Raw genomic sequence first — 57,671 nt, forward strand, 5'->3', positions numbered from 1 at the left:
TCGAGGGCCGCCCCATCAGGGTCGGCCCTCGACTGCGTAGCGCCATTGGTGGCGCAATCAGGAAGGATGTACCTGTGAGTTCAGGACCGCAGGGCGGAGACCGTCCCCGTCGTAACGAGGACCGCACCGACGGCCCGGCTGGACGCGACCGTGGAGCGCGCCGCGACGACCGGCCCCCGTACCGGGGAGACCGTGACAACGCCGGCGGCGCCCGCGGCGGCTACGCCGGTGGCCGCGAGGGCGGCGCCCGTGGTGGCGACCGCCGTGAGGGTGGCTTCCGAGGCGGCGACCGTGACCGTTCCGGTCCGCCCCGCGAGGGTGGCTTCCGTGGTGGCGACCGCCGTGAGGGCGGTTTCCGGGGTGGCGACCGTGACGGTGGCTTCCGGGGCGGCGACCGCCGCGAGGGTGGCTACCAGGGCGGTGGTGACCGTGGTCGGTCCGGTCCGCCCCGCGAGGGTGGCTTCCGTGGTGGTGACCGCCGTGAGGGCGGCGGCTTCCGCGGTGGCGACCGCGAGGGTGGCTTCCGGGGCAGTGACCGCCGCGAGGGCGGCGGCTTCCGCGGTGGCGACCGCGAGGGTGGCTTCCGGGGCGGAGACCGCCGCGAGGGCGGCGGCTTCCGCGGTGGCGACCGCGAGAGTGGGTTCCGGGGCGGAGAGCGTCGCGAGGGCGGTTTCCGCGACTCGTCGCGCTCCGCTGGTCCGCGCGAGGGCGGCTTCCGTGGTGGCGACCGTGACGGTGGCTTCCGGGGTGGCGAACGTCGCGAAGGCGGTTACCAGGGCGGCGCTGACCGTGGTCGTTCCGGTCCCTCCCGTGAGGGCGGTTTCCGTGGCGGCGACCGTGACGGTGGCTTCCGGGGTGGCGAACGCCGTGAGGGTGGCTTCCGTGGTGGCGACCGCGAGGGTGGTTTCCGTGGTGGCGACCGTCGTGAGGGCGGTTACCAGGGTGGCGGTGACCGTGGTCGTTCCGGTCCGCCCCGTGAGGGTGGCTTCCGGGGCGGCGACCGTGACGGTGGCTTCCGTGGCGGTGACCGTCGTGAGGGTGGCTTCCGTGGTGGCGACCGTGACCGTTCCGGTGCGACCCGCGAGGGTGGCTTCCGTGGCGGTGACCGCCGCGAGGGCGGTTTCCGGGGTGGCGATCGCGAGGGCGGCTTCCGGGGCGGTGACCGTCGTGAGGGTGGCTACCAGGGTGGCGGTGACCGTGGTCGTTCCGGTCCGCCCCGTGAGGGTGGCTTCCGGGGCGGCGACCGCGACGGTGGCTTCCGGGGCGGTGACCGCCGTGAGGGCGGGTTCCGTGGCGGCGACCGCGAGGGCGGGTTCCGAGGCGGCGACCGCCGGCAGGGTGGTGCGCCCCGTGAGGGTGGCTTCCGTAGCGGCGACCGTCGTGAGGGCGGCTTCCGCGGTGGCGACCGTGAGGGTGGCTTCCGGGGCGGCGACCGTCGCGAGGACGACCGCCGCCGCGACGAGCGTGCGGCGGGCCTGGAGGCGTCCGAGGGTGGGCGTAGCGCGGCCCCGGCACTGCCGGACGACATTGTCGCGACCGACCTCGACAAGGACGTCCGTGCCGAACTGCTCTCGCTGAACAAGCCGGTCGCCGAGACCGTGGCCCGGCACCTGGTCGCCACCGGTCAGTTGATCGACGAGGACCCGGCCGAGGCGTTGGCCCACGCGCTGGCCGCCCGGCGGCTGGCGTCGCGCATCGCCTCCGTCCGCGAAGCGGTCGGCCTGGCCGCGTACCACGCGGGGGAGTGGCAGACGGCGATCGCCGAGCTGCGGACGTACCACCGGATGACCGGTTTGCAGAGTCACCTTGCCGTGCTCGCCGACTGTGAGCGTGCGCTCGGCCGGCCGGAGCGGGCCATCGACCTGTACCGGGGTGCCGACCAGGAGAAGCTGGACCCGGCCGTCGCCGTCGAGCTGCTGATCGTCGCCGCCGGCGCACGGGGTGACCTCGGCCAGAAGGACGCCGCGGTCGCGATGCTCCAGGTGCCCGATCTCACCAGCGAGACGACGGCGCCGTGGACGGCGCGTCTCCGCTACGCGTACGCCGACGCGCTGCTCGCGGTGGGTCGGCGTGAGGAGGCCCGCGAGTGGTTCTCCCGCGCCGCCGACGTGGACACCGAGGGCGAGACCGACGCCGCCGAGCGGTTGCTCGAACTCGACGGCGTCGTCATCGAGGGCGACGACGAGGACGAGGCCGAGGAGATCGCCGCCGGTCCGGGCGCGCCGGGCGCCGTGCCGGCGCAGCCGGACACGGACCTGACCGCCGACGACGAGGATGTCGACGACGACGAGGACGACTTCGCCGCGACGGCCGACGACGAGGCTGACGACGAAGAGGACGACGAGGACGACGAGGACTTCGCCGCCGAGGCGGGCGACGAGGACTTCGACGACGACGAGGAGGACCGCGTCACCGGCGGTTCGGCGCGGCACACCGACGCGGCGGACCCCGAGGACGTCGACGGTGACGACGAGGACGTCGACGCCCGCCGTCCGGACCCGGACGACACCGCTGCGGTCCGGACCGCCGACGACGGTGGCCGGGGCGCGGACGGCGAGCGGACCGCCCCCACCCGGGGCGACGAGCCGGAGTCGACGCAGCGGTGAACGCGGACGCCGGGAAGCGGCTGATCGACGGGTACAGCCTGGTCGTCTTTGACCTGGACGGTGTGATCTACCTGATCGACCGGCCGATTCCCGGCGCCGTCGAGGCGGTGGCCCAGCTGCACGCCGAGGGCCGCGCGGTCGCGTACGCCACCAACAACGCCTCACGCCGCTCCAGCGACGTCGCGGACCTGCTGACCGGGATGGGCGTGCCGGCGCGGCCGGAGGAGGTCCTCACCTCCGCCGCCGCAGCGGCCGAGCTGCTGCGCGACCGGCTGCCGGCCGGCGCCGCGGTGCTGGTGGTCGGCGCGGAGGCGTTGCGCGCCGAGCTGCGCGCGGTCGGGCTGACCCCGGTCACCCGCGCCGACGAGAAGCCGGCCGCGGTGGTGCAGGGGTACGGCCCGCAGGTCGGCTGGGCCGAGTTGGCCGAGGCGTCGGTCGCGGTCCGGGCCGGCGCGATCTGGGTCGCCACCAACACCGACCGGACCCTGCCCAGCGCCCGTGGCCCGCTACCCGGCAACGGGTCACTGGTCGCGGTGTTGCGGACCGCGTTGGAACGGGACCCGGACCTGGTGGTCGGCAAGCCGGAGTCGGCGCTGTTCGAGACCGCCGCCCGGCGCGGCGACGGTGGAAAAGCCCTTGTCGTCGGCGATCGACTGGACACCGACATCGAGGGCGCCCGCCGCGCGGGACTGGACAGTCTGCTCGTGCTCACCGGCGTCAGCGGCGTACCCGAGTTGCTCGCGGCCGAGCCGGGGCGGCGGCCCACGTACGTCGCGCGGGACCTGGCGGGGCTCTTCGACCCGGCGGCGGCGGTGCGGGTCCCGGGCCCGACGGACGCCGGCGGCTGGTCCGTCACGGACCGCGACGGGACGCTGGAGCTGGCCGGCGACGGCCAGGCGCTGGACGCCCTGGCGGCCCTCTGCGCGGCGGCCTGGGCGGCCCCGACACTGCCGGCGATCCGCCCGGCGGGCCCGGCCGCGGCCGCCGCCCTGAAGAGCTTCGGGCTGACCGCGCAGGCGTGAGGCCGGGCCACGGAGACGTGGGCCGGCCACGAAGGCGCGCGGCGGAGCGGCGACGCTTGAAGCCGGGCACCGGCGACGCGCGGGCGACCCGCTAGAGGAGCTTGCGCAGCTTCATCAGGTCGAACGGGTTGGCCTTGATCGACACCCGGCGGGAGGTGACCGCCCTGGTGACGTCCAGGTCGCCACGGACCAGGGCGAGCAGGTCGTCGCTGGACGTGCTCAACGCGATCTTGGCCTTCGGGTCGTCTCCGTCGGCCAGCTCGACCAGCCGGCCGCCGCTGATCCGTCCGTGGAAGGCCGTGTCCAGATCGGTGATCCGGCAGGCCAGGGTGCGCTCCAGGTCGATACGCTCCCGAACCGTCTCGGCGTTGCGGTCCAACCGGGCGGCCAGCTCCTGCAACGCCTGCCGGCACTCGTCCACGCTGGCCACATGTCCCCCTCGCCGATTGCCTCGCCGTCCCCGGCACCGTACCGCACGGGACAGTCCGGGGTGCCCGGTAGCGTGACACCTGCAGACCCCGCCCGACGGAAGGACCAAGGCATGCAGGACGCGTGGCGCGCCTACCTCGAACTGGCCCTGGGCCTGGCGGAGGCGCCCCGGAAGAAGGCGCAGGAAGCGGTGCGCCGGGTCGTCGGCACGGGCGGGGCGACCGCGGCCCAGTTGCAGGCGCTCGCCGAGGAGCTGGTCAGCACCAGCGCCGCCAACCGGGAGGCGTTGACCAAGCTGGTCCGCTTCGAGGTCGACCGGGCCCTCGGCGCGGTCGGTCTGGCCACGGCCGACGAGGTGGCCGAGCTGACCCGGCGGGTACGCGACCTGGAACGGCAACTGCGCGAGGCGCGGGCCACCGAGCCACCCGCCGCGACGACGGCCGGCGGCCCGTCCGCCGCCCCGACGCCTGCCGCCGAGCCCGTGCCACAGCCCGACCCGACCCGCGCCGCGCCGCCCGCTGACGGCCTGGTGCCGTCCGACGGCCCCGCCGGAGCGCCGGTCGCCCAGCAGGCCGCGCCGCCCGTCGCCAAGAAGGCCGCCGCGCCCGTCGCCAAGAAGGCGATCGCGAAGAAGGCCGTCGCGAAGAAGGCCATCGCCCGCAAGCCTCCCGCGACGATCAGCCGGACCGGCGACGAGACGCCGACGCCGGTCAGCCAGGACGACACCCCGACTCCGGCGGCCATGCCGGCGAAGAAGGCCGTCCGCAAGCGCCGTCCGGACGGTGCGTCGTGAGCGACGCGGCACGCCCGGGCCCACCCGGGGGCTTCCGACCGGGCCCGCCACCGGCCGGCTCGTTCGCGGCCCGCCCGGGTCCGCCGCCCGGCACCCGCCCGGGTCCGCCTGCCGACCTGACGGTCGGCGCCGACGACGCGGCGAGCCACCCGGCGGTCGAGGCCGCCGTGCGGGCCATGGACAACGCGGCGGCGCTCGCCCCGGCCGACCAGATCGCGCAGTACGAGGCGGCGTACGAGACGCTGCGCGAGACCCTCGCCACCATCGACCAGACCTGAGCAGGGCGATTCCGCCCGACGGACCGGAGAAACACGCATGGCACGTCGCAACCGGCTGGACGCCGAACTCGTCCGTCGCGGGCTGGCCCGCTCGCGTGAGCAGGCCGCCGCGCTGGTCGAGGCCGGCCGGGTCCAGCTGCGCGGAGTGCCCGCGCGCAAGGCCGCCGCGATGGTCGACCCCGCCGACCCGCTGCTGGTCACCGGCGACGACCCGACCGAGGAGTACGTCTCCCGGGGCGGCCACAAGCTCGCCGGAGCCCTCGCCGCGTTCGGTGGGCTGCGCGTCGCCGGCCGCCGCTGCCTGGACGCCGGGGCCTCGACCGGGGGCTTCACCGACGTGCTGCTGCGCGCCGATGCCGCCGAGGTGGTGGCCGTGGACGTCGGCTACGGGCAGCTCGCCTGGTCGCTACGGACCGACGAGCGCGTCCGGGTCCTGGAACGCACAAACGTCCGTACCCTCGTTCCGGACACGATCGGCGGACCGGTCGACCTGACGGTGGCCGACCTGTCGTTCATCTCGCTGCGGCTGGTGCTGCCGGCGTTGGCCGGCTGCACCCGGGCGGACGGCGACCTGGCGTTGATGGTGAAGCCGCAGTTCGAGGTGGGCAAGGAGCGGGTCGGGGCCGGCGGTGTGGTCCGCGACCCGGCGCTGCGTGCCGAGGCGGTGCTCGACGTGGCCGCCGCCGCGACCCAGCTCGGCCTCGGCCTGGCGGACGTGGCGGCCAGCCCGCTGCCGGGCCCCAGCGGCAACGTCGAGTTCTTCGTATGGTTGCGCCGGGGCGCGCCGGCGGCCGACCCGCAGCGGGTACGGGCCGTGGTGGACGCCGGGCCGGACGGTGTGACGACGGCCGGCGACGTGCCGGGCGTGGCGGCGGAGGAGGTCGCAGGGTGAGCGCGTACAGCGAGCGGCGCGCGACGGCACGCGGGCGTGCCGGAGCGCGGGCGTCCGGCCGTGCGGTCGCGGACGGGCGGGTGGCCCGATGAGCCGCACGGCGCTGCTGGTGACCCACACCGGTCGTCGGCGTAGCACCGAGCACGCCCGGTCGGTCGCCGCCGACCTCATCGCCGCGGGATTCGAGGTACGGGTCGTCGCCGACGAAGCCGAGGATCTCGACCTGCCCGGTGTGGTCCCCGTCGCCGGCCCGGAAGCCGCCGAGGGCGCCGAGATCGTCTTCGCGCTGGGCGGGGACGGCACGTTCCTGCGCGCGGCCGAGCTGGCGCGCCCGGCGAAGGCGCCGCTGCTCGGCATCAACCTCGGCAAGGTCGGGTTCCTCGCCGAAGCGGAGATCGACGACCTGGACACCGCGGTCCGCGACGTCGTCGAGCGCAACTACACCGTGCACGAGCGGCTGACGCTCGACGTCACGGCCGAGTTCGACGGCGGTCCGACCATCGAGTCGTGGGCGCTCAACGAGATCAGCGTCGAGAAGGGCGAACGGGCGCAGATGCTCGAACTCCTCGTCGACGTGGACGGCCGTCCGCTGTCCCGCTACGGCTGCGACGGCGTGGTCTGCGCCACCCCGACCGGCTCCACCGCGTACGCGTTCTCCGGCGGCGGCCCGGTCGTCTGGCCGGAGGTGGAGGCCCTGCTGCTGGTACCGATCAGCGCGCACGCGCTGTTCAGCCGTCCACTGGTCACCGCACCCACGTCCACGTTCGTCATCACCGTCGACCCGTTCACCACCCTCGCCGTGCTCGCCTGCGACGGCCGGCGGGTGTACGACCTGCCGCCGGGCGCCCGGGTGACCGTGCGGCGCGGGGCCCTGCCGGTGCGCATCGTGCGGCTGCGGGCCCGCCCGTTCACCGACCGGCTGGTCGCCAAGTTCGGCCTGCCGGTGCACGGTTGGCGGGGCAGCCGCCGGTGACGGTGGCGCACACCGTCGGTGTCCGGCGGTTGTCCACCTGACGACATGTCGCCGCTACGGCGGCGAGCGGCTAGTGACCTGGTTGTGCGCTGCGTCGCAGACTCCGATCGGTCCCCATCCACGGATGTCGGGCCCGAAGGAGTGAAGGAGCGCATCGCATGCACTGGTCCCCCCGCTGGCTCAGCGCCGGCGCGGTCGGCGCGTTGGTGGTCGGCCTCGCCGCGCCGGCGTCCGCCGAGCCGCCCGTCCGGCCCACCGGCCCGAGCCTGGGCGCGTCCGCCCCGGCCGTCGCGCCCGTCCGCATCACCCTCATCACCGGCGATCAGGTCGAGTTGTCGCCGGCCGCGCCGGGCCGGGTCGCCGCCACCGTACGCCCGGGACCCGGGCGGGAGCGGATCCTCTTCCAGACCCTGGAGGTCGACGGCGGGCTGCGGGTCCTGCCCAGCGACGTCACGCCCTACATCTCCAGCGGCGTCCTCGACGCCAACCTGTTCGACGTGCAGGAGTTGGCCGCCGACGGCTACGGCGACGCCGCGCAGGGCGCGCTGCCGCTGATCGTGCGCTACCAGGAGCCGTCCGCCGGCCGGGTCCGGCCGCTCGGCGGCGTCACCGACGCCCGGCCCCTGCCGAGCATCAACGGTGCCGCCGTACGGGTCGGCAAGGCCGACCTGGGTGGGCTGTGGACCACCCTCGCCGGCACGCCGACGACCCGGACCGTGACTCCTCGGCTGGGCGGCGGCATCGCCCGGGTCTGGCTGGACGGTCGGGTGCGTCCGACGTTGGAGCACAGCGTCCCGCAGATCGGCGCTCCGGCGGCCTGGGCGGCCGGCCGCGACGGCAGTGGCGTGACGGTGGCCGTGCTCGACACCGGCGTCGACGCCACCCACCCCGACCTGGCCGGGCGGATCGCTGAGGCGCGGGACTTCTCCGGCAGCGGCAGCGCCCGCGACGGTCACGGCCACGGCACCCACGTCGCCGCCACCATCGCGGGCAGCGGAGCGGCGTCGGAGGGGTTGCGCAAGGGCGTCGCCCCGGGCACGCGGCTGCTGGTCGGCAAGGTGCTCGACGACGGCGGCTCCGGCTACGACTCGGCCATCATCGCCGGCATGGAGTGGGCCGCCCACTCCGGCGCGAAGGTCGTCAGCATGAGCCTCGGCGGTGGCCCGACCGACGGCACCGACCCGATGAGCCAGGCGGTGAACGACCTGACCGCCGAGACCGGCGCGCTGTTCGTGATCGCCGCCGGCAACTCCGGCCAGGCGCGGAGCGTCAACGCGCCGGGCGCGGCCACGGCGGCGCTGACCGTCGGCGCCGTCGACCGGGACGACAACCTCGCGGACTTCTCCAGCCGGGGCCCCCGCGTCGGTGACAACGGCATCAAGCCCGAGATCACCGCGCCGGGCGTGGGCATCGTCGCCGCGCGGGCCGCCGGCACCACCATGGGTACGCCGGTCGGCGACGCCTACACGGCCGCGTCCGGGACGTCCATGGCCACCCCGCACGTCGCGGGCGCGGCCGCGATCCTCGCCCAGGACCACCCGGACTGGAAGGCCGGCACGCTCAAGGACGCGCTGGTCAGCACCACCAAGGGGAACCCGGCCCTGACCGTCTTCGAGCAGGGCGGCGGTCGGGTGGACGTGGCGCGGGCGCTCACCCAACGGGTGTACGCGTCGGCCACCGCCGACTTCGGCCGGGTCAGCACCGGCGGAGCGGTGGTCGAGCGCAGTGTGACGTACACCAATGGCACGTCCGTCGCGCGGACCCTGCGGCTGGCCCTGGAGCTGCGCAATCTGGACAGCGGCGCGGCCGAGACCGACGGCGTCGCCGTCGGCTCGGGCGAGGTGACCGTGCCGGCCGGCGGCAGCGTGGCCGTGCCACTGCGCGCCGACCCGGCGAAGCTGGCCCGGGGCCCGCACGGAGGATGGCTGGTGGCGACCGGCGCGGACGGCGTAGCCGTGCGCACGCCGGTCGGGCTCACCGTCAGCGGACCGCAGCACGACGTCACGATCAAGGTGCTGGGCCGGCAGGGTCAGCCGACTCTTTCGCCCGCCCTGACCCTCTTCGGTGAGCAGCCCGAGTCGGACTACTGGGGCTGGTGGCCGGGCGAGGGCACCCTGCGGGTCGAGGAGGGCAGCTACCTGCTGACCGCGCTGGTCGAGCACGGCGCTCCGCTGGACGAGCAGCTGACCCAGACCGTCGAACCCGAGCTCACCGTCGACCGGGACCTGACCGTCGTGCTGGACGCCCGCAAGGGCACGCCGGTACGCGTCGAGACGCCCAAGCCCAGCGAACAGCGGGCCACGCTCAGCTTCTACGTGCACCGGGTGCTGGGCAACGGCCGGCAGATCGACCACGGCGTGATGGCGTACAGCACCGTTCAGCAGGTCAACGTCACGCCGACCCGTCCGGTGCGCCACGGCGAGTTCGAGTTCGCCTCCCGCTGGCAGCTCGTCGCGCCCATGGTGGACGCCACCGTCACCGGCGTGTCCGGACCGTCGGACATCAACCTGCTGGGCGCGTCCCCGGCGCCGACCGGGCGACACAAGCTGCCGCTGGTCTGGGCGGGCACCGGAACACCCGGCGAGCTGACCCGGGTGCGGGGCGCGGCCGTGCTGCTCGCCACCGACCCGGACCGCAGCGAGGAGGAACAGGTGGCCGCGGTCGCGGCGGCCGGCGCGGCGGCGGTGCTGATCGTCCGCCCCGAGGACCAGAGCGCGTGGACGGTCTGGCGGCCGGCGGGGGAGCGGCTGCCGATCCCGGCGATGGCCGTGGCGTACGACGACGGGCAGCGGCTGATCGCGGCGGCGCGCACGGGTCGCGCGACGCTGGACCTGACCCTGACCGTGGACAGCCCCTACCTGTACGACGTGTGGCAGGTGTCGAAGGGGCGGGTGCCGGAGCGCATCGTGCACACGGTGACCGCGAAGAACACCGCCGAGGTGACCGCGCGCTACGGCGACACGGGCGCGGGTTGGGCCACCGAGGAGCGGTTCGGCTGGCGTCCGTGGCAGGAGTACGCCTGGAACGACGACCAGCGCCTGGTCCACAACGGCACCACCCGGCAGGAGTTCGTGAGCGCCGGTGACAACTGGTGGCAGCACCGGGTGCTGCACAAGCAGATGTTCATGCAGTGGGGACAGTTGACCGGCGGCCTCACCCAGGAGCCCCGGCGGTACGCCGCCGACGACCGGGAGACCGAGTCCTGGCACGCCCCGGTGGTCCGGCCGGCCGTGCCGGCGAGCGGCGCGCCGGTGCCGACGCGGACCGGGGACGTCCTCGACGTACGGGTGCCCGAGTTCGTCGACGCCGACGGGCACTACAGCGTGGCGGGCACCAGCGAGGAGTCGGACGGCGTCGAGGTCCGCCTCAGCCGGGACGGACGGCAGATCGCCGACCTGTCCGACGGGTGGACGCCGGTGCCGACCACGGCGGGACCGTCCCGTTACCGCCTCGACCTGACGACGCGACGGGCCTCGGACGAGTGGCGTTACGGCACCCGGACGGACACGGCGTGGCAGTTCACCTCGGCCCGTCCGGCGGGTGACGCGGCCAGCCCGCTGTCGCTGTTGCAGGTGGACTACCGGGTGCCGGCCGACCTGCTCGGCACCGTGCCCGGCAACCGCCCGCACCAGGTGGGGCTGACCCTGCGCCAGCCCGCCGGGTTGCCCGCCCCGAAGGGCGCCGGCGTGACCGTGCAGGTCTCCTTCGACGAGGGCGTCACCTGGCGGTCCGTACCGACCCACGGGTCGGGCCTCCGCTGGACGGCGACCGTGCCGGCCGGACGCGGGACGGTGTCACTGCGGGTGCACGCCGCCGACCGGGCCGGGAACACCGTCGACCAGACGGTGCTGCGGGCGTACGGGCTGCGCTGACCGCCGGCCCGGCCGGGCCCACCGTCACCGCGACGGTGGGCCCGGCCGCGTCCGTCGTCGCGCGACGGTCGCATCGCCAGGTCAGAGCCAGCCGCGTCGGGCCACCTGGAACGCCAGCCCCGGCCGGGTGTCGACACCGGCGACGTCCATCAGGTCGGCGAGCCGCCGCTGCACGGTGCGGCGGCTCACCCCGAGCTGGGAGGCGATGGACTTGTCCGGTACGCCGGCCACGAACAGCGACAACAGGCGGGCCTCGTCGGCGTCGGGTCGGTAGCCGTCGGCCGGACGGTCGTCGCCGGCGTCGCGGCGGTCGCCGTTGGAGCCGCTGTCGCGGCGGTGTTCGGTCGCCGCGACGGCGAGTGGGTCGTCGAGTCGCAGCCGGGTGGCGAGCCGCCAGTGACTCTCGAAGAGAGCCAGCAGCGCGTCGAGCAGTTGGCTGCGGCCGATCACCGCGGCGCTCGGCTCGCCGCCGTCCCGGTCGGGCACCAGCGGGCAGATGGCGGTACGCCCGTCCACGATGGCCAGTCGGACCGGTAGCCGGTCCAGCACCCGGGCCTGCTCACCGGCGGCGACCCCTTTGGCCAGGTCGGCCAGCGCGCCCGGTTCCAGCAGCAGGTCCCGTTCGTAGATGGCGCGGTAGCTGACCCCGCGGGCGAGGGCGTCGAACTCCTCGACGTTCTCCGGGCCGGCCATCGCGAGGGGGTTGGCCCGGCAGAACCACAGCACCTCCTCGCGGGCCGAGTTCTGCAGGTCACGCAGCCGGTCGCGGAGCGTACGACCGCCGCGGATCACCTCGACCAGATGGTCGACGTGGTGACGGCGCAGGCCGGTCCGGTACTCCTCGGCCAGTTGGGTGACCCGACGGCGGGCCGCCTCCAGGTCTTCCTGACGGCGCAGCAGCGTGGCGCCGAGGGCGACGTCCGGTGCGGTGGGGTAGAGCGGGGCGTCCGGAGCGTCGCCGGTGGGCTGCACGAGACCCTTGGCCCGCAACGCCTCGACCTGCTCGGCGACCTGCGCCCGGGGCCAGCCGAGCCGGCGGACCAGTTCGTCGGGGCGGGCCGTGGTGAGCTGGAGCAGGCAGCGGTAGAGCTCCTCCTCGGCGGGAGTCAGGCCGATCACGTCCAACACGGGGCAAGACTGTACGTCGGCCAGGTCACGGCCGCACCGGGGCCCGGTCGTGGGGCCCGTCGGCTGGTCAACTGTCGGCCCTCGCGTCTACTGTCGGTTGCTGTGCTGGAAGAGCTGCGCATCACCGGACTCGGCGTCATCGAGGACACCACGCTGCCGTTGACCGGCGGGATGAACGTGATCACCGGCGAGACCGGTGCCGGCAAGACGATGGTGGTCACCGGCCTCGGCCTGCTCTTCGGCGGCCGGGCCGACGCCGGGCGGGTCCGTGCCCAGCCGGGCCGGGCCGTGGTCGAGGGTCGGCTGCGCCTCGCCGGGCGGGTCGCCGACGCGGTGCACGCCCGGATCGGCGACGCCGGTGGCGAGCCCGACGAGGACGGCTCGCTGCTGCTGAGCCGTACGGTGACCGTGGAGGGCCGCTCGCGGGCCCACCTGGGCGGCCGGAGCATGCCCGTGTCGATGCTCGGTGAGGTCGGCGAGCAGGCGGTGGCCGTGCACGGTCAGTCCGACCAGTTGCGCCTGCTGCGCCCGGCCGAGCAGCGGGCCGCCCTGGACCGGTTCGCCGGGCCGGCGCACGAGAAGCTGCTCGACGCGCTGCGCGAGGCGTACACCGGTTGGCGACGGATCGTCGACGACCTGGCCGACCGGCGGCGCAACGCGCGCGAGCGCAACCAGGAGGCCGACCTGCTGCGGCTCGGCCTCGACGAGATCACCCGGGTGGACCCGCAGCCCGGCGAGGACGACGAGCTCAAGACCGAGGCGCAGCGACTGGAGCACGCCGAGGGTCTGCGCACGGCCGCGCAGCTGGCCCAGCAGTGCGTGGCGGGTGGCGCGGAGGTGGCCGACGAGACGCCGGACGCGGCGTCGCTGCTCGGCACTGCCCGGCGCACCCTGGAGGCGCAGGCCGGCACCGATCCCGCGCTGGGCGAGTTGGCGGCCCGCCTGGAGGAGGCGGCCACCCTGGTCACCGACGTGTCGGCGGAGCTGTCGGCGTACCTGGCGACGCTGGACGCGGACCCGGCCCGGTTGCAGCACGTCTACGAGCGGCGGGCGGCGTTGCGCACGTTGACCCGCAAGTACGCCGACGACGTCGACGGGGTCGTCGCCTGGGCCGAGCGGGCCCGGACCCGACTGTCCGACCTGGACACCTCCGACGACCTGCTCGACGAGCTGGACCGCGAGGGGCAGCGACTGGCCGCGGAGGTGGCCGACCTGGCCGCCCGGGTGTCGGTGTCCCGGCAGGAGGCGGCGGTCCGCTTCGCCGACCAGGTCACCGTCGAGTTGGCCGGTCTGGCGATGCCGCACGCCCGGATCGAGGTGGCGGTGCTGCCCCGACCGGCGGGGCGGGCCGAGCCGTCGTTGACGGTCAACGGCGTCGAGGTGGGCGTCGCGGCCGACGGCGGCGACGAGGTGGAGTTGCGGCTGCTGGCTCACCCGGGCGCGCCGTCGTTGCCGTTGCAGCGCGGCGCCTCCGGCGGTGAGCTGTCCCGGGTGATGCTCGCCATCGAGGTGGTCTTCGCCGGCTCCGGCGGCCCGCCCACGCTGGTCTTCGACGAGGTCGACGCGGGTGTCGGCGGTCAGGCCGCGGTGGAGATCGGTCGTCGGCTGGCCCGGCTGGCCCGCAGTCACCAGGTGTTGGTCGTCACGCACCTGCCGCAGGTGGCCGCGTTCGCCGACCGGCACCTGGTGGTGGCGAAGGACACCGGCGGCGCGGTGACCACCAGCGGCGTACGGGTCGTGGAGGACACCGAACGTGCCCGGGAACTGGCCCGGATGCTGGCCGGTTTGCCCGATTCGGATCTGGGTATCGCTCACGCCGAGGAGCTGCTGGCGGTCGCGGCGAAGGAAAGGCGGTTGTGACGCCGCGTATTGTGGGCGCAAGCACACCGGCTCGCGCCGGCGTGTGCTTCCCTGGGTAGGCGGCCCTGCTCAGGCATGTCGCGACAGAAAAGCCTGCCTCACATGCCAGGATGGTCACGATGCGTCTACCCACGTTGCGCCGGAACCGGAATGCCGAACCGGGCAGAGTCCTCGGCACCGCGCGCCTTGATCGCCGAACGAAACGCCTGGTCGGCCGGCTTCGCCCCGGCGACATCGCGGTCATCGACCACGTCGACCTGGACCGGGTGGCGGCCGACTCGTTGGTCGCTGTCGGTGTCGGCGCGGTCCTCAACGCCAAGCCGTCGGTCTCCGGCCGCTATCCCAACCTCGGCCCGGAGGTGTTGATCGCCGCCGGCATCCCGCTCCTGGACGATCTCGGCGAGGGCGTCTTCGAGCGCATCCGCGAGGGCGACCAGGTGCGCATCGAGGGCAACACCGTGTTCGCGGGCGAGGAGCCGGTGGCGCACGGCACCCTGCAGGACGCCGAGTCGGTCGCCAAGGCGATGTCCGACGCCCGGGAGGGGCTGTCGGTGCAGTTGGAGGCGTTCGCCGCCAACACGATGGACTACCTGCGCCAGGAGCGCGACCTGCTGCTCGACGGTGTGGGCGTACCGGACATCCAGACCCAGATCCAGGGCCGGCACTGCCTGATCGTGGTGCGCGGCTACGACTACAAGGCCGACCTGGACGTGCTGCGCCCGTACATCCGGGAGTTCAAGCCGGTGCTGATCGGCGTGGACGGCGGCGCGGACGCGCTGGTCGAGGCCGGTTACACCCCCGACATGATCATCGGGGACATGGATTCGGTCACCGACGACGTGCTGCGCTGCGGCGCCGAGGTGATCGTGCACGCCTACCCGGACGGCCGGGCGCCCGGCCTGCCCCGGGTCAACGGGCTCGGCGTCCCGGCGATCACCTTCCCGGCCGCCGCGACCAGCGAGGACCTGGCAATGCTGCTGGCCGACGAGAAGGGCGCCTCCCTCCTGGTCGCGGTCGGCACCCACGCCACCCTCGTCGAGTTCCTCGACAAGGGCCGCGGCGGAATGGCCTCGACGTTCCTGACCCGGCTGAAGGTCGGCGGCAAGCTGGTCGACGCCAAGGGCGTGAGCCGGCTCTACCGGCAGAGCATCTCCGGTTCGTCGTTGTTGCTGCTGGTGCTCTCGGCGATCGCGGCGATGGCCTCCGCGGTGGCGGTCTCCACCGTCGGTAAGGCGTACCTGGGTGTGGTCGCCGAATGGTGGGACAATTTCGTGTTCCAGCTGTACCGGCTCTTCTAGTTCCCGACCGATCAAGAGGCTGCAAGCGTGATCAACTTCCGCTACCACGTGGTGTCCCTCACCGCGGTCTTCCTGGCTCTGGCGATCGGCCTGGTGGTCGGCACCGCCGCCCTCAACGGGCCGGTCGCCGACTCGCTCAAGCAGCAGGTCACCGGGCTGCGTAAGGACAACCAGCAGTGGCGCCAGCAGGTCGCCAACATGGAGAAGCAGCTCGGTCTGGAGGAGGAGTTCGCCGAGGAGATGTCGCAGGTGGTCCTGCCGGGCACCCTCAGCGGACGCCGGGTGGTGGTGCTCAGCCTGCCGAACGGACGTGACCACACCGAGGGTGTGCTCAAGAAGCTCCAGCTCGCCGGCGCCACCATCACCGGTCGGGTGGACCTGCAGGACAAGTTCATCAACCCGGACAACAACTCGAACCTGCTGGAACTGGCCGTCACCGCGGCCCGACCGACCGCGCAGACCACCGGCCTGCCGGGCAACGGGCACGGGGTGGAGACCTCCAGCGCGCTGCTGGCCAGCGTCCTGCTGGACCGGGCCCAGGGCACCGCGCCGGTCAGCGACGCCGACCGACGGGCGGTGCTCGCCGCGTACAACAACGCCGGCTACCTGACCACCGACAACAACAAGGTCACCGGTCCGGCGGAGGCGGTCGTCGTGGTCAGCGGTCAGCCGTACGTCGACAAGGACTCCGAGAAGCGGGACGAGTCGGTCGTCAAGATCGCCGAACAGTTCGACCGGACCGGGGCGATCGTGGTGGGCGGCAACGGCTCCGCCGGCGGCAACGTGGTGTCCGTGGTCCGGGGTGACCCGGTGCTGTCGCAGACCATCTCGACCGTCGACAACGCCAACACCGTCCAGGGGCAACTGGTCACCAGCCTGGCCCTGGTGCAGCAGCTCACCGAGAAGAAGGCCGGCCAGTACGGCGTCGGCGACAACGCCGCGTCCCTGCTGCCTAGACTGCCCCAGTGAGCGAACGACGTACCGCCGTGTCCGTAATTGACGAGGTGCCGGCATGAGCACGCTGGGTCGGCTGCTGGTCGCCGCCGCCGGAGCGGCCGCCGCCCGGTACGCGCTGCGCGAGGTGCGGACCGCCCCGGTGGGTCCGGCGCTGGAGCGCACCAACTTCCGGGGCCGGACGGTGACCCTCGCCGCCGGTCCGGCGCTGGCGGCCGGCGCGACCGCCGCGGGCGCGTTCGGTGCGACGAGCGCCGCCTCCGGTGGCGCCGCCCTGGTCGCCGGTCTCGGCGCCGGCGGTGTCGGGCTCTACGACGACGTGGTCGGGGCGCGACCGGAGCAGAAGGCGGCCAAGGGCTTCGCCGGGCACCTCGCCGCGCTGCGCGAGGGGCGGGTCACCGCCGGGCTCGTGAAGGTGGTCGGGGTGGGCGCGGCCGGGCTGGGCGCCGCCGCGCTGCTCGCCGCCGACCCCCGCGTCGCCGCGCACCCGCGCCGGCAGCGCCAGGGCGCGTTCGGTCGGGGCGTGGACGTGCTGCTCGGCGCCGGCGTGATCGCCGGCACCGCCAACCTGCTCAACCTGCTCGACCTGCGACCCGGCCGGGCCATCAAGTCCGGGCTGCTGCTGGGCGCGCCGCTGACCGGCGGTCCGCACGGCGGGATCGCCGCCGGCACCGTCGGCGCCGCCGCCGGCCTGCTCGGCGACGACCTGTCCGAGGACGTCATGGTCGGCGACAGCGGCGCGAACGCGCTCGGCGCGCTGCTCGGCGTCGCGCTAGCCGCCCGCAGCGGCCCACTGGGCCGCGCCGGCCTGCTCGCCGTGCTGGCCGGGCTCACCGCCGCCAGCGAGAAGGTCAGCTTCACGGCGGTGATCCAGCGGACCCCGGGTCTGCGGGAGCTCGACGCACTGGGCCGGCGCACCGACTGACGTGACCAGACCGGCCCCCCTCGCCGGCGCCGGCCGGCTGGCCGGGGCAGCCGCGCTCATCGCCGTCCTCACCGTGCTCAGCCGGCTCGCCGGCTTCGGCCGGACCGCCGTGTTCACCTGGAGTCTCGCCCCGACCGACCTCGGTGGCGCCTACGTGGTCGCCAACGCGGTGCCGAACTTCATCTTCGAGATCGTCGCCGGTGGGGCGCTGGCCAGCCTCGTCGTACCGCTGCTGGCCGGCGCGGTCGAGGCCGGTGACCGGGAGACCGTCGCCCGGACCACCGGCGCCCTGCTGACCTGGACGCTGGCCCTGCTGGTGCCGCTCGCGCTGCTCGTGGCGTTGTTCGCCGGCCCGGTGGTCGAGTCGCTGGGGCACCACCTCACCGATGCCCAGCAGCACAGCGGCGTACGGATGCTGCGGGTCTTCGCGCCGCAGCTACCGCTGTACGGGGTCGGCATCGTGCTCACCGGGGTACTCCAGGCGCACCGCCGTTTCGCCTGGCCGGTGCTCGCTCCGCTACTGTCCAGCCTCACCGTGATCGTGGTCTACCTGGGGTTCACGGCCACCCAGGGCCGCTACGCCACGGTCGCCGGGGTGAGCCCCGGCGGCGAGGTGCTGCTCTCCGCCGGCACGACCCTCGGGGTGGTGGTGCTGTCACTGTCGCTGCTCGTTCCGGTCCGCCGGCTGCGACTGGGGGCGCGGCCCGGTTTCGGGTTCCCCCCCGACGCGCGGGCCCGGGTCGGCGCGCTGGCGGTGGCGGGCGCGGTCACCGTCACCACACAGCAGATCGCCCTGATCGTCAGCCTCAACCAGGTGACCGCGGGCGCGCGCAGCAACCCCGGCGTCTACAACCTGGCGCAGACCGTCTACCTGCTGCCGTGGGCGGTGCTGGCGGTGCCGCTGGCGGTGGCGGCCTATCCGACCCTCGCGGCGGCACGCTCGGCCGGCGACGAGGACACCTACCGGGCGACCCTGGCGCCAGCCGTGCGCGGGGTGCTGCTGTTCAGTTGCCTCGGCGCGGCGGCGCTGGTCGGCACCGCGGGGCCGGTCGGGCACTTCTTCTTCCCCGCGTCCACCGCGCCCACCGCCGCCGCCGCGATCATCGGGTACGCCCCGGGCCTGGTCGGCTACGGCCTGTTCGCGATCCTCACCCGGGCGCTCTACGCGCGCGGGCAGACCCGGGCGGCCACGGTGGCGACCGCCGCCGGTTTCCTCGTGGTGCCGCTCGCGGTGCTGACGCTCGGCCGGGTCCTGCCGCTGACCGACCGGGTGCTCGCGGTGACGTCCGCGAACTCGGTGGGCATGGTGGTGCTCGGCGCGCTGCTGGTCGTCGCGGTGGCCCGGTCCGCCGGTGCGCCGGCGCTGGCCGGAGCGGCGCGTGCCGGGGCGGCCGGTCTCCTCGCCGGCGTGCTCGCCGCGTTCGCCGGGCTGGGCCTGAGCCGCTGGCTCGACAGGCTGGACGGCGGCACCCCGACGACGGCCGGGGCGCTCGGTCAGGGCATGCTGTCCGGGGTTCTGGTCGGTGTCGTGTTCCTCGTCGTGGTCTGGTTCGTCGACCGGAGGGACGTACGGCCGCTGCTGACCGGGGTGGCCCGCCGCCTGCGGCGGGGCCAGCGGGGCCGGGCCGGCACGTCCACGCCGGGCGCGGTCCCCCCGGAGTCGGGGGACGGGAAGGAGACGGCGGTTCGGTGAGCGTTGTCAACACCATCCGGCGGTGGCCGGCATGACGGAGCGCAACGGTTGGTCGGGCGCCGTGGCGCTGGTGCTGGCGTCCAGCACCGGCGGGGTCGGCCAGCACGTCCGTTCGGTGGCGCGCGGGCTCGTGGCGTCCGGGGCGACGGTGCTGGTCTGCGGGCCGGCGGCGACGCAGGAGCAGTTCGACTTCGTCGGCGTCGGGGCGCGTTTCGAACCGGTGGAGATCCCGGCCAGCCCGACCCCGGCCGACGCGCGGGCGGTGCTCGCCCTGCGGCGGGTGCTCGCCACGACCCGGGTCGACGTGGTGCACGCGCACGGCCTGCGCGCCGGTCTCGTCGCCGTGCTGGCCCGACCGGCCGTCCCGCTGGTGGTGACCTGGCACAACGCGGTCCTCGCGGGCGGGTTGCGCGGCGGGGTGTCCCGGCTCGTCGAGCGGGTGGTCGCCCGTGGTGCCCGGGTGGCCCTCGGGGCGTCCGCCGACCTGGTCGAGCGGGCCGCCGCGCTGGGCGCCGCCGACGCGCGGCTCGCCCCGGTCGCCGCCCCGCCGCTTCCCGCGCCGCGTCGCCGTCGCGCCGCCGTCCGCGCCGAGTTCGGCGTCGGACCGGAGCAGCCGCTGATCCTCTCGGTGGGGCGGCTGCACCCGCAGAAACGCTACGACGTGCTGGTCGACGCGGCGGCCCGCTGGCGCACGCGTACCCCTCCGCCGGTCGTGGTGATCGCCGGGAGCGGCCCGGCGTACCTGGCGCTGGCCGCCCGGATCTCGGCGGCCCGCGCGCCGGTGACCCTGCTGGGGCACCGTACCGACGTGGCCGACCTGCTCGCCGGCGCCGACCTCGCGGTGGTCACCAGCGACTGGGAGGCGCGGCAGTTGTTCGCCCAGGAGGCGATGCGGGCGGGCGTGCCGCTGGTGACGACGGCGGTGGGTGGCCTGCCGGAGCTGGTCGGTGACGCCGCCGTGCTCGTCCCCTCGGTCGACGTGGACGCGGTCGACGCGGCGGTGCGCGCGCTGCTGGACGACCCGGCGGCCCGGGCGGATCTGGGCCGGCGCGGCGCCGAACGGGCGGCGACGTGGCCCACCGAGGCGGACACGGTCGCCGTGCTGGCCGCCCTCTACGCCGAACTGGCCGCCCACCCGGCGGCGCCCGGTTCCGACGCGCCCATGACGGGACACCGGTGATGGTGCGTCGACTGGCCCCGGCACTGTTGACGGTGCTCGTGGTGGCGCTGGGCGTCGCCGCGCTGGCCGTCCGGCCGCCGCAGGGCACGCCGCAGCGCACCGCCGACTTCGTGGTGCTCGCCGGTGTGGCGGGGTTGCGCTGGGAGGACGTCGACGAGCAGCGCACGCCGACGCTGTGGCGGATGGCCCAGGAGGGCTCGATCGGCTCGTTGTCGGTACGGTCCGCACACCGGCCCACCTGCCCGGTGGACGGCTGGCTGACGCTCGGCGCGGGCAGTTTCGCCGGCTGGAACGGCGCCCGCCCCGACGGCGGCTGCCCGCCGGCCTCGGTGGCCGTGGAGCAGCCGGACGGGATCGGCGCGAACCTGCCCGACCAGGAGAGCGTGGTCCAGTACAACCAGCAGCGGCTGCCGTGGGGCACCCTGCCCGGGTCGCTGTCGGAGTCGGTGCGCTGCTCGGTCGCCGTGGGTCCGGGCGCCGCCGTGGCCGCCGCGCGGCCCTTCGGCCGGGTCGACAGGTACGCCGCGGGTCTGCCGGCCGATCCGCGCCGGCTGCTCGGCTCGTGCGTGCTGAGCATCGTCGACCTCGGCACGATCGAGGGGACCGACCCGGCGGCGCGCGCCGAGGAGGCGCGGGCGGCCGACGCGCAGTTGGCCCGGGTCCTGGCCGCCCGCCCGCCGCGGTCGCTGGTGCTGGTCGCCGGCATCTCCGACACCGAGCGACCGTCGCGGCTGCACGTGGCGATCGCCGACGGCCCGGGGTGGGAGCGGGGCTGGCTCACCTCGGCCAGCACCGGCCGGGACGGTTACCTGCAACTCGTCGACCTCGCGCCCACGGCGCTGGCCGCGTTGGGCCGGCCGATGCCGGAGCGGCTGTTCCTGGGCCGTCCGGCGGTCAGCACGGGCGGCCGGCCGGCGGACCTGACGGAGGCGATCGACGCCCCGGCGGACGCCGACCGGGAGGCGGCCGCCCAGCGGACCGTCTCCGGCGGGTTCTTCACCGTGCTGGCCGTGGTGCAGGTGCTGCTGGCCCTGGCGGTGCTGCCGTTGCTGCGCCGCGCCCGGCCGCACGCCGGCCCGACCGGTCCGACCCCGATTCCCGCCCGGGTCGTGGCGGTGGTCGAGCTGCTGCTGGTCGCGGCGGCGTTGACCGTTCCGGCCGCGTTGCTGGCCGACGCCGTCCCCTGGTGGCGGGGTGGGCACCCGGGGTGGATCTTCGCCGGGGTCACCGCGTTGCTGGTCGCGGGAGGCACGGCCGCGGTGCGGTTCGCCCCCGGGTACGCCAGGACCCTCGGCCCGGTCGGCGCGGTGGCCGGCCTCACCACCCTGGTCGTCGGGGTGGACGTGCTGACCGGTGCCCGCCTCCAGCTCAACGGTGTGGTCGGCTACTCCGCGTTGCAGGGTGGCCGCTACGCCGGGCTGAGCACGGTCGCGCTCGGGGTGTTCCTCGCCGGCGCGCTGGTGACCGGCGGGTGGCTCGCCCAGCGGGTGCACCGGCGCTGGCGGCCCGCCGTGATGGTCGCCGTGGGTGGCCTCGCCGTGGTGGTGGTGGGCAGCCCGTACCTGGGCGCCGACCCGGTCGGCGCGATCGCGCTGACCGCCGGCCTGAGCGTGGCGGCGGCGATCAGCGCCGGTGGCTGGCTGACCATCAGCCGGCTGGCGTGGGCCAGCATGGCCGCCCTGGCGGTCGGTATCGGTTTCGCCGTGGTGGACCTGCGCCGGCCGGCGGCCGAGCGGGGGAGCCTGGGCCGGTTCCTGTCCGCGGTCGGCGACGGCACCGGCGGGTTCACCGTGCACCGTTCCAGCACGGCCAACTTCGAGACGTTGGTGAACAGCCCGCTGACCGTGCTGGCGATCGTCGGCGGGCTGCTGGTGTGGTTCGCCCTGCTCCAGCCGTGGGGTGGGCTGATGCGGCTGTTCGGCATCTACCCGGCGGTGCGGGCGGCGTTCGGTGGCACGGCCGTCGCCGCGGTGCTGGGCGGCGTGCTCGACGGCGCGGCGCTGGACGTGGCCGGCGCGGCGGCCGCCCTGGTGGTGCCGATGGCGGCGCTGGCGTCGTTGCGGGTCCTCGGGCACGCCGCCGACCGGACCCGTCCCGGCACCGGCCGCGCGCGGGAGGACGAGGCCGACGACGATTCGGGTTCCGGGGGCGACGGGCCGGCCGGCGGAGGGAACGGTCCGACCGGCGGCGGTGGTCCGCTGGGCGCGGGTCACCCCCGGCCGGTCAGCGGTGCGCCCGCCGCGCCGCCCCGTACGGTCGTCCGGGGGCTGGACCTGGGCTCGCCGGCGGTCGACGGCGCCGGACGGCCGGACGGTCCCACGGGGGGCGCTGCGGCCACCGCTCCGGCGCAGCGGCGTCCGGCGGACGCGCCGGTGGACCGGCCATCGAGCGAGGTTGCCGCCTCCTGACCGCCGGGTGTCGTCGAGATGGCCCAGCCGGGGTGCGGCCTGCGAGTACCCGTCGCGGAGGTGTTACCGTGGAATCCCGTGGATCGCGTGATCACTTTGCTGATCGAGCACGGCGGTCTGCATGACCGCGACAGACGACACGGGAGCAGGCCTTGGCCCCATCAGCACGGACGACCAGGCACATTTTCGTCACCGGGGGCGTCGCCTCCTCGCTGGGTAAGGGCCTCACCGCCTCCAGCCTCGGCAACCTGTTGACCGCGCGCGGGCTGCGCGTGGTGATGCAGAAGCTCGACCCCTACCTGAACGTCGACCCGGGGACGATGAACCCGTTCCAGCACGGCGAGGTCTTCGTCACCGAGGACGGCGCCGAGACCGACCTCGACGTCGGACACTACGAGCGTTTCCTCGACCGGGCGCTGTCCGGCAAGGCGAACGTCACCACCGGGCAGATCTACTCCGACGTCATCGCCAAGGAGCGGCGCGGCGAGTACCTGGGCGACACCGTCCAGGTCATCCCGCACATCACCAACGAGATCAAGTCGCGGATCCTGGCGATGGCGGATCCGGACGAGGACGGCGTCCTGCCCGACGTGGTCATCACCGAGGTCGGCGGCACGGTGGGCGACATCGAGTCGCTGCCGTTCCTGGAGGCGATCCGCCAGGTCCGTCACGACCTGGGCCGGGACAACTGCTTCTACCTGCACGTCTCGCTGGTGCCGTACCTGGCCCCGTCGGGCGAGCTGAAGACCAAGCCGACCCAGCACTCGGTGGCGCAGCTGCGCAACATCGGTATCCAGCCGGACGCCATCGTGCTGCGCTGCGACCGGGAGATCCCGGAGAAGCTCAAGGAGAAGCTGTCGCTCTACTGCGACGTGGACCGCGAGGCGGTCGTCGCCGCCCCGGACGCGCCGAGCATCTACGACATCCCGAAGGTGCTGCACCGCGAGGGGCTCGACGCGTACGTGGTGCGCCGGCTCGGGCTGTCGTTCCGGGACGTGGACTGGACGAGCTGGGACGACCTGCTGGAGCGGGTGCACCGCCCCCGGCACACGGTGACCGTCGCGGTGGTCGGCAAGTACGTCGACCTGCCCGACGCGTACCTGTCGGTGAGCGAGGCGATCCGGGCGGCCGGGTTCGGCAACCGGTCGCGGGTGCAGCTCAAGTGGGTGCCCAGCGACGAGTGCGTCACCCCGGCGGGCGCGGCGGCGGCCCTGGCCGGCGTGGACGGCATCCTCATCCCGGGTGGGTTCGGCGTGCGCGGCATCGAGGGCAAGATCGGCACGGCCCGGTACGCCCGGGAGAACGGCATCCCGCTGCTCGGCCTCTGCCTCGGGTTGCAGTGCATGACGATCGACGTGGCCCGGCACCTGGCCGGCCTGGACGGCGCGAACTCCCTCGAATTCGACGAGCAGGCGGCGCACCCGGTCATCGCCACCATGGCCGACCAGGAGGACATCGTCGCCGGCAAGGGCGACCTGGGTGGCACCATGCGGCTCGGGGCGTACCCGGCGACGTTGACCGAGGGCTCGATCGTCGCCGAGGCGTACGGCAGCACCGACATCAGCGAGCGGCACCGGCACCGCTACGAGGTCAACAACGCCTACCGGGACGCGCTGACCAAGGCGGGCCTGCACATCTCCGGCACCTCGCCGGACGGCCGCCTGGTCGAGTTCATCGAGCTGGACCGCGACCTGCACCCGTTCTTCGTGGCCACCCAGGCGCACCCGGAGCTCAAGAGCCGCCCGACCCGTCCGCACCCGCTGTTCGCGTCGTTCGTCAAGGCCGCGGTGGCGTACTCGCAGGCCGACCAGTTGCCGGTCGACCTCGAGGCGGCCGCGGAGGCGCCGTCGACCCGCAAGGCCGCCCGCAACGGCGCCGCCACGAAGGCGTCGGCGTGACCGAGCATCGCTACGAGGTCCGCTCCCGTGAGGAGCGCTACCGGGGGCGGATCTTCGACGTGGTCACCGAGGAGGTGACCATGCCGGGCGGCGGCACCGGGCGGCGTGACCTCGTGCGGCACGTCGGGGCGGTGGCCGTGGTGGCTCTCGACGACGCCGGTCAGGTGGTGCTGATCCGCCAGTACCGGCACCCGGTGGGCCGGCACCTGTGGGAGCTGCCGGCCGGGCTGATGGACGTCTCCGGCGAGGAGTTGCCGGCGGCCGCGCTGCGCGAGCTGGCCGAGGAGGCCGACCTGACCGCCGGGCGGATCGACGTGCTGGTCGACCTGCACAGCTCGCCGGGCTTCACCAACGAGCTCGTCCGGGTCTTCCTGGCCCGGGATCTCGCCGACGTGCCGGCCGACGAGCGGCACGAGCGCCACGACGAGGAGGCCGACCTCCAGGTCGTCCGCGTCGACCTGGACGAGGCGGTCGGCATGGTCCTGGCCGGCGAGATCACCAACGCGTCCGCGGTGGCCGGCCTGCTCGCGGCGGCGCGTGGCCGGGACACCGGCTTCGCGGCGCTGCGCCGGGCGGAGGCGCCGCTGCCGCGCTGAGCGCCGCCGGCGGTCCAGCCGATCATCGAGTACGCGCCAAAGGGGCCCCGCCGACGGCGGGGCCCCTTTGTATGGTCGCGCGGACGGTCAGTCCCGCAGCTGGCGGCCCTGCGCGTCGGTGCCGCCGTTGACGAGGATGAGGATGCCGTCGATCAGGCCCCAGAGGCCGCCGGCGCCGCAGGTCACCAGGCTCACGACGAGCTGGAGCACGGCGATCTTGGTGTGTCCGGTGTAGAACCGACCGGCCCCGAAGGTGCCGAGCAGGATGCCGAGGATGCCCGCGACGACCTTGCTCTTGTCGGAGTAACCCGGGGCGTACCCGGGCTGGTAAGGAGGAGTGGTCATGGGCGGACACAATAGTGATCCACTCGCCCGCTGTCCGTACCGCCACCCGTCAGATGGGACGATAATGGGCGAACACTGTCCTGACGGTTGAGGCGACGTCCACCGCCGGCCCGGGTCCTACCCTGACAATCCGTCAGGTCACCCGGGCACCGAATGCCACTGTGCTGGCTCGTGGCGGCACCGGACGCGCCTAGACTGCCGCCGGCGGGACCGGTGGACCGCGGCGGCAACGGGGCCGTCGTGGCACCGAGCGGTCGGGGGAAACGCAACCCCCGAAGAGAGGTGTCTGCATCGTGAAGGTCGGAATCCCACGCGAGGTCAAGAACCACGAGTACCGCGTGGCGATCACGCCGGCGGGCGTCAACGAGTTCACCCGCAGCGGCCACCAGGTCTTCGTCGAGTCCGGCGCCGGCGTCGGCTCCAGCATCACCGACGAGGAGTTCGCCGCCGCCGGCGCGAAGATCCTCGACACCGCCGACGAGGTCTGGGACACCGCCGAGCTGGTGCTCAAGGTCAAGGAGCCGATCGCCGAGGAGTACCACCGGATGCGCGAGGGGCAGGTGCTCTTCACCTACCTGCACCTGGCCGCCTCCAAGGAGTGCACGGACGCGCTGGTCGACCGGAAGGTCACCGGCATCGCGTACGAGACGGTGGAGCTGCCCGACAAGTCGCTGCCGCTGCTCGCCCCGATGTCCGAGGTCGCCGGCCGGCTCGCCCCGCAGGTCGGCGCGTTCTACATGATGCGGACCGGCGGCGGCCGCGGGGTGCTGCCCGGCGGTGTCTCCGGCGTGTACGCGGCGAAGACCGTGGTCATCGGCGCCGGTGTCTCCGGCCTGAACGCCGCCGCCATCGCCCTGGGCCTGCAGTCCGAGGTGCTGCTGCTGGACAAGAACGTGGCCCGGCTGCGTCAGGCCGACGCCATCTACCGGGGGCACCTGCAGACCGTCGCCTCCAACGCGTACGAGATCGAGCGGGCCGTCCTCGACGCCGACCTGGTCATCGGCGCGGTGCTGGTGCCCGGCGCGAAGGCACCGACGCTCATCTCCAACGAACTGGTCTCCCGGATGAAGCCGGGCAGCGTGCTCGTCGACATCGCCATCGACCAGGGCGGCTGCTTCGAGGACTCGCGCCCCACCACGCACGCCGACCCGGTCTACAAGGTGCACGAGTCGATCTTCTACTGCGTGGCGAACATGCCCGGCGCGGTGCCGAACACCAGCACCTACGCGCTGACCAACGTCACCCTGCCGTACGCCCTCGAACTGGCCAACCAGGGCTGGCGCGACGCGCTGCGCAGCGACCCGGCGCTGGCGCTGGGCCTCAACACCCACGACGGCCAGGTCACCTACGGCCCGGTCGCCGAGGCGCACGGCATGCCCGTGCTGACGCTGGCCGAGGTGCTGGGCTGACCGACTCCGCGGTGCCGCGGGCCGGTGCGGGCGTCGAACCCGCGCCGGCCCTGCGCCGTGCCGTCCGCGGCTACCTCGACCACCTCACCGTCGAGCGTGGCCTCTCCGCGAACACCCTCGCCTCGTACCGCCGGGATCTGGACCGCTACCTGGCCACCCTGGCCGACGCCGGCGTCGCCGACCTCGCGTCGGTCGCCCCCGGCGTCGTCGAGTCGCACCTGGCCCGACTGCGCGCCGGCGACGACGACCACCCGCCCCTTGCCGTGTCGTCGGCCGCCCGCGCGGCCAGCGCGGTGCGGGGCCTGCACCGGTTCGCCCTGCGCGAAGGGCTGGCCGGCGCCGACCCGAGCCGCGACGTCCGCCCGCCCACCCCGCCCCGCCGGCTGCCCCGCGCGCTGGGAGTCGACGACGTGGTCCGGCTGCTGGAGACCGCCGGCCCGGTCACCGCGACCGGCGACGGCGCGTCGCTCGCGCTGCGCGACCGGGCGCTGCTGGAGTTCCTGTACGGCACCGGCGCGCGCATCTCCGAGGCGGTCGGCGCGGCGATCGACGACCTGGACGTCGACGAGGGCACCGTGCTGCTGCGCGGCAAGGGCGGCCGGATGCGCCTCGTCCCGATCGGCGGGTACGCCGTCGACGCGGTCCGCGCCTACCTGGTCCGGGCCCGCCCGACGCTGGCCGCCGCCGGCCGGGGCACCCCGGCGGTGTTCCTCAACGCCCGGGGTGGCGCGCTGTCCCGCCAGGGCGCCTGGATCATCCTGCGGCACGCCGCCGCCCGCGCCGGACTGCCGGTCGACGGACCCTCGGCGGTGTCCCCGCACACCCTGCGTCACTCGTACGCGACCCACCTGCTCGACGGCGGCGCCGACGTACGGGTCGTGCAGGAACTGCTCGGCCACGCCTCGGTGACCACCACCCAGGTCTACACCCTCGTCACCGTCGAACGGCTGCGCGAGGTGTACGCCACCGCGCACCCGCGCGCCCGCGACTGACGGCCCCGGCGGGCGTCGGCCCCGACACGCCGGGCCGGTGCCGAACGCCCTGCTGGTCGGTGGCGTACAGTCGGCATCGGCGCGGACCTCCTGGGGCGACAGACCGGGGTGCGCAGCGGCGCCGCGAAGGACGTCGGACGGCTCCGACGCCGGGTGGGTCGTCGGGAGGGGGCAACGAGGACATGGCTGGCAACGGTGACCGTGCCGAGACGTGGACGTCGGAGCTCCGCGAGCAGCAGGCCGCGCTCGGCAACGATCTGGGTCCGGCGGACCCGGCCGCCTACACCATGCGCAAGCCCATCCCCGAGCCGATGCCCACCGATCGGCACGGTCCGGCGCGCATCATCGCGATGGCCAACCAGAAGGGTGGCGTCGGCAAGACGACCACCACCATCAACCTGGGCGCGGCCCTCGCCGAGTACGGCCGCAAGGTGCTGCTCGTCGACTTCGACCCGCAGGGCGCACTCTCGGTGGGCCTGGGCGTCAACCCGCACAACCTCGACCTGTCCGTCTACAACCTGCTCATGCAGGACGACGTGACCGCCGAGGACGTCCTCATCAAGACCGACGTCGCGGGCCTGCACCTGCTGCCCGCCAACATCGACCTCTCCGCCGCCGAGATCCAGCTCGTGAACGAGGTCGCCCGGGAGATGGCCCTGGCCCGGGTGCTGCGCTCGGTCCGCAAGGAGTACGACTACATCCTGATCGACTGCCAGCCGTCACTCGGCCTGCTGGCGATCAACGCGCTGACCGTCGCGCACGGCGTGCTCATCCCGCTCGAGTGCGAGTTCTTCAGCCTGCGGGGCGTGGCCCTGCTGCTCGACACCATCGACAAGGTGCGCGAACGGCTCAACTTCGACCTGGAACTCGAAGGCATCCTCGCCACCATGTACGACAGCCGCACCACCCACTGCCGCCAGGTGCTCCAGCGGGTGGTCGAGGCGTTCGGCGACAAGGTCTACCAGACGGTCATCACCAAGACGGTGAAGTTCCCCGAGTCCACCGTGGCCGGTGCCCCGATCACGACGATGGACCCGGCCTCCTCCGGGGCGCGTAACTACCGTCAGCTGGCCCGCGAGGTGATCGCCGCCCAGTCGGAGCGGTAGCCGGACGTCCCGGTGCCCGCCTCGTGGACTACGGTCGTGCGGTGACCGCGCCGCCCCTCGACCCGCCCGACACCGCCGATCCGGCCGTGGTCGACGAGGCGCAGCCCACCGGCTTCACGGTGCGACTCGCCAACTTCACCGGCCCCTTCGACCTGCTGTTGCAGCTCATCGGCAAACACAAGCTCGACGTCACCGAGGTGGCCCTGCACACGGTCACCGACGAGTTCATCGCCTACATCCGGGCCATGGGCGACGACTGGGACCTGGACGAGGCCAGCGAGTTCCTGCTCATCGCCGCGACCCTGCTCGACCTGAAGGCCGCCCGGCTGCTGCCCGCCGCCGACGTCGAGGACGAGGAGGACCTCGCCCTGCTGGAGGCCCGGGACCTGCTCTTCGCCCGGCTGCTGCAGTACAAGGCGTACAAGGAGGCGGCGGCCCACATCGCCGAGCTGGAGGCGGTCGGCGGTCGCCGCTACCCCCGCGCGGTGAGCCTGGAACCCCGCTACGCCGAGGCGCTGCCCGACCTGGTGCTCGGCATCGGCCCGCAGCGGCTGTTGAAGCTGGCCGTGAAGGCGATGACCCCGAAGGCCGCGCCGGAGGTGTCCATCGCCCACGTGCACATGGTCCGGGTCAGTGTCCGGGAACACGCGGCGATCCTCACCGCCCGGCTGCGCCGCGCCGGCACGGCGACGTTCTCGCTGCTCTGCGCCGACTGCGAGGCCACCCTGGAGGTGGTGGCGCGGTTCCTGGCGTTGCTGGAGCTGTACCGGGAGGGTCTGGTGGCCTTCGTGCAGGAACAGGCCCTGGAGGAGCTGACCGTGCGCTGGACCGGGCCCGCCGACGGCGAGACCGAACTGCACGTCGACGAGTACGCCGGCACGGCCGCCGAGCCCGAACCGAACGCCGGGCCGGAGCCGGCAGGGCTGGCAGCGGCCGGGCCGGAGGCGGCGGGGGAGACCGGCGGTGCCGCCGGGACGCGAGCGACAGAGGGTGAGCCGGATGAGTGACGAAGAACGCCGGGACTCGCTGGCCGACCAGGCCGCCGCCTGGGTCCCCCCGTGGGAACGCCCCCGCCCGGCTGCCCCGACCACCCCCGAGGCCGCGTCGGCGCCCGCGGAGGTCCCGGGGGCCGACGAGCCGGCCGAGCCGCCACCGACAACCGCGCCGGTCGAGGCCGCCGAGACGGCCGAGTCCGCCGAGTCGGCCGAGTTCTTAGAGACGGCCGACACGGTCCTGACGGCCCCAGCCGCAGAGACCACCGAGTCGGCCGAGTCGGTTCCGACCGCCCCGACCGCCGAGGTTTCCGAGGCCGTCGGGCCGGTTGAGCAGGCTGCGGCGGCCGAGTCGGCGGTGGCCGCCAGCACTGTCGAGCCCGTGCCGGCCGCGCCCACGGAGGCGTCTGGTGCGGTTCAGGCGGGGACCCGGGACGTACCCCCTCGACAGGCGGCCGGGCGGCGGAGGGCGGCCGTCGCGCCGGAGCCCGCGCCCGAGCTGGCCGACGCCGAGTTGCGCGGCGCGCTGGAGGCGATCCTCCTGGTGGTGGACGAACCGGTCGGCGAGCTGGTCCTGGCCCAGGTGCTGGAGCAGCCGGCCGAGCGGATCGGGCCGCTGCTCGACGAGATCGCGGCCGGCTACACGGCCGCCGGGCACGGCTTCGAGCTGCGCCGGGCCGCCGGCGGTTGGCGGTTGTACACCCGCCCGGAATACGCTACCTACGTCGAGCGGTTCGTCCTGGACGGGCAGTCCGTGCGGCTGACCCAGGCGGCTCTGGAGACCCTGGCCGTGGTCGCGTACAAGCAGCCGGTCACCCGGTCGCGGATCTCGGCCATCCGGGGTGTCAACTGCGACGGCGTCATCCGTACGCTTGTCACTCGCGGTCTTGTCGAGGAGTGCGGCACCGAATCGGACAGCGGGGCGTTCCTGTACCGGACCACCACGCTGTTCCTGGAGAAGCTCGGGCTGAACACCGTCGACGAGTTGCCACCCCTCGCACCCTTCCTGCCCGACGACGTAGAAGAGCTTGCTGATGCGACCCGATAACCGTTCCCCGAAGCCCGACGCCCCCGTCTACGAGGGCGCGGAACGCCTGCAGAAGGTGCTCGCCGCCGCCGGCGTGGGTTCCCGGCGCGCCTGCGAGGACCTGATCTTCCGGCGCCGGGTCACCGTGGACGGGCGGGTGGCCAAGCTCGGCGACAAGGTCGACCCGGCCCAGGCCGTGATCCACGTCGACGGCGAGCGCCTCCAGGTCGACGTCCGCCTGGTCTACGTGGCGATGAACAAGCCGCGCGGGGTGGTCACCACCATGGCGGACGAGAAGGGCCGCACCGAGCTGGCCGACTTCATCGGCAGGCGGCTGGACCAGCGGGTCTACCACGTCGGGCGGCTTGACGCGGACAGCGAGGGCCTGCTGCTGCTCACCAACGACGGCACCCTGGCGCACAAGCTCATGCACCCCTCGTACGAGGTGCTGAAGACCTACCTGGCCGAGGTGGTCGGGCCGATCCCGCGCAACCTGAGCAAGCGGCTCCTGGCGGGCGTCGAGCTGGAGGACGGGCCGGTCAAGGTCGACTCGTTCAAGGTGGTCGGCACCCTGGGCAAGAGCGCCCAGGTGGAGCTGAGCCTGCACGAAGGGCGCAAGCACATCGTCCGGCGGTTGATGGACGAGGTCGGGCACCCGGTGACCCGTCTGGTGCGTACCTCCATCGGTCCGATCCGGTTGGGCGACCTGCGCACCGGGCGTCTGCGGCGGCTGACCAACGCGGAGGTCGCCGCCCTGTTCCGCGCGGTGGGCGACTGACCCCCGGCCTTGCGGGTACGGCTGCCGGTAGGCTCCGCAGCGGCCGGGAAGCGGCCGCCGGAGGTGGCGTGCGTCGCCTCGGGCGGCGTCGCGTGTGGGTCCGCCACGGGCCCCGGGCATGATGGATGACGATGGACAACCGCTTGCGGCGTCAGAGCACCGGGCGATCCGCGAGGTACGGGCTGAGGAGGACACGGTGGAGGAAAACGTACGGGCCGAGCGATGTGTGGTCGCTGTGGACGGGCCGTCCGGTTCGGGTAAGTCCACCGTGTCGCGGCGGCTCGCCGCCGGCATCGGTGCGCGCTACCTCGACACCGGGGCGATGTACCGGGCGATCACGTGGGCCGTGCTGCGCTCCGGCGTGGACCTCACGGACGCCGCGTCGGTGGCCAAGGTCGCCGGCGAGGCGGACCTGCGCATCGGCACCGACCCCCAGGGGTACGGCGTGACCGTCGACGGGGTGGGCGTGGACGCGGACATCCGCGGGCCCGAGGTGACCCAGGCGGTCTCCGCCGTCGCCGCCGTGCCGGCCGTCCGTGAGCTGCTTGTCGCCCGGCAGCGCCAGATGATCGTCAACGCGGGTCGGATGGTGGTCGAGGGCCGGGACATCGGCTCGGTCGTGGCGCCGGACGCCGACCTGAAGGTCTTCCTGACCGCCTCCGAGGCGGCCCGCGCGGCCCGGCGCAGCGCCGAGGACGCCTCCGACGTGACGGCCACCGCCGCCGACCTGGCCCGCCGCGACCGGCTCGACTCGACCCGCAAGGTCAACCCGCTGGCCCAGGCGCCGGACGCCGTCGTGCTGGACACCACCGAGCTGGGCATCGACGAGGTCGTGGCCCGGCTGCGTGACCTGCTCACCGAGCGGGGAGTGGCATGAGCGAGGGTGGTGGCTGGGTCGAGCTGCGCGAGCCTGACCTCGCCGTCGAGGAGCCGACCGGCCCGCAGCCGGTGGTCGCGGTCGTCGGCCGTCCCAACGTGGGCAAGTCGACGCTCGTCAACCGGATCATCGGCCGCCGACAGGCGGTCGTCGAGGACATTCCCGGCGTGACCCGGGACCGCGTGCCGTACGACGCGCAGTGGAACGGCCGGTCGTTCACCGTGGTGGACACCGGCGGTTGGGAACCGGACGCGAAGGACCGTGCCGCGGCCATCGCCGCGCAGGCCGAGACGGCCGTGCTCACCGCCGACGTGGTCCTCTTCGTGGTCGACGCGATGGTCGGCTCCACCGACGTGGACGAGGCCGCGGTGAAGATGCTGCGCCGCAGCGCCAAGCCGGTCATCCTGGTGGCCAACAAGGCTGACAACACCTCCATCGAGATGGAGGCCGTGTCGCTGTGGTCGCTCGGCCTCGGCGAGCCGTTCCCGGTGTCCGCGCTGCACGGGCGCGGCTCCGGTGACCTGCTGGACGCCATCCTCGCCGCGCTGCCGGAAGCCCCGGCGATCGTCGAGAACCGGCCGCGCGGGCCACGCCGGGTGGCGCTGGTCGGCCGGCCGAACGTGGGCAAGTCCAGCCTGCTCAACCGGTTCTCCGGCGAGGACCGGGCGGTCGTCGACTCGGTCGCCGGCACCACAGTGGACCCGGTGGACAGCCTGGTCGAGATCGGCGGCCAGACCTGGCAGCTCGTGGACACCGCCGGCCTGCGCAAGCGGGTCGGCAAGGCCAGCGGCACCGAGTACTACGCCAGCCTGCGTACCGCCGGCGCGATCGAGGCCGCCGAGGTGGCCGTCGTGCTGCTGGACGCCAGCGAGCCGATCAGCGAGCAGGACCAGCGGATCCTCACCATGGTGACCGAGGCCGGCCGGGCGCTGGTCATCGCCTTCAACAAGTGGGACCTGGTCGACGCCGACCGCCGGTACTACCTGGACAAGGAGATCGACCGGGAGTTGCGCCGCATCCCCTGGGCGATCCGGCTGAACCTGTCGGCCATGACCGGCCGCGCCGTCGACAAGCTGGCCCCGGCCCTCAACAAGGCCCTGGCGAGCTGGGAGACCCGCGTACCGACCGCGCAGCTCAACCAGTGGCTCACCGCGCTCGTACAGGCCACCCCGCACCCGGTGCGCGGTGGACGGGCGCCGCGCATCCTGTTCGCCACGCAGGCCGGGGTCGCGCCGCCGCGGTTCGTCCTCTTCACCACGGGCCCGCTCGACGCCGGCTACCAGCGGTTCGTCGAGCGCAAGCTCCGCGAGGAGTTCGGGTACGAGGGCAGCCCCATCGAGATCTCCGTACGCCCCCGCAAGAAGCTCGGCCCCGGCGGCCGGGGCAAGGCACACGGCTGACCTTTGTGAAGGGGTGGGCCAGGCTCTCTCTCCTGGCCCACCCTCCTAGGACGCTTTAGGGGTTGTGGGGTGGTTCGCCGCTCCGACAATGCGGGTGGGGCCTGTGCGGACGGGGCAGGAGTGCTGCGCTAAGCTGTACCGGCTGTCGCAGGGGGAACTCTGCGGGGGCGGGACGTGGCGCAGCTTGGTAGCGCACTTGACTGGGGGTCAAGGGGTCGTCGGTTCGAATCCGGCCGTCCCGACAGACAAAAAGCCCTGACCAGCGGAAACGTTGGTCAGGGCTTTAAGTTTGTCTATGGGGTTTTGAACCGTCCCCCGAAAACCCCTCATTTACCGGGGTCGGTAACCAGGTTCGTCATCCCTGGGCATCGTTGGGCAATGCGGGTGTGGGACGTCGTTCGCGGTCGGTGCCGAGTCGCTCGAGGATGTCTGAGACGTCGGGGGCTTGGGCGGGTTTGGCGATGTAGTACGTGGCGGTGACTTCCTCGCTGGAGTGTCCAAGCTGTGCTGCGGCGCTTTTCGTGTCGGTCTCTTCCTTGATGAGGGTGGCGACGGTCTTGCGGAAGGTGTGGGGGGTGACCCAGGCGAGGTCGGTGTCGGCGCGGGCCTCACGCCACTGACGGCGGACGTTGTTGGGGGATAGCCAGGTGCCGCGTCGGGAGGCGAAGATCGCGTCGTGGGGGTTGTCGGCGGCGACGAGCTTGCGGGCCATGATCATGCCGACGGCGAAGCGGGGTAGGACGACCATCCGCCAGCCGGCGTCGCTCTTGGTCCAGGGTTGGCGGAAGAAGCCCTGGCCTTTGACGAAGACGAGTGTGCCGCAGATCGTCAGGGTGGGGCGTTCGGCGGCGAGGTCGAGGTCCTCCCATCGCAGGGCAAGGATCTCGCCGATGCGGGCACCGGTTGCGAGCATCAGGTCGACGACGTCCGCCAGATCGCCGCTGTGCCGTGGTCCAGGCTTGCCGGGGATTGGTCGCTGCCAGTCGCGGATCGCCGTGCGGACGGCCTGGAGATTCTCGTCGGTGAGGGCGACGACCGCACGGCGAGGTTTACGGAGCCGGCCGGTGTCACGTACGGGGTTGGTGGGGATCGCGCCGTGGCGTACGGCCAGGGCGAACATCTGGCTCAGGACGACTTTGGCGCCTTTGGCTGCCGAGGGACGGTCCGTGGCGATGTCGCGTAGGAACCGATCCAGGCGTCCGACGCTGGCTTCTCTGATTCGGAGGTTGCCCAGGGCGGGCAGGATCGCGTTGCGCGTGCTGGTTTCGTATCGCTGGATGGTCTGTGGTGAGATCCGTTCCTCAGCGGTGATTTCTTTGATCCACAGGTCGGCGAGTGTGCTGACGCGGGTCTCCCGGGTGATCTCGTCGTCGTTGGGGGTGGTGCGGTCACGTAGCTTGACCTTCAACGCCCGTTCGGCGGCCGGGCCGGTGCTGCCGGTGGCCTCGATGTCGCGGGTCTTGCCGTCGTAGTCGCGGAACCGCGCTCGTGCGCGGAACCGATTGGCCCCCAGTTTTTGGGTGCGGATCTTGCCCCACGTGCCGATGGGCAGTTCAGGTCGGGCCATGGGGTCAGCGCTCCACGTCGGTGTTGTCGTCGAGCCAGCGTTCGACTTCGCTGCGCCGGTAGCGCAGGGTGTTGCCGACGCGGATGGCGCGTGGTCCCTTGCCTCGGCTGTGCCAGGCGTAGAGGGTGTTCTTCGGCTTGCCCAGCCAGGCGGCGACGTCATCGATGGTCAGGAGGGGGTCGGGCCGCCATTCGGCGGGAGTCGGGGCGGTCATCACTGACCCGCCGTGACGGGTGATCCGGGCTGCGGGTATGGCCTGCCGGGATCGGTGGTTGCATCGGGCCGTACGACCCCGGGGATGGGCCGTGAGTTGGGCGGGCACGGATCAGGTGTCCTTTCAGCGTCCCGGCCCGCGTGGGACCGGGTGTCGGTGGCGCTGCCGTTGGGTTTGCTGTTCGTCGGGCGCGCCGGGTGTGCACGTCGATCCATCCGGGACGGGGTGAAGGCATCAAGCCGATCAGCGTGCGCACGGGCGCTGGCTGATCGGCTTTGGGCGAAGTCGTGGCGGGGTGACCGCGGGGCGCGGAGGATCACGACGTCTTCATGCTGGACGAGCCATTGCGGGTCGCCGGTGGCGATGGCGTCACGGGTGTTCTTCTGCTGGAAGAACGAGGCTCGGGGAATGATCACGCTGTCGCGGACGCCGCAGATGAGGGCGATGCATTCCTCGACGAGTTCGAGGCCGGCGTTGATGCCGGCGGCGACGACCATCCCGGGGATGTCGATGAGTTCGCCATGGCGGCGGTAGGGGCGGGCGGTGACGACGACGTGTCCGCCGGGACGCAGCATCGTCCGGCATCCGGCGAGGATCGTGGTGAACCCGTCAGCCAGCTCGTCGTGACTGCGGTAGGCGAGGTTGTCCGTGCCGCCGTACCTGTGGTTGATCTTGCGGACCTTGCCTCGTCTCGGGCCGGGCGTGCGGACATGGCCGTGGGTGGACGGCCCGTACGGCGGTGAGGTGATGACCAAGGAGACCTGTCCGTGCAGGCTTGCCGGCAGCAGGGACGGCAGCGTGGTCGAGTCCCCGTGATAGATCTCGCCCCGACCCGACGCCCCCGCCTGGAGTGTGTGGCGGACGTTGGCGGCTGCCTTGGCGACCCATTCCGCTTCGTACTCGATCCCGACGCCGTGACGGCCTAGGCGCATGGCCTCGATGACGGTGGTGCCGATGCCGGCCATGGGGTCGAGGACCACATCACCGGGGCTGGTGTAGGTGCGGATGGCGTACCGGGGGATGGTCGGCAGCATCTTGCCGGGGTGCGTCAACGACTCCGGGGTGTACCGGCCCCGCCGCAGGTCACGCGACGCGGTTTGACCGGTGAGCCAGACCGAGCCGAGGTAACCCTCGGCGAGCAAGGCTGCCAGGTCGGACGCGCTGGGGTACAGCGATTCGAAGTCGTGGGGGTCTCCGATGTGGAGCGGCGGACGGGACTCAGGCATGGGCGTTCTCCTCACCGGTGGCGGTGGTCCCGAGCACGACCAGATCCCGGAACGTCGGAAGGTGGCGGCCGGCGAGCAGACGGCGGCCGTCGTCGGCCTCGTCGGGGTGTTCCGGGGCGGTGCGCGGCTCGTGCTCGGGCAGCGGGACGAGGACGGCGGGGATGTGCTGGTGGTAGAAGAACCCGGCGACGCGGGCGGCGGCGATGACCGCGGCGCGGTCGCTGACCTCGCCCGGCTGAGGCTGTGAGGCGGTGAGTCCGACCAGCAGGAACCCGCCGGGGCGTAGCAAAGGCCGCCAGGTGCTCAATTCTGTGGCGATGCCGTCTCGGGCGAGGCCCTGTGCGCCCGGCGGCAGGGTCGCCAGGATCAGGTCGACACGTGGGCCGGGACGTCGCAGGGCGTGCCGTGTCCGGAGTTCGGGGGCGGGCGGCAGAAGCCGCACATGCAGGCCGTGGCGACCGTTGAACAGTCGGGCCGGTACCCGGTCCAGGTAGGTGGTCGCTGCGATGGCGGCGGGATGCGCTTCTAGGTCGAGCACCACGTCGCCGACGTGGGTGTAGCGGTGGATGAGGTAGGCGAGGTGGTTTGGGGACAACCCGTGCCAGTCCGGCGCTCCCGGACGGAGCGTGCGCGGGACTCGGGTTCGGGGCAGGATCAGGCCGACCGGTGCCGGCTGAGGCCGTTCATCGGGGGCGGTGGAGCTGGGCTTCGGCATGGACGTGTGGGCCACGTCCGCCGACAAGCGCTGACACTAGGGGATTACAAATCCGGGCCTCGGATTGGAAACCACGCTCGTTGTGAAGCCAGACGCTTCGCTCGACGCCGCCCGGTTGAACAAGATCCTCGACGCGTTGAACACACAGGTCAGAGCCGTCGAGACACCGGCTGTCGACATGACGCGAGCCGCGTGGAGTGCCGACGAGATCGGTGACCGGTTGAACAAGATCCTCGCTGGCTTGAACAAGATCGTCATCTGCTTGAACACGACGGCCGACCGCCTCGGGACCTTGAACAAGATCGCGATGGGGCGTGAGTGCGCCCGGCGAGCGCCGCTCGTGGCCGTCCTACTCCAACCCCGTGGCTGTCTCGTGGGCGGTGCATGTTCAAGGTTGCTGTCTCGACGTGGCTGCGCCCGACGTGAATGGCCTTGAACAGCCTGGCCACGGGTTGCGCACCCCGACTCGGGGTGGGCGCCGGCTGAGGTTGAAACGCATTGACGGGGATCGGCGGCGGCGGGGTTGAACACGTGTCGAGACACCTTGAACAAGATCGCGCGTGTTCATGATCTGTTCAAAGGCCCTGGTGGCGTGGTGGCACAGCGCCGACCGGCACTCCCGCCGGACGGCAACGGTCATCACGAGGGAGCACCACCATGGACCGTCGTATCCCCGCTACCGAGCCAGCCGTCTCCCGGCGCGGCGAGACGCTGCTCAACGACATCGAGTACCGATTCCGGCTGATGGGGCAGGGGCCGAGCTCGCTGTCGGTGGACGGCCGCAGCCTCGGCCACGGCCTGCCCCGCCGCCGCATCGCCCTGCCCGAGCTGTCGGCGATCCTCATGCACCCGTCCTGCGGCTACGCCGTCCGGGACGCGGCGTGGCGGCTGCTGGTGCAGCGTGCCCGTACCGGAGACCCGGCGTGGCGTGTCGGTGCGGTCGGCGTCGCGCTACCGGGCTTGCGGTTCAAGGCGTACCTGCTGGCCAAGCTGTTCACCGGCGACGTGCAGGCCGCCATCGTCGAGCACTTCCTTCGGGCGCTCGGCACGGTCGATGTGGCCAAGCCGGGCGTGGTCGGGAATCTGCTGACCGCCGCGTTCTCCAAGGCCCGCGCCGAGCTGCGCGACCTGGAGCCCGCCTCGTCCGGGGCGACGAACCACGCTCCGGGGGCGGTGGTGCCGCCGGCCCCGTACGGCCACCCGGACCTCGTCCTCGCCCGCGCGGTCACCGCCGAGGTCATCACCGTTCAGGAGGCGGAGCTGATCGGCGCGACCTACCTGGAAGAGGTCAGCCTCACCGCCTACGCCGAGCGCACCTGCCAGCCCCGCTGGAACCTCTACAAGCGCCGCACGGCTGCCGTCGCCCGGCTCAGGGCCGCGATCGAGTCCGGCGAGCTGTCCGATCCGTACGCCGACGTGATCAACGAGGCCACCGCCACGGTGGTCCTCGACGCGCCCACCAGTCGGAAGCGCCCGTAAGCAGCTGTCCTGAGCTGCGGGTTTCCAATCCGAGGCTCGGATTTGTAATCCCCTAGTGCGGGACTCTTCCGCGCAGGTGACCTTGTTCCGACCGGACCCGCTGACGGCGCTGACACCCCGCACGGTCCCCGGCCCGCCGCCATTGCTGGTGAGGAGGACGGCCGCGCCGGTCGGCACCACAGGTCACCCACGAGCGCACCGCCCGGTCCCGCCTTCGTCGCTCACTCGCGCACCCACGCCCCGCTGCGGGCTGCCCAGGCGTGCGCACCGGAGGTGCCCAACCCATGAACCACGTCCCCTTCCCGCTCCCCGAGGCGGCGGCCCGCCGCCGTCTCGGGGCCGGCGGGCGCGGACGGCGATTCGTCCGCCGCCTGCGTCGCTACCGCCCTCGAACTGTCCGCGCCGCGCTGGTCCTACTCGACACCGCCGCGGTGACCGCAGCCCTCGTCGCCGTGCCACACCTGGCGTACGCGGCCGAGCCCGCCCCGGTGGTGCTGGCCGCCGAGTCGATCCAACAGGTCGCCAACAACATCCGTACCTGGCTGATCGGCATCCTCGTCGCCGTCGCCACGCTCTTCCTGACCGTCGGCGGGCTGCGCTACATGGCTGCCAATGGCGACCCCGGCGAGGTGGAGAAGGCAAAGCTCGCGCTGCGGTCCGCCGCGATCGGGTATGCCCTCGCGCTGCTCGCGCCGCTGTTCGTGACCATCGTCGGCGCGTGGGTGGCCTGATGACTGCCCTCGCGAGCCGACCCCGCCGCCCATTCCGGGCGGCGTCGTTGCTGCTGCTCGGCGTGGTGATCCTCGCCGGCCTTGCCCTGAGCTGGGCCGGGCCGGCGCAGGCCGAGCCGAGCCCGGCCCCCGGCCCGCCCGCTACCGCGCCCGGCACGCCGCCGACGCCCGGCGTGCCTGACCCTGGCGTCCGTCCGCCGGGAGTGGACCCGTCTCCCTCCGCGCCGGCCACGCCGGCACCCACGCCCGGCCCGTCCCCGACTCCCGGCCAGCCTTCTGTCAGCGATGATCCGGCCTGGTACGACATCGGGGGCCAGATCCGCAAGGCCGTGGTCGACCTGGTCGTCTGGGCCGCTGGGCAGGCTCTCCAGCCGGTGATGGAAGCCCTCGGCGCATCGTGGCTGTCCACCCCCGACCTCACCAACAACGAGCACGTCAAGGCGATCTGGACGACCAGCCTGATCACGGCCAATGGCGTCCTCGTGCTGTTCATCGTCGCCAACGGATTCCTGGTCACGACCAGGGAGACCCTGCAGAGCCAGCACGGGCTCAAGCAGGTGCTGTCCCGCATCGCGCTGGGCGCGGTGCTGGCCAACGGCAGCCTGCTCATCGGTCAGCAGGCCATCGTGCTCACCAACGCGCTCACCGTGGCCATCGCCGGGAACACGGTGGACGGCCCGGCCGCAGCCGCCGCCATTGGGCAGATCGCGGACAACGCCCTGCAGGGCAAGGGCTTCCTGATGGTGCTTCTGGCCGTCGCCGTGGTCGTGATGTGCCTGCTTGTGGAGTTCACCTTCATCCTGCGGCTGGCCGCGCTGGTCATCCTCGTCGGCGTGGCCCCAGCGGTATTGATCTGCCATGCCAGCCCGCTCACCGAAGGCATCGCCCACACCTGGTGGCGTGCCTTCGCCGCCTGCCTCGGCTTGCAGATCGGTCAGGCGATCATCGTCATGGCCACGGTGAAGGTCTTCCTGACCCCCGCCGGGCCGACCGTGCTGGGCGTGCCCTCGACCGCAGACGGGCTCCTCGGCGTCCTGATCTGCCTGACGATGCTCTGGCTGCTGATCAAACTGCCGGGCTGGATGCGGCAGTTCGTCCTCGGCCCGCTCGGACAGCGCAACGGCAGGGGACTGCTCGGCCAGCTCATGCACGCCTACCTGACCATCAAGACGCTCGGCGCGGCGGCCGGCATCCTGGGCGGCGCGAGCGCGGCCCGGACCGCCGGACGGACGGCACCTCGTCCGCCCGGTCCGCGTCCATCGCCGGGCGGCCCCCGTCCGCCTCGTCCGCCTCGTCGCGGGCCGACTCCCGTCCCGCCGTCCCCGCCGGGACCGGTGGCGTTCAGCCACGCCCCGGTCACCCATACGCCGCTGTCCGCGCCGTCCGGGACGAACGCCGCCCCCACCTTCAGCCACCCGGCGGCCCCGTCCACTCCACCGCCAGCGCCGTCCGGCGGTGTCCTGGCCGCGCAGTTCTCTCACCCGTCCGCGTCTCAGCTGAGTCCACCGGCCCTGGCCGCACCGCCCGCCCGAGTCGCCTTCAGCGATGCCACGGCCACGACACCGAGAGCGACACCTCGCGGCGCGGCACCGGCGGTGACGTTCTCCGCCGCACCAGCGCCACAGAGCGCGCCGCGCCGGCCACCTGCCCCGGTCACGCCGGTGTTCTCGGCAGCTCCGGCCGCACCGGGAGCCGGCGGGTCACGACGAGCCTCGACCCCCGGGACACGGCCTACGACGGCGCGGCGCGCCACCCCGAGCGGGCACCCCGCCGCCAACCCGAGCACCCCGTCCGCCGCCCGGCGAGCACCGGCCGCCAGCGCCCCCCGGCCTCGTCCACCTGCCTCGTCCGTCCCGCCGTCCACGGACGGTCGACGGTCAGCGGCCCCGCCCCCGCCGCCGCGCCCGTCCCCGTCTCCGGCGGCGAAACCGTCCCCGGCGGCTGGTGCGACCCCGGCGGGTCCGACCGCCGTCCATACCGGGCCGTCCCCGTCCCCGCCGTCCCCACCGCCGGCTCGATCGTCCGCCCCGGCGCGGCGCCCGGCGCGGAAGCGAGGTGATGAGCAGTGAGCCGCCGCGACGATGAGGCTCCGATGCGGGCTCGGGTTCCCGCGGACATCGAGCGGCCGGACAGGATCGCGTTCGGCATGTCGGGACGGCAGCTGGTGATCCTGGCCGTCACGGGCCTGCTGCTATACGCGGTGTGGACGGCGGTGGCGACGCTTGTGCATCCGCTGGTGTTCCTCGCGGGTGCGATACCTGTCGCCGCTGGGGCGTTCCTGCTCGCGGTCGGCCGCCGTGACGGCATGGGTCTCGACGCTTGGGTCCTTGCGGCGCTGCGGCACCGCCGCAGTCCGCGCCGGCTCGTGCCGGCCGATGGACCGGTCGTCCCGGCTCCGGCGTGGGTGCAGACCACCGCCGGGCCGGGTGACCGGCTGCCGCTGCCCGCGCCGCTGCGGCTGCCCGCGAAGGGCATCACCGGTGACGGGCTGATCGATCTCGGTTCGGACGGCACGACGGGCCTGGTCGCTGCCTCGACGGTGGCGTTCGGGCTGCGGACTCCGGGGGAGCAAAACGGCCTGGTGGCCGGGTTCGCGCGGTGGCTGCACAGCCTCGACGGCCCGGCGCAGATCGTGGTGCGGGCGCAGCGGGTCGACCTGACCTACCTCGCCGACCGGTTCCTCGCCGCCGCCCCCGAGCTGCCGCACCCCGCGCTGGAAGAGGCAGCCCACGCGCACGTGGCGTTCCTCGATGACCTGGCCGAGCAGCGCGAGCTGCTGCACCGGCAGGTCACCGTCGCCGTGCGCAGCCGACGCGGCGCGCACCACGCCGCACACCACGCGGCCGAGGCGGTTCGTGCCCTCGCCGGCTGCGAGGTTCCCGCCCGGGTCCTTGATGGGCCGGACGCCACGATGCGGCTCGCGGCCAGCCTCGACCCCACCGCCCCGGCCCTCACGCCCTACCCCCCATCTGACGGAGGTGAACAGCGGTGAGCCTGCTGTCCGCACTGCTGCCGAAGCGGCGGCCCGCCCTGCCCGAGTCGGCCACGATCCTGCCCGGTTCCCCGGACGCCGTCGAGGTCGACGGCCGACATGTGCGGGTCGGGGACGGCTACAGCGCCACCCTGGCCGTCGTCGGCTACCCGAGCGAGGTCGGCCCGGGGTGGGCCGAGCCGATACTGTCCTACCCAGGCCTGGTCGACGCCGCCTTCCACATCGAGCCGGTCCCGCCGGCGGTGGCCTCCGAGCGGCTGCGCAAGCAGCGCGGCCGGTTCGAGTCCTCCCGACGCCACGACGCGGCCAAGGGCCGCCTCGACGATCCCGACCTCGACGCCGCCGCGGCCGACGCCGCCGAGCTGGCCACGCGCGTCGCCCGAGGTGAGGCCCGACTGTTCCGCCTCGGCCTATACCTCACCGTCCACGGCACCAGCCCAGACGACCTCACGCAGCGGGTGGCCGAGGTGCGGTCCCTCGCCTCCTCGCTACTGCTCACCACCGTGCCCGTGACGTGGCGGCAGTTGCAGGGCTGGATCAGCGGCCTCCCCCTCGCGTTCGACGCGTTGGGGATGAAGCGGGTCTTCGACACCGACGCACTCGCCGCGAGCTTTCCGTTCACCAGCCCCGACCTGCCGGACAGCGCTGGGGGCAGCGGCATGGGGGTGCTGTTCGGGTTGAACCTGCACTCGGCCGGAGTCGTCGTCTGGGACCGGTGGGCGCAGTCCAACTACAACGCCGTCATCCTCGCCCGATCCGGGGAAGGCAAGTCCTACCTGGCCAAACTAGACCTGCTGCGCAACCTGTGCCTCGGGGTGGAGGCGTTCGTCATCGACCCTGAAGACGAGTACGTCCGCCTGGCCGACGCGGTCGGCGGCACGGTCATCCGCCTCGGCGCGCCGGGGGTGAAGATCAACCCTCTCGACCTGCCGCCCGGTGACGATGCGCTCAACGACCGGGCACGGTTCCTGCACACGCTCGTGACCGTGATGGGCAGCGGTGACACCGCCGTCAGCGCGCCCATGCCCGGCGACGAGGCCCGCTCCCTCGATGTGGCGGTGCTCGCGGCGTACCGGGCCAAGGGCATCACCACCGACCCGCGCACCTGGAGGCGACCGGCGCCGTTGCTGGCCGACGTGATGGCCGTCTTGGAGGACACCGACGACGCCGGCCGCCGAGTCGCCGCCCGCCTGCACCCTTACGTGGACGGCAGCATGAAGGGCCTGTTCGACGGGCCGACCACCACCGCCGCGCAGGGGCACCTCGTGGTCTTCGCCATCAAGGACCTGCCTGAGCAACTTCACCCGGTCGGGACGCTTCTCACCCTGGACACGATCTGGCGCACCGTACGCGGCGCGGCCGCCTCCGGCCAGCAGCCTGATGCGCTGCGGATGGTGCTGGTGGACGAGGCGTGGAAACTGCTCTCCGGCGGACGCGGCGGCGTGTTCCTGGAGACCCTGGCCAAGTCCGCCCGCAAATACGGCGTGGGCCTGACCGTGGTGACCCAGGACGCCGCTGACGTGCTCGCCACCAAGACTGGACGCGCGGTCGTCTCCAACGCGGCTACGCAGGTGTTGCTGCGGCAGGCGCCGCAGGCGATCGACGCCGTGGCCGAGGCGTTCGGGCTTACTGACGGCGAGCGGGCGTTCCTGCTGTCCTGCCAGCGCGGAGACGCGCTCCTCGCGGCCGGGTCGGCGCGGGTGGCTTTCCACAGTCACGCATCCGCGACCGAGCACGAGTTGATCGTCACCGGCCCGGTCGTCGGCCGCCGCTGACCCGCCCTGGCGTCCCTCTCACCACCGATCGGAGTTCCCGATGGTTGTCACGCTGTCCCCATCCCCGCCGCCAGCTCCTGCGACCCCCGGCGGGTGCGTGCCCGGCCAAGGCGGTGTGCCCCACTCGGTGGTGGGCGAGCTGCTGTGTGGTTCCTGGGGCGACGACGCCACCAACGCGGTGTGGCCGCTCGTCCGCGACCGGTGGCCGTTACTCCTCGCCGCCCTGGCGGCGCTCGTCGCCGTGCGGGTCGGGTGCATGCGGTGGCGGCGGCGCATCTGGCGACGGCACGCCGCCGCAGCGCGATGGCTGCAGATCACCCCGCCCGTGACCGCCACGCCGGCCGCGACGATCGGCCTGTGGCGACTGCTCGCCACAGCGTTGCCCGCGCCGCGCCGGTGGGCGCTACGCCCGACCCGGCTGGTCTGGGAGGTCGCCGCCGACCCGGACGGTATGCGCTGCGGGCTGTGGCTGCCACCAGGGGTCAACCCGACCGCCGTGGTGCGGCTGCTGCAACGCGGCTGGCCCGGCGTCCGCGCCGAACAGACCCGCCCGCCGACCGTGCCCACCACCGGGAACGTCGCCGCCCTCGCGGTCTGGCCGACGCAGCCAGAATGGCTGCCCCTGGTCGACGACACTACGCCTACCCACCGCCGAGGAGGCATGGACGCGAGCACTCCCGAAGAGGACCGGCTCCGGGCGGTCTACGGCGGACTCGCCTCAGCCGGGCGCACCGGCGGCGCAATCCTGCAAGTCCACCTCGGCCGCGCACCCGCCCACCGACTGCGAACGCTGCGCCGCGCGATGACCAACCCACACCGCGCCCGCCGCCCCCGAGGGACCGCCCGCGCCGCCGTGCTGCTCGCCGACGGGCTACTAGCGCTGATTCTCGGCGTCTTGAACCTCGTCACCCCCGGCCCGTCGAGCCCGAAGCGGCACACCCGTGCGACTGACCCGTACACCGCCGAGCTGGCCCGGCAGGCGCGGGCGAAGTACGCCGACGCACCGCACCTGCTCGTCGCCGTGCATACCGTCGCCGCCGGCCCGACCAAGGCCGCCGCCGTCGCCGCTGTGGCTGATGTCAGCTCCGGGTTCGGGCTGCTGTCGGCCCACTTCACCCGCCGCCAGCTCCGGCAGGGTGCGGTCGCGTCGGCCCACCGGTGGGTGCCCGAGGCACGGATGAGCCTCGTCTCCATCGCGGAAGCCGCCGCCTTCGCCGGATTGCCCGCCGAACCCGCCGCCTACGGCCTACCCGGTGCCGCGTCACGGCGTCGGCCCGCCACCCGCGACATCTTCCGGACCCCCGGTCGGGAGACGCACCAGCGCACGAGGGCGCAGGCACAGCCCGGTGCACCCAAGGCCGACGACTCACCGACCGTCTGGAGCGCACCTTGAACAAGATCCACACCAAGGCTGCTGCGTCCAACTCCCGCCCGGAGGGCCGCAGGCTGAACCTGGTGCCGCTCGACCAGCGGCACGGCCTGGGCGGCAAGGTCATCGGTGTTGCCAACGCTGGCCCCGCGATGCGGGTCGGGATCTCCCTGACCGATTGTCGGTACCACGTCCACGCGCTCGGACCGACCGGCACGGGCAAGACGACCCTGCTGATGCGGATGATCCTGGACGACGTTGAGGCCGGGCGCGGCGTCGCCGCGTTCGACCCGGCCAAGGGCGACCTGATCCGAGACCTGCTGGCCCGGCTACCGAGGGCGTGCGGCGACCGGCTGGTGCTTATCGACCCGGACGAGCGGGCCGCGCCACCGGCGATCAACCTGCTCGATCCGAGTGTGCACGGCGGCAGTCCGCACGACGTGGCCGCGAACCTGACAGCGGTGATGGCGAAGGTGTGGTCACGCTGGTGGGGCCACCGCACCGCCGACATCTGCTACCACGGCCTGCTCACCCTCGCCCACCTCGAAGGCGCCACCCTCGCCCAGCTGCCGCGGCTGCTGTCGGACTCCGCGTGGAGGACCGCCCGGGTCAACGCCGTCACCAGCAGGTTGAACGCCTGGGAGGGCACCACCCTCGGCGAGTTCTGGGAAGGGTTCAACGAGCTGCCCGCCGCGCAGCGCTCCGGCCTGGTGGCCCCGCTGCTGTCCCGGCTGCGCCTCGTGCTGGCGCATCCGATGGCGAACAGCCTGTTCGGGATGCCAGCCACCACGTTCTCCTTCGCTGACATCCTCGACGGTGGCATCATGCTCGCGCGGCTACCCAAGGGTGTCATCGGCGAGGACGGCACCCGCCTGGTCGGCTCGCTGCTCCTGACCGGGTTGTGGCAGGCCAGCACCGCCCGCGCCCGCATCCCTGAGGACGATCGCCCGGACGCGATGATCGTGCTGGACGAGTGCCACAACTTCCTGCACCTGCCCATCGGCATCGATGACGCCCTCGCCGAAGCCCGCGGCCTGCACACCTCGTTCGTCCTCGCCCATCAGTACCTCGGCCAACTGTCCGGGGACATGGTCGAGGCGATCGACGCCAACGCCCGCAACAAGGTCTACTTCGCCCTCGCCCCCCGCGACGCCATCGACCAGGCCCGGCACCTGCGCCCGTACCTCGATGACGGAGACCTGATCCGACTCGGCGGTTACGAAGTCGTCCTGCGGCCCGTCGCGAGCGGACGGGTCGTACCACCGGTCACCGCCGACACCGAGCCTCCACCGCCGGCCGTCAAAGGGCGTGCCGGCGAGCTGCGCCGTGCGGCCCGCGATCACACCGGCCTCGCCGCCGAGGACCGTCGTCGGTTGCTCGGCGAGACCGCTACCGCTGCGGCATCGGCCGAGCGGTCGACATCCGTCGAGGGTGCGGTGGTGGAACTGGTGGGTCGCAACACCTTCGCTGTTCAGGGCGAGTGGTCTAAAGAGACCTCTAACGAGCAATCCAACGAGGAACGCAACGACCACGAACAGCCGGGTGAACACGCCCCTTTGAACACGTCGTACGCGCACGTGGACGGCGGTGAGGAGGACCCGTGGACCGGAACCGACTGATAAGAGATATCCCTCCTACCCGCGCATCTGCCACCGGCAGTCCTCGCCTGACGGCGTCCGTCGTGGCCGCCGAACTCGGCCGACTCACCCCCCGAGACCGGCACCTCCTGGACCTGCTCGACCAGCACCGAACCTTCACCACTGACCAGCTCGTCGACCTCGCCTTCGGCTCGGTCGGCCGTGCCCGCAACCGCCTCAACACCCTGCATGATCGAGACATCCTCGACCGGTTCCGCCACTACCAACGGCCCGGCTCGCAATCCTGGCGGTGGACCCTCGGCCCGGTCGGCGCGGCCCTCATCTCGGCCGGACGAGGCGACGCGTTGCCCCGTCCGGCCGTTGTACGTGACGCCACCGCCCGACTCGCCATGTCCCCGATGCTGGCGCACCTGGTGACCGTGAACGGGTTCTTCGTCGCGCTCACGGCTCATGCCCGCGCGCACCCCGGCGCACGGCTGGTGCGGTGGTGGAACGAGGCACGCTGCCGTGAGGCGTGCGGCAACCTGGTCCGCCCGGACGGACACGGTGTGTGGGCCGACAACGGCCCGGCGGTACCGTTCTGGGTCGAGGCTGACCTCGGCACCGAAACGCTGGGCCGGGTGGTGGGCAAGCTGACCGGCTACGCCGCACTACCGCCCCGGCGCGCGTACCCGGTGCTGTTCTGGCTACCCACCGCCGCCCGTGAGGCCAACCTGCACACCCACCTCCGGCGGGCCGGGGTGCCGGACGGGGTGACCGTGGCCACCGCCGCCACCGACCACGCCGCCGCCTCCGGCGGTCCGGCGGGGCCGGTCTGGCGCACCGTCGGGCACCCCGACCGGGTGAGCCTGGCCGAGCTGCCCGCCCCGGGCGGGGACGGTGGCGCGCCGTGGGACGAGTAGCGGTCTGGGTCGCGGCCGGGGTCGCCGGGTTGCTGCTGTTGCTCACGGCCGCTACCGCCGGAGTCGTCTCCTCGGTGTTCGGCGGTGGCGGTGGCGGGGGTAGCTGCGTCGGCGCAGTCACCGCGCCGGGTGCCACCCCGGCGGGACTATCGGCTGAGCAGGCCCGTAACGCCTCGGTGATCGTGACCGTGGGTGAGCGGTTGCGGGTACCGGTGCGCGGGTGGGTAGTCGCGGTGGCCACCGGCCTCCAAGAATCCTCGTTGATCAACCACGGTGACCTCGGCCCGAACAACGACCATGACTCGTTGGGGCTGTTCCAACAGCGACCGTCGCAAGGATGGGGCACCCCGGCAGAGATCATGAACCCCGAATACGCCGCCGGGACGTTCTACGAGCGTCTCCTCACCGTCCCCGGGTGGGAACGGCTACCGCTTACCGAGGCCGCACAGAAGGTGCAACGGTCCGCGTACCCGGACGCCTACGCCAAACACGAGACACGAGCAACCGAGATAGTCACGGCGTACACCGGCGGAACGCTGCCGGTCTGCGACGGCGCGCCGATCAGCGCCTCCGGGTGGACCCGTCCGGTAGCGGGCACGGCCGGTTCCGGCTACCGCACCGCCGACCGGCCCGGCCACGACGGGGTCGACATCATGGCCACGAAAGGCACCGTCATCCGTGCCGCGTCCGGCGGCGTGGTGGTACGCGTGCGGTGCAACGTCGGGGGTGACTCGTGGGAACCTACCGGCGGCCCGATGCCGTGCGACCGTGACGGCTACCCCGGGCTCGGCGGGTGCGGCTGGTACGCCGACATCCGACACTCCAGCGACATCGTTTCGCGATACTGCCACATGGTGCGACAACCGATTATCCGAGTAGGGCAGACGGTGATCGCCGGGCAGCCAATCGGCCACGTCGGGAGTTCCGGAAACTCGTCCGGCCCGCATTTGCACTACGAGATCCACGAAGGTAATACCGCCACCGAGTACAACGCTGTTGACCCGGTTCCTTTCATGCGCCAAAAAGGCGTGGACCTGTAAATTCATGAAGTGATTTTCCGCACGATCCGAGAAGGCCCGCGCCGGTCGCGGTGAGCGCCGCGCGTCCGATCCGCCGGGCGCGCGGCGTAGTCGTTTCGACCCGAAAACCGCGACCCCGTAAGACGGTGTGAGCGGCCCCCGCACCGCGCACCCTAGACGGCACTAGGGAGCCGCGCCGAACGCGTCGCAGCGTCGGACACGGGGCCGTTAAATGGCGTTTCGGGTGGCGGTAGCGGTTCCTGAATCGAGAACGGAAGCGGCGCGGCGTGGTCCCCATAAAGAGTCTTGCGTAACGGGGTTGACAATAATCCGGTGCAGAGGGTCCATGGACGTGGGCAATAAAAACCGCCCCGGCGGAACCGCAAACAATGCGCATTGCGCGCACGCGGAATCGCCATTTGTCGACCCCTTCTGTGGAGGTGTATTGCCATGACCGCAAACATCGTTCTCACCCCCGGCACCGACGAGGCCCGGTCCGTCGTCGCCGAGGCGCTGCGCGATTACCCCGGCGTCACCGCCCGCAAGTTGGCCGGACAGGCCAACCTGCCGCTACCGGTCGTCACCGAGGCGCTCACCGCCATGGAGGCCGCCGGGACCGCCACCCGCACCCCCGACCCGGCCAAGGGCAACCGCAAGAGCGCCGACACCTGGCAGACCACCACCGACCCGACCGCCACCACCGACCCGACGGCCGAGGACACACCGGCCACCGACGCGACGCCGGACGCGGCCGACGAGCCCACCGCCGACAACGACGGCCCGGCCACCGCCGACGAGCCGGCGGCCGAGGACGCCCCGGCGACCGACGCGGCCACCGACGAGGCCGGCACGGACACGACGGCGGACACGGCCGACGAGGCGACGCTGCCCGAGGCCCCAGTGTCGGGCGCGCCCGGGTCCGGGGCACCGGTCGGCCTGCGTCAGCCCGACCTCAAAGTGTTGATCATGGCGGGTGTGTTGGGTGGGCACCCGGACGGCGTCACGGCCGACGCGGCGATCGGGGAGAGCGGCCTGTCGGTGGCGATGGGGGACACGATCCTCGCCGCGATGGAGGTTGCCGGTGCCGCCCGTCGCCTGCCGGTCACCGAGGACGGTGACGAACTGTGGGTGATCGGCGACGGTGACCTCGCCACCGTGGACCCGGCCAACGCGCCGACGCACACCACGTGCCCGACGTGCGGGCACACCCGCAAGATCCGCCGCCCCTCGGTCCGACGTGCCGCCGGAACCGGCCGCACCACTGGTGAGATCAACAGCGACGGGTCGGCGAAGTTGGGCAAGAACGAGTTGCGCAACCGGGTCGAGGCGTTCATGCGCGACCTCGGCCCCGGTCACGACGTGACCCCCGGCACCGTCGCCCGTGAGATCGGCGGACGTAGCCCCGGCGCGGTCGGCAACGGCATGCGGAAGATGGCCACGGCCGGGGTGCTGGTGCTGACGCGTGAGGCCCCGGAAACCTACGCCCTCGCCGACGACGCCCCCGCCCCGACCGCCGAGGTCCGCGCGTTCATGACTCCGCCCAAGGACACCACCGCCGGTGACGAGGCCCGCACCGACGAGGCCGCCGCCGCCCCGGTCGCGGACTGACCGATCACCCCGCCGGGGCCGGGGCACCATGCCCGGCCCCGGCATCCGCACGCCCCCAATAACGGAAGGGACGACGACCGATGACCACCCCGCACGTTCACCCCGACCACGGGCAGACAACCGGCCCGGGGTCGCTGCGCTGCCCGGAATGCGAGCAACCGGCCCGGCTGGTGCCGCCGCGTGACTGGCCCCTGAACGGGTTCGCCGCACGTCCCGGCGCGTCACACACCGACGGCACGCCACTGTGCCCGGTGCCCGGTCCGAACGGGTCGCAACCGGCCGACCCGGTGGGCGCACCGGCCCGGCTGACCCTATGGCAAGCCGTCCGGCAGACGTGGTTCGCTCACCCCGATTGGACCGTCACCGATCACCTCGCGTGGCTCGACGGCGAGGGCTACGACACCGATACCCCGGACGGCGACCCGGCCAGCCTCATCGGCCAGTGGCTCGCCGGGCACCAATGCGCCGCATCGCTGTCGTGGCCGCCCGAGCACGGCCGGGTCTACGCGATCCTCGGCGTGGACCTCCTGATCGTGTTCGACGACGCGGACAGCGCCGGTGACGTCCTGACGATGTTGCGGGTTGCGCAGGTGCCGGCCGACGTGCATGTGTTCAATGCGGCCGGTTGGGACGAGGTGGCCCGTCTCGTGCGCGCGGTCAACCCGGGACTCGTCATCCGCGACAGTCGCCCCGGACCGGTGGACGGCCGATCATGAGGTACCCGTCCGGCGAGGTGCCAGGGTTGCCGCGCGCGCTGGTCGCGCGTCCCCGCGACGCACGGCGCGGTCTGCCTATCCCACCGGTCAACATTCACCCCGACCCGACCGGCGGCGGGTCGCACGTGGACTTCACCACGATCAACACCACCACCTCGACCCGCCTCGCCATCGAGCGCCGGTGCTCGCTGTGCGGTGAGCCGATGGGGTACTGGGTGGCGTTCCTCGGTGGGCCTCGGGCCGTTGAGTTGATGCGCTACGCGGACCCGCCGGGGCACCCCGAGTGCATGAGCGCCGCCTTGTCGCTGTGCCCGCACATCGCGCTCGGGCGGCACCGCCGCGCCCCCGCGGACCGGCCCGGGGCCGGCATCATTCCGCCCGGATCGCACGGGGACAAACCCGACCGGTACCTGATCGGTGTCACACGCTCCTACCGGACCCGGTTTATCCCCGAACAGGGGTTCACCGTGTACCTACCGGCCCCGTTCAAAACCGTTTACGCGTACGTGTATGGCCCGGACGGCCGGCTACGCCCGGTCGCCAACACCCGGTAGGCCGCGCCCGGCGGCGGGCGTCAGATTCGCCGCAGAAACCTTCATCGACTCCACCCGATCGCCTTGATCGACCCGTGGAGGGTAGGAACCATTGCTTCTGACGGCGCGGCCCGGGGGATTGCGACCCCCGGCCGCACCGCCCGCCCGAAACCACACGAACCGGAAGGGGTGCCACCGTGGCACACGAACTCGAAACTCTCGCGAACGGCCAGACGGCGTTCGCCTCCGCGCGGGTCACCGCCTGGCATCAGCTCGGCACTGTGGCCGACGAGTGCATGACCGCCGAGGAGGTCATGAGCAAGGCGTGGCTCGGCGGGTGGGAGGTCCGCAAGATCGCCCTTCAGGGCATCGAGGTCACCGAGCGGGGCGTGACGAAGGTCGACTGCACCGACAAGTACATGACCGTCCGCACCAACCCCGCGACCGGTGAGACGGAGTATCTCGGCGTGGTCGGTGAGGACTACAGCGTGGTCCAGAACGAGCAGGTCGCGGAGACCCTCAACCTCCTGGTCGACGCCTCCGGCGCGCACTTCGAGACCGCCGGCTCGATGCGCAAGGGACGCTCGGTCTTCGTCACCATGAAGCTGCCCACCGCGATGCAGATCGCCGGGGTGGACGACCTGGACCTGTACCTTGCGGCCACCACCTCCCACGACGGCACCGCCGCCCTGCGCCTCGATGCGACCCCCGTGCGGATCGTCTGTAAGAACACGCAGAACCTGGCCTTCGCCCGGTCGGTCAGCTCGTACACGTTCCGGCACACCTCGAATGTCACCAGCAAGATCGCCGAGGCTCGGCAGGCCCTCGGCCTGATGTGGAAGGCGTTCGGCGACTTCGAGACCGAAGCCGAAAAGATGATCAACGAGTCGTTGACCATGGGTGAGTTCGAGAAGATCGTCGCGCAGGTTTGGCCTGTCGCGCCCGACGCCTCCGACGTGGCGAAGAACAACGCGAAGCAGCGCACGGCCACGCTGCGCTACCTCATCCGCGACGCGGACACGCAGAAGGCGATCAAGGGCACCCGGTGGGCCGGCTTCCAGGCCATCACCGAGTACGTGGATCACTTCGCGCCTGCCAAGACTGACCTCGCCCGCGCGACGCGGGCGCTGACCGGTGCCGGTGCGGACCTCAAGGTCCGCGCGTTCGAGCTGCTGGCGGTCTGACGTGGCCCGGCACGGGGGCCGGGTCACCACGCCCGGCCCCGGTACCGGCGAGCACCCTGCCACCGGTACCGCAGCTGTCCCTACCGCGCCTGCTCCTACGGCCCTGCCAGCGCCGGAGCCCGCCGCTACGCCCCTGCATGCTTCGGAGCCGACGGCCACCTCGATGATCGGGCTGGCCAACCGGGTGTCCGCCCACTTCGCGGCAGCTGAGGTCGCCCGCGCGATGGCAGAACGCTCGACCAGCGAGGCCGAACACGCCCACCTGATCGCCCGCGCCGAGCAGTGGGAAGCCCTCGTCAACGAGCAGTGGAACGCACTCTGCTCGGCAATCTGGGCGACCGCACCCGGCGGGGCGACGGTCGAGCGGTTCCTGCCGGTCCGGCCGCTGACCAACGGCCACGTCGAGCTGCACACCTACAGCACGGAGGGCCGCCGACTCGTCGTGCTGCTCACCGGCGTGCAGGCCCTCGCCGTCGGCGCGCACCTGACCGCGTACGGGGCGCTCAGCCTCGACCGCAGCGGCCAGAAACTCGACCCCGGCCTACCCCACGTCAAGGCCGCACCGCCCTTTAACGCGGACGGGACCGCCGGTGCACCGGCCACCTCGGACGGTGCCGCCGGGCCACCGCCTGCCCATCCCTGACCGCCCGTGACGTGCCGCGCGGCCACGGTCACACCCCGGGCCGCGCGGCACGCCCCGGCGGCATCCCCTCGACATCATCGCGGAGCACCCATGAGACCCGAACACCTGTTCAACGTCGCCGTCGAATTCGCTGAGGCGACCGGCAAAGCCGAACGCGCCCGCGCACTCGCGGCCAGCGCCACCGGCGACGAGCGCACCGTCCTCACGAACACGGCAACACGCTGGGAGGCGGTTGCCATGCGCCGAGGTGAGTTCCTCCGCGCCTCGCTGCGCGAGGCCCTGCGCGGAACCGTCATCGCCGAGCCGGACACCGAGCAGCCCGCCGCGCTCTGGCGGCGGCGCCACGTCGAGGTCCGCGCCCGCACCGGCCACGGCTCCCTCGTCCGCGTGCGCTGTACCCCGACGCAAGCCGTCGCCCTCGGCACCGCCCTCATCGGCCTCGCGGCCCTGACCGACCAACTCGGCGGCGGCGTCCTGGGCGAGACCATCGCCACCTTCCCACCCACCCTCGACTCCACCGCGGAGCCCGAGGCGGGCGGCGAGAACGGGAAGCCGGCATGACGACCTTCATCGACCCCTCCGAAAACACCGACGGCATCGGCGACAGCCAGCGCACCCTCGACGGTCAGCAGCTCGCGGACGCGCTCGCCAAGCTCGGCACGGTCGACCCTGTCTGCGTCGAGGTGCTGACCCGGCTCAACCTGCGGGTCTACCCCGGCGAGCCCGGCGACCGCACCGCCTACGTCGTCCTCGACGTGCACGGCGTCTCCATCGGCGTCAAACGCCGCGCCGTCGACCTCTACCTGCACGCCGACACCACCGAGACCGACGACCGGCTCATCGCTCTCGAGATCAACGGCTACGGCGAGACCGACCACACCACCAACCCCTCCCACCCCGGCCTCTGAACGGAGCACCGATGTACCGCTCCATGGAATACGGCGACACCGCCCGCGTCATCACCCCCGCCGACGCCACCGAACACCGCCTCGGCACTGTCACTGACGTCACTTACTCCACTCCGCACACCACCTACGCACGCCGCTACACGCTGCGCTTTCCCGGCGGCATCGAGCGCACCTTCCCGGCCGATGACGTCGCCAGGTGCACCCGCGCCGACGACCACGCCGCCCTGGAGGCCGCCTTCACCACCGCTTGTGTGGCCTTGCGCGACGCCTGCCGCATCGCCCACGACTACGACCCCGACCTCAGCGTTGGCACCGTGAGCCTGATCCGGCGACTGGTCGACCTCAGCCGGCTACGCCTAGGGCTGACCCTCAACCCGTCCGGCACCGCTGGCGTCGCCGAGACCGGCTCGCCGAACACCCGCAACCAGGGCGGGGGTGACCAGTGATGCCGTACCGTCCGCAGACCGACCGGTCCGGGGAGCCAATTGGGCGAGATGCGCCCGGCTCCACCACGGCGCCGCTGATGGAGTCGCCGTACTGCCGACGCTGCCGACGAGGCGTCAGCATCCGTATCAACGGCCTCGGCGTGGTGACGTACCAGCACGCCAACAATCGCGGCGACAACGGCGACCACGACCCCGAGCCGGTAGCCGTCACCGAGATCCCGGACCCGATCATCGAGTGCGACTTCTGCTCCGCGCCCGACGCGGCCTGGATCTACCGATGCGCCAACCAACTCAGCGAGCACCGACGCGTCACCGCGCGAGTCATCAGCGTCAGCGACTACCGGTCTCGGCACGCAGCGGCCCGGGTACGCCGCACCGACACCGAGCACGCTGTCACTCAAGCTTGGGGTGAACGGTGGCCCGCTTGCCACGGCTGCGCCGACCTCATCGAGGCCCGCGACCTCTACGGACTGATCCGCCGCGTGGTCGACGCACTGCCCGCCAAGCTCACCCGAGGCAAACACCTCGTACGCGTTCGCGGGGAGCTGCAGGCCACCTACTCCGAGGTATTCGACACCCTCGCGCCCGGACGAGGCCGCATCATTCCCGGCCATCCTCTCGGCCTCTGGCCGGGCACGGAGACGACCTCATGACCGACACCTCACGGAACCAACGGCCGGCGTTCACCCACGCGAAGGCCCGACGCCGCCTCGGCGCGGTCTGCGCAGCCGACGACGGACCGCTGACCCGCATCACCGACGACCCGCACCTCGTCACCTGCCCCGACTGCGAGGGACAGGTCGAGTTCGACGCGCTTCCCGACGACGCCACCGCAGGTGATCCCCGCATGATCGAGGTGCTGCGCGAGGTCACACGCGGCAACTGCCGCAAGATCGACGGGGTGTTGGTGGACATGACGACCGCCGCCGCGATCCTGGCCGTTTACGACGCGCTGAAACCCGCTACGCGGGTGAAACTGGCCGCGCTGCGCGTCGACCGGATGGCGCAGGTGGCGTGGCGGCTGCTGCGCCCGCACGTGTAGACCCGGGTGGGTCGGTGGCCGGCGGGCACACCCGAGGGTGAGTTGCGATCCCGCCGGCCACCTCACCCACCCGGGCCGCCTGCGGACCACACGACCGCCTCCACCCGGGTCGGGCGCGTCGCCGATCCTACGGCGAAGAGCGCACCCGCTTCGACCACGCGGCGCCGCAGCGAGTTACCCCGAGGGAGGATGGCAGCGTGGCACGACGCATGATCGGTGGACGGCAGGCCCTCGACCGGGCGGCCGTCGGCGCGCATACCGAGGCGGCGTACTCCACGGTCAACCACTGGCACCGCCACCGCGCCCGCTTCGGCTTCCCCGAAAGCTTCCGCCATGACGGCCGCGACTGGTTCTGGCTCGACGACATCGAGGCGTTCCACGCCGCGCACCAGGCCGCGAAACGTGCCGAGCTGACGAAGGTCGACCGCCGCGGCAACCCGGAGGACCTCATCGGCTCGGGACAGGCGGCGAAAGTCCTCGGCTACAGCTCGTATCGCAACCTGCCGGACACCCTGTACGACCAGCCTGACCGGCTTGACGCGCTGCCGGATGGGCGGATGCGCCGACTGTGGTTCCGGCGCACCGTATGGGCGGTGGCCGACGCCCGTACGGGGCGACAGTCCACCGGCCGCACCCCCGGCACACCCGGTGCCCGCAAACCGCACCCGTACGCCGATGACCCTCGACTTCCGTCAGCGATCGCGCTCTTGGCCGAGGCCGACCGGACCGGGCGGAAGCTGCGCGGCCTCGGTGTCGCGCTGGCTCGGCAGCTCGGCATCACCCAACGCACCGCGCAACGGCTGATCGCCGCCGCTTACACCACGAGCGACACCTCTTCCGGGCAAACGGCCTGAGAGCCACAGGTGCCGCCGAAACCCGGCATCCCGGCCTCGGCGGCACCTGTACTGCGAGCTGTCTAGTCCTCGTCGTCCTCGGCAGCGGCCTGAGGCGTCGGAACCTCCATCAGGTAGCTCAACGCGCCGTTGATGTCGGTGTCTCGGCTGTCGGCGGTGCGCTTCAGGACGTCGTACACGTCGTCAGCGACCTCGATCGTGCGGAGGCCGTGTTTCCGGTCGGTCATGTGTGGTCCCTTCTGGCAACGTTCGGCATGGTGCCGGTTCGTGCACCCGTGCCTATCCACGCTGACCTCGACGGTGCGATCAAGACCGCCGCCCGTCCCAGGCCAGGGCTACGACTGAAGCTCTGCGGGGCGTCGTCTCGAATGGCGGCCTCGGCGGCGCGGAGCAGGGCGGCGATGCCGTCAGCATGCTCC

At 72.9% G+C, this 57,671-nt stretch carries 54 protein-coding genes and 1 tRNA gene; 46 read left to right on the plus strand and 9 right to left on the minus strand.

The window, feature by feature from the left end:
• Window positions 1-80: 80 nt before the first annotated feature.
• Window positions 81-1,610 carry a hypothetical protein gene (locus AC3EN4_RS27540; RefSeq protein ID WP_435209003.1) on the minus strand — a complete coding sequence of 510 codons (1,530 nt, stop codon included), beginning with the start codon at window positions 1,608-1,610 and terminating at the stop codon, window positions 81-83.
• Here AC3EN4_RS27540 and AC3EN4_RS27545 point away from each other — a divergent pair.
• Window positions 1,599-2,606, plus strand: a complete 1,008-nt coding sequence (locus AC3EN4_RS27545; protein ID WP_435209005.1) for a tetratricopeptide repeat protein — start codon at window positions 1,599-1,601, stop codon at window positions 2,604-2,606. The two genes, AC3EN4_RS27540 and AC3EN4_RS27545, sit on opposite strands and share 12 nt — an antisense overlap.
• Window positions 2,603-3,628: an HAD-IIA family hydrolase gene (locus AC3EN4_RS27550; protein ID WP_435209006.1), complete on the plus strand. Its 1,026-nt coding sequence runs from the start codon at window positions 2,603-2,605 to the stop codon at window positions 3,626-3,628. Before AC3EN4_RS27545 ends, AC3EN4_RS27550 begins: the two co-directional genes overlap by 4 nt.
• A 91-nt stretch (window positions 3,629-3,719) precedes the next feature.
• Here the strand turns inward: AC3EN4_RS27550 and AC3EN4_RS27555 are convergent, their stop codons facing one another.
• A complete protein-coding gene (locus AC3EN4_RS27555; protein WP_422739659.1) occupies window positions 3,720-4,058 on the minus strand; it encodes an SCP2 sterol-binding domain-containing protein in 339 nt (112 codons plus the stop codon).
• 111 nt (window positions 4,059-4,169) lie between these two features.
• On the opposite strand from AC3EN4_RS27555, the gene AC3EN4_RS27560 reads away from it, so the two are divergent.
• The 5 genes from AC3EN4_RS27560 to AC3EN4_RS27580 all read left to right on the plus strand — a co-directional run bounded on the left by AC3EN4_RS27560 (window position 4,170) and on the right by AC3EN4_RS27580 (window position 10,865).
• The gene (locus tag AC3EN4_RS27560) at window positions 4,170-4,850 is read left to right on the plus strand and encodes a phasin family protein (RefSeq protein WP_435209008.1); all 681 of its coding nucleotides are present in this window, start codon (window positions 4,170-4,172) and stop codon (window positions 4,848-4,850) included.
• Entirely contained in the window at window positions 4,847-5,128 is a 282-nt protein-coding gene (locus AC3EN4_RS27565) for a hypothetical protein (RefSeq protein ID WP_435209010.1), read from the plus strand. The genes AC3EN4_RS27560 and AC3EN4_RS27565 overlap by 4 nt, the downstream gene beginning before the upstream one ends.
• Before the next feature lie 37 nt (window positions 5,129-5,165).
• A complete protein-coding gene (locus AC3EN4_RS27570) occupies window positions 5,166-6,020 on the plus strand; it encodes a TlyA family RNA methyltransferase (RefSeq protein WP_435209011.1) in 855 nt (284 codons plus the stop codon).
• Between the two features lie 88 nt (window positions 6,021-6,108).
• Window positions 6,109-6,993 carry an NAD kinase gene (locus AC3EN4_RS27575; protein ID WP_421476068.1) on the plus strand — a complete coding sequence of 295 codons (885 nt, stop codon included), beginning with the start codon at window positions 6,109-6,111 and terminating at the stop codon, window positions 6,991-6,993.
• Between the two features lie 158 nt (window positions 6,994-7,151).
• A complete protein-coding gene (locus tag AC3EN4_RS27580) occupies window positions 7,152-10,865 on the plus strand; it encodes a S8 family peptidase (RefSeq protein WP_435209013.1) in 3,714 nt (1,237 codons plus the stop codon).
• Window positions 10,866-10,946: 81 nt separating this feature from the next.
• Here the strand turns inward: AC3EN4_RS27580 and AC3EN4_RS27585 are convergent, their stop codons facing one another.
• On the minus strand, window positions 10,947-11,993 hold the full coding sequence (locus AC3EN4_RS27585; protein WP_435209015.1) for a helix-turn-helix domain-containing protein: 1,047 nt from the start codon (window positions 11,991-11,993) through the stop codon (window positions 10,947-10,949).
• A gap of 102 nt (window positions 11,994-12,095) precedes the next feature.
• Here AC3EN4_RS27585 and recN point away from each other — a divergent pair, with 102 nt between their 5' ends.
• The 9 genes from recN to AC3EN4_RS27630 all read left to right on the plus strand — a co-directional run bounded on the left by recN (window position 12,096) and on the right by AC3EN4_RS27630 (window position 24,805).
• Window positions 12,096-13,853: a DNA repair protein RecN gene (gene recN / locus AC3EN4_RS27590; protein ID WP_422739665.1), complete on the plus strand. Its 1,758-nt coding sequence runs from the start codon at window positions 12,096-12,098 to the stop codon at window positions 13,851-13,853.
• 119 nt (window positions 13,854-13,972) lie between these two features.
• Entirely contained in the window at window positions 13,973-15,151 is a 1,179-nt protein-coding gene (gene steA, locus AC3EN4_RS27595; RefSeq protein WP_435209017.1) for a putative cytokinetic ring protein SteA, read from the plus strand.
• A gap of 27 nt (window positions 15,152-15,178) precedes the next feature.
• Window positions 15,179-16,120 (plus strand): copper transporter, encoded by a 942-nt coding sequence (locus tag AC3EN4_RS27600; RefSeq protein ID WP_435209018.1) that lies wholly within the window; start codon window positions 15,179-15,181, stop codon window positions 16,118-16,120.
• Between the two features lie 43 nt (window positions 16,121-16,163).
• Entirely contained in the window at window positions 16,164-17,030 is an 867-nt protein-coding gene (locus AC3EN4_RS27605) for a hypothetical protein (RefSeq protein ID WP_435209020.1), read from the plus strand.
• Between the two features lies 1 nt (window position 17,031).
• Entirely contained in the window at window positions 17,032-18,723 is a 1,692-nt protein-coding gene (gene murJ, locus AC3EN4_RS27610; protein WP_435209021.1) for a murein biosynthesis integral membrane protein MurJ, read from the plus strand.
• Window positions 18,724-18,754: 31 nt separating this feature from the next.
• Window positions 18,755-19,903: a glycosyltransferase family 4 protein gene (locus AC3EN4_RS27615; RefSeq protein WP_435209104.1), complete on the plus strand. Its 1,149-nt coding sequence runs from the start codon at window positions 18,755-18,757 to the stop codon at window positions 19,901-19,903.
• The gene (locus AC3EN4_RS27620) at window positions 19,903-22,311 is read left to right on the plus strand and encodes a hypothetical protein (RefSeq protein WP_435209023.1); all 2,409 of its coding nucleotides are present in this window, start codon (window positions 19,903-19,905) and stop codon (window positions 22,309-22,311) included. The genes AC3EN4_RS27615 and AC3EN4_RS27620 overlap by 1 nt, the downstream gene beginning before the upstream one ends.
• Window positions 22,312-22,463: 152 nt before the next feature.
• Window positions 22,464-24,209 (plus strand): CTP synthase, encoded by a 1,746-nt coding sequence (pyrG, locus tag AC3EN4_RS27625; protein WP_422739671.1) that lies wholly within the window; start codon window positions 22,464-22,466, stop codon window positions 24,207-24,209.
• Complete coding sequence (locus AC3EN4_RS27630) at window positions 24,206-24,805, plus strand: NUDIX domain-containing protein (RefSeq protein ID WP_435209025.1); 600 nt, start codon at window positions 24,206-24,208, stop codon at window positions 24,803-24,805. The genes pyrG and AC3EN4_RS27630 overlap by 4 nt, the downstream gene beginning before the upstream one ends.
• An 87-nt stretch (window positions 24,806-24,892) precedes the next feature.
• On the opposite strand, the gene AC3EN4_RS27635 is transcribed toward AC3EN4_RS27630, so the two are convergent.
• Window positions 24,893-25,216, minus strand: coding sequence for a TM2 domain-containing protein (locus AC3EN4_RS27635; RefSeq protein ID WP_422740674.1), 324 nt, complete (start codon window positions 25,214-25,216; stop codon window positions 24,893-24,895).
• A gap of 227 nt (window positions 25,217-25,443) precedes the next feature.
• On the opposite strand from AC3EN4_RS27635, the gene ald reads away from it, so the two are divergent.
• The 9 genes from ald to AC3EN4_RS27680 all read left to right on the plus strand — a co-directional run bounded on the left by ald (window position 25,444) and on the right by AC3EN4_RS27680 (window position 33,973).
• Window positions 25,444-26,559, plus strand: a complete 1,116-nt coding sequence (ald, locus tag AC3EN4_RS27640; protein ID WP_422739673.1) for an alanine dehydrogenase — start codon at window positions 25,444-25,446, stop codon at window positions 26,557-26,559.
• An 11-nt stretch (window positions 26,560-26,570) separates the two neighbouring features.
• Entirely contained in the window at window positions 26,571-27,551 is a 981-nt protein-coding gene (locus AC3EN4_RS27645; RefSeq protein WP_421476092.1) for a site-specific tyrosine recombinase XerD, read from the plus strand.
• Window positions 27,552-27,733: 182 nt separating this feature from the next.
• Window positions 27,734-28,657 (plus strand): ParA family protein, encoded by a 924-nt coding sequence (locus AC3EN4_RS27650; RefSeq protein ID WP_357120878.1) that lies wholly within the window; start codon window positions 27,734-27,736, stop codon window positions 28,655-28,657.
• A 41-nt stretch (window positions 28,658-28,698) separates the two neighbouring features.
• On the plus strand, window positions 28,699-29,664 hold the full coding sequence (locus AC3EN4_RS27655; RefSeq protein WP_435209028.1) for a segregation and condensation protein A: 966 nt from the start codon (window positions 28,699-28,701) through the stop codon (window positions 29,662-29,664).
• Window positions 29,657-30,697, plus strand: coding sequence for an SMC-Scp complex subunit ScpB (gene scpB / locus AC3EN4_RS27660; RefSeq protein WP_435209030.1), 1,041 nt, complete (start codon window positions 29,657-29,659; stop codon window positions 30,695-30,697). The genes AC3EN4_RS27655 and scpB overlap by 8 nt, the downstream gene beginning before the upstream one ends.
• Window positions 30,684-31,454 carry a pseudouridine synthase gene (locus AC3EN4_RS27665; RefSeq protein ID WP_422739676.1) on the plus strand — a complete coding sequence of 257 codons (771 nt, stop codon included), beginning with the start codon at window positions 30,684-30,686 and terminating at the stop codon, window positions 31,452-31,454. The genes scpB and AC3EN4_RS27665 overlap by 14 nt, the downstream gene beginning before the upstream one ends.
• A gap of 196 nt (window positions 31,455-31,650) precedes the next feature.
• Window positions 31,651-32,331 (plus strand): (d)CMP kinase, encoded by a 681-nt coding sequence (gene cmk, locus AC3EN4_RS27670; protein WP_435209032.1) that lies wholly within the window; start codon window positions 31,651-31,653, stop codon window positions 32,329-32,331.
• Complete coding sequence (der, locus tag AC3EN4_RS27675; RefSeq protein ID WP_422739678.1) at window positions 32,328-33,731, plus strand: ribosome biogenesis GTPase Der; 1,404 nt, start codon at window positions 32,328-32,330, stop codon at window positions 33,729-33,731. Before cmk ends, der begins: the two co-directional genes overlap by 4 nt.
• A gap of 168 nt (window positions 33,732-33,899) precedes the next feature.
• Window positions 33,900-33,973, plus strand: a tRNA-Pro gene (locus tag AC3EN4_RS27680).
• Between the two features lie 113 nt (window positions 33,974-34,086).
• Here AC3EN4_RS27680 and AC3EN4_RS27685 read toward each other — a convergent pair.
• From AC3EN4_RS27685 to AC3EN4_RS27700, 4 genes are read right to left on the minus strand one after another with little or no spacing between them, the layout of a single operon-like run.
• Complete coding sequence (locus AC3EN4_RS27685; protein WP_435209034.1) at window positions 34,087-35,298, minus strand: tyrosine-type recombinase/integrase; 1,212 nt, start codon at window positions 35,296-35,298, stop codon at window positions 34,087-34,089.
• 4 nt (window positions 35,299-35,302) lie between these two features.
• Window positions 35,303-35,512, minus strand: a complete 210-nt coding sequence (locus AC3EN4_RS27690; protein ID WP_435209036.1) for a helix-turn-helix transcriptional regulator — start codon at window positions 35,510-35,512, stop codon at window positions 35,303-35,305.
• Window positions 35,512-36,738 (minus strand): DNA methyltransferase, encoded by a 1,227-nt coding sequence (locus AC3EN4_RS27695; RefSeq protein ID WP_435209037.1) that lies wholly within the window; start codon window positions 36,736-36,738, stop codon window positions 35,512-35,514. The genes AC3EN4_RS27690 and AC3EN4_RS27695 overlap by 1 nt, the downstream gene beginning before the upstream one ends.
• A complete protein-coding gene (locus AC3EN4_RS27700; protein WP_435209106.1) occupies window positions 36,731-37,453 on the minus strand; it encodes a hypothetical protein in 723 nt (240 codons plus the stop codon). Before AC3EN4_RS27700 ends, AC3EN4_RS27695 begins: the two co-directional genes overlap by 8 nt.
• Window positions 37,454-37,517: 64 nt before the next feature.
• Between AC3EN4_RS27700 and AC3EN4_RS27705 the strand changes: the two genes are divergently transcribed.
• The 21 genes from AC3EN4_RS27705 to AC3EN4_RS27805 all read left to right on the plus strand — a co-directional run bounded on the left by AC3EN4_RS27705 (window position 37,518) and on the right by AC3EN4_RS27805 (window position 57,252).
• A complete protein-coding gene (locus AC3EN4_RS27705) occupies window positions 37,518-37,889 on the plus strand; it encodes a hypothetical protein (protein WP_435209039.1) in 372 nt (123 codons plus the stop codon).
• A 221-nt stretch (window positions 37,890-38,110) separates the two neighbouring features.
• Window positions 38,111-38,932 (plus strand): hypothetical protein, encoded by an 822-nt coding sequence (locus AC3EN4_RS27710; protein ID WP_435209041.1) that lies wholly within the window; start codon window positions 38,111-38,113, stop codon window positions 38,930-38,932.
• Between the two features lie 284 nt (window positions 38,933-39,216).
• Window positions 39,217-39,663 (plus strand): pilin, encoded by a 447-nt coding sequence (locus AC3EN4_RS27715; protein ID WP_435209042.1) that lies wholly within the window; start codon window positions 39,217-39,219, stop codon window positions 39,661-39,663.
• Window positions 39,663-41,732, plus strand: a complete 2,070-nt coding sequence (locus AC3EN4_RS27720; protein WP_435209043.1) for a hypothetical protein — start codon at window positions 39,663-39,665, stop codon at window positions 41,730-41,732. Before AC3EN4_RS27715 ends, AC3EN4_RS27720 begins: the two co-directional genes overlap by 1 nt.
• Window positions 41,729-42,655, plus strand: a complete 927-nt coding sequence (locus AC3EN4_RS27725; RefSeq protein WP_435209044.1) for a PrgI family protein — start codon at window positions 41,729-41,731, stop codon at window positions 42,653-42,655. Before AC3EN4_RS27720 ends, AC3EN4_RS27725 begins: the two co-directional genes overlap by 4 nt.
• Window positions 42,652-44,430 (plus strand): VirB4 family type IV secretion system protein, encoded by a 1,779-nt coding sequence (locus tag AC3EN4_RS27730; RefSeq protein ID WP_435209046.1) that lies wholly within the window; start codon window positions 42,652-42,654, stop codon window positions 44,428-44,430. The genes AC3EN4_RS27725 and AC3EN4_RS27730 overlap by 4 nt, the downstream gene beginning before the upstream one ends.
• A 115-nt stretch (window positions 44,431-44,545) precedes the next feature.
• Window positions 44,546-45,823 (plus strand): hypothetical protein, encoded by a 1,278-nt coding sequence (locus AC3EN4_RS27735; protein WP_435209048.1) that lies wholly within the window; start codon window positions 44,546-44,548, stop codon window positions 45,821-45,823.
• A complete protein-coding gene (locus AC3EN4_RS27740; protein WP_435209050.1) occupies window positions 45,820-47,418 on the plus strand; it encodes a type IV secretory system conjugative DNA transfer family protein in 1,599 nt (532 codons plus the stop codon). The genes AC3EN4_RS27735 and AC3EN4_RS27740 overlap by 4 nt, the downstream gene beginning before the upstream one ends.
• Window positions 47,419-47,480: 62 nt before the next feature.
• Complete coding sequence (locus tag AC3EN4_RS27745) at window positions 47,481-48,299, plus strand: replication-relaxation family protein (protein WP_435209051.1); 819 nt, start codon at window positions 47,481-47,483, stop codon at window positions 48,297-48,299.
• Entirely contained in the window at window positions 48,287-49,339 is a 1,053-nt protein-coding gene (locus AC3EN4_RS27750) for a M23 family metallopeptidase (protein ID WP_435209053.1), read from the plus strand. Before AC3EN4_RS27745 ends, AC3EN4_RS27750 begins: the two co-directional genes overlap by 13 nt.
• Window positions 49,340-49,768: 429 nt before the next feature.
• Complete coding sequence (locus tag AC3EN4_RS27755) at window positions 49,769-50,926, plus strand: hypothetical protein (protein ID WP_435209054.1); 1,158 nt, start codon at window positions 49,769-49,771, stop codon at window positions 50,924-50,926.
• 251 nt (window positions 50,927-51,177) lie between these two features.
• Window positions 51,178-51,642 carry a hypothetical protein gene (locus AC3EN4_RS27760; RefSeq protein WP_435209056.1) on the plus strand — a complete coding sequence of 155 codons (465 nt, stop codon included), beginning with the start codon at window positions 51,178-51,180 and terminating at the stop codon, window positions 51,640-51,642.
• Window positions 51,639-52,196, plus strand: a complete 558-nt coding sequence (locus tag AC3EN4_RS27765) for a hypothetical protein (protein WP_435209058.1) — start codon at window positions 51,639-51,641, stop codon at window positions 52,194-52,196. The genes AC3EN4_RS27760 and AC3EN4_RS27765 overlap by 4 nt, the downstream gene beginning before the upstream one ends.
• Before the next feature lie 176 nt (window positions 52,197-52,372).
• The gene (locus AC3EN4_RS27770) at window positions 52,373-53,359 is read left to right on the plus strand and encodes a DUF932 domain-containing protein (protein WP_435209059.1); all 987 of its coding nucleotides are present in this window, start codon (window positions 52,373-52,375) and stop codon (window positions 53,357-53,359) included.
• 163 nt (window positions 53,360-53,522) lie between these two features.
• Window positions 53,523-54,002, plus strand: coding sequence for a hypothetical protein (locus AC3EN4_RS27775; RefSeq protein ID WP_435209061.1), 480 nt, complete (start codon window positions 53,523-53,525; stop codon window positions 54,000-54,002).
• Between the two features lie 90 nt (window positions 54,003-54,092).
• Window positions 54,093-54,563, plus strand: a complete 471-nt coding sequence (locus AC3EN4_RS27780; protein ID WP_435209062.1) for a hypothetical protein — start codon at window positions 54,093-54,095, stop codon at window positions 54,561-54,563.
• A complete protein-coding gene (locus AC3EN4_RS27785; protein ID WP_435209064.1) occupies window positions 54,560-54,910 on the plus strand; it encodes a hypothetical protein in 351 nt (116 codons plus the stop codon). The genes AC3EN4_RS27780 and AC3EN4_RS27785 overlap by 4 nt, the downstream gene beginning before the upstream one ends.
• 11 nt (window positions 54,911-54,921) lie before the next feature.
• Window positions 54,922-55,356 (plus strand): hypothetical protein, encoded by a 435-nt coding sequence (locus AC3EN4_RS27790; RefSeq protein WP_435209066.1) that lies wholly within the window; start codon window positions 54,922-54,924, stop codon window positions 55,354-55,356.
• Window positions 55,356-56,009, plus strand: coding sequence for a hypothetical protein (locus AC3EN4_RS27795; RefSeq protein WP_435209068.1), 654 nt, complete (start codon window positions 55,356-55,358; stop codon window positions 56,007-56,009). Before AC3EN4_RS27790 ends, AC3EN4_RS27795 begins: the two co-directional genes overlap by 1 nt.
• A complete protein-coding gene (locus AC3EN4_RS27800; RefSeq protein WP_435209070.1) occupies window positions 56,006-56,398 on the plus strand; it encodes a hypothetical protein in 393 nt (130 codons plus the stop codon). Before AC3EN4_RS27795 ends, AC3EN4_RS27800 begins: the two co-directional genes overlap by 4 nt.
• Before the next feature lie 209 nt (window positions 56,399-56,607).
• Window positions 56,608-57,252, plus strand: a complete 645-nt coding sequence (locus AC3EN4_RS27805; protein ID WP_435209072.1) for a hypothetical protein — start codon at window positions 56,608-56,610, stop codon at window positions 57,250-57,252.
• Between the two features lie 62 nt (window positions 57,253-57,314).
• Here AC3EN4_RS27805 and AC3EN4_RS27810 read toward each other — a convergent pair whose 3' ends face one another.
• Window positions 57,315-57,479, minus strand: coding sequence for a hypothetical protein (locus AC3EN4_RS27810; protein ID WP_435209073.1), 165 nt, complete (start codon window positions 57,477-57,479; stop codon window positions 57,315-57,317).
• Between the last annotated feature and the right edge of the window lie 192 nt (window positions 57,480-57,671).

It is taken from the genome of Micromonospora sp. bgisy143, assembly GCF_057708145.1.

Excerpts from the sequence above, each read along its gene's own strand:
- AC3EN4_RS27560 (WP_435209008.1), top strand. The coding sequence starts at position 4,170 with ATGCAGGACGCGTGGCGCGCCTACCTCGAACTGGCCCTGGGCCTGGCG.
- AC3EN4_RS27570 (WP_435209011.1), top strand. The coding sequence starts at position 5,166 with ATGGCACGTCGCAACCGGCTGGACGCCGAACTCGTCCGTCGCGGGCTG.
- AC3EN4_RS27575 (WP_421476068.1), top strand. The coding sequence starts at position 6,109 with ATGAGCCGCACGGCGCTGCTGGTGACCCACACCGGTCGTCGGCGTAGC.
- AC3EN4_RS27580 (WP_435209013.1), top strand. The coding sequence starts at position 7,152 with ATGCACTGGTCCCCCCGCTGGCTCAGCGCCGGCGCGGTCGGCGCGTTG.
- steA (WP_435209017.1), top strand. The coding sequence starts at position 13,973 with ATGCGTCTACCCACGTTGCGCCGGAACCGGAATGCCGAACCGGGCAGA.
- AC3EN4_RS27605 (WP_435209020.1), top strand. The coding sequence starts at position 16,164 with ATGAGCACGCTGGGTCGGCTGCTGGTCGCCGCCGCCGGAGCGGCCGCC.
- AC3EN4_RS27615 (WP_435209104.1), top strand. The coding sequence starts at position 18,755 with ATGACGGAGCGCAACGGTTGGTCGGGCGCCGTGGCGCTGGTGCTGGCG.
- AC3EN4_RS27620 (WP_435209023.1), top strand. The coding sequence starts at position 19,903 with ATGGTGCGTCGACTGGCCCCGGCACTGTTGACGGTGCTCGTGGTGGCG.
- AC3EN4_RS27650 (WP_357120878.1), top strand. The coding sequence starts at position 27,734 with ATGGCTGGCAACGGTGACCGTGCCGAGACGTGGACGTCGGAGCTCCGC.
- scpB (WP_435209030.1), top strand. The coding sequence starts at position 29,657 with ATGAGTGACGAAGAACGCCGGGACTCGCTGGCCGACCAGGCCGCCGCC.
- AC3EN4_RS27665 (WP_422739676.1), top strand. The coding sequence starts at position 30,684 with ATGCGACCCGATAACCGTTCCCCGAAGCCCGACGCCCCCGTCTACGAG.
- der (WP_422739678.1), top strand. The coding sequence starts at position 32,328 with ATGAGCGAGGGTGGTGGCTGGGTCGAGCTGCGCGAGCCTGACCTCGCC.
- AC3EN4_RS27685 (WP_435209034.1), bottom strand. The coding sequence starts at position 35,298 with ATGGCCCGACCTGAACTGCCCATCGGCACGTGGGGCAAGATCCGCACC.
- AC3EN4_RS27690 (WP_435209036.1), bottom strand. The coding sequence starts at position 35,512 with ATGACCGCCCCGACTCCCGCCGAATGGCGGCCCGACCCCCTCCTGACC.
- AC3EN4_RS27695 (WP_435209037.1), bottom strand. The coding sequence starts at position 36,738 with ATGCCTGAGTCCCGTCCGCCGCTCCACATCGGAGACCCCCACGACTTC.
- AC3EN4_RS27700 (WP_435209106.1), bottom strand. The coding sequence starts at position 37,453 with ATGCCGAAGCCCAGCTCCACCGCCCCCGATGAACGGCCTCAGCCGGCA.
- AC3EN4_RS27710 (WP_435209041.1), top strand. The coding sequence starts at position 38,111 with ATGGACCGTCGTATCCCCGCTACCGAGCCAGCCGTCTCCCGGCGCGGC.
- AC3EN4_RS27715 (WP_435209042.1), top strand. The coding sequence starts at position 39,217 with ATGAACCACGTCCCCTTCCCGCTCCCCGAGGCGGCGGCCCGCCGCCGT.
- AC3EN4_RS27720 (WP_435209043.1), top strand. The coding sequence starts at position 39,663 with ATGACTGCCCTCGCGAGCCGACCCCGCCGCCCATTCCGGGCGGCGTCG.
- AC3EN4_RS27755 (WP_435209054.1), top strand. The coding sequence starts at position 49,769 with ATGACCGCAAACATCGTTCTCACCCCCGGCACCGACGAGGCCCGGTCC.
- AC3EN4_RS27765 (WP_435209058.1), top strand. The coding sequence starts at position 51,639 with ATGAGGTACCCGTCCGGCGAGGTGCCAGGGTTGCCGCGCGCGCTGGTC.
- AC3EN4_RS27775 (WP_435209061.1), top strand. The coding sequence starts at position 53,523 with ATGATCGGGCTGGCCAACCGGGTGTCCGCCCACTTCGCGGCAGCTGAG.
- AC3EN4_RS27780 (WP_435209062.1), top strand. The coding sequence starts at position 54,093 with ATGAGACCCGAACACCTGTTCAACGTCGCCGTCGAATTCGCTGAGGCG.
- AC3EN4_RS27785 (WP_435209064.1), top strand. The coding sequence starts at position 54,560 with ATGACGACCTTCATCGACCCCTCCGAAAACACCGACGGCATCGGCGAC.
- AC3EN4_RS27790 (WP_435209066.1), top strand. The coding sequence starts at position 54,922 with ATGTACCGCTCCATGGAATACGGCGACACCGCCCGCGTCATCACCCCC.
- AC3EN4_RS27795 (WP_435209068.1), top strand. The coding sequence starts at position 55,356 with ATGCCGTACCGTCCGCAGACCGACCGGTCCGGGGAGCCAATTGGGCGA.
- AC3EN4_RS27800 (WP_435209070.1), top strand. The coding sequence starts at position 56,006 with ATGACCGACACCTCACGGAACCAACGGCCGGCGTTCACCCACGCGAAG.
- AC3EN4_RS27805 (WP_435209072.1), top strand. The coding sequence starts at position 56,608 with ATGATCGGTGGACGGCAGGCCCTCGACCGGGCGGCCGTCGGCGCGCAT.
- AC3EN4_RS27810 (WP_435209073.1), bottom strand. The coding sequence starts at position 57,479 with ATGACCGACCGGAAACACGGCCTCCGCACGATCGAGGTCGCTGACGAC.